This window comes from Pseudomonas sp. BN515 (genome assembly GCF_029873155.1).
GTDB lineage: Bacteria > Pseudomonadota > Gammaproteobacteria > Pseudomonadales > Pseudomonadaceae > Metapseudomonas.
Window position 1 is genome coordinate 1 of the sequence record NZ_SSOH01000016.1, and the last position, 55,826, is coordinate 55,826.

A 55,826-nucleotide genomic window follows, 5' to 3' on the forward strand; every position below is an offset into this window, starting at 1 on the left:
ACGCTTGAAGGTGTCGGCGCTTTCAACGGCGATGATCTCGGAGATCTGGTCGACGTCCAGCAGAGCGGCTACGCGCGGCAGGAAGTTCTTGCCGTTGGTGGTAGCGGGGGCCAGCACGTGGCTGTAGCCCTTGCCCAGCTCGGCGATCAGCGGAGCGACGTTTTCCGGCAGCTGGTGGGCGTAGGCAGCGTTGTCGGCTACCAGCACCTTGGACACGCCAGCGATCTTGGCAGCGGCTTCGGCGGCAGCGCCTGCACCCTGACCGGCAACCAGAACGTGGATGTCGCCACCGATCTTCTGAGCGGCGGTAACGGTGTTGAGGGTGGCGGCCGCCAGCGCGGCATTGGAGTGTTCAGCGATTACAAGGACGGCCATCTCAGATCACCTTCGCTTCGTTCTTCAGTTTCTCGACCAGCTCGGCCACGGACTTGACCTTGATACCGGCCTGACGGGCAGCCGGCGCTTCGACTTTCAGGGTCTTGACGGTGGAAGCGGTGGAAACACCCAGGGCGTCCGGCGTCACCACGTCCAGCGGCTTCTTCTTGGCCTTCATGATGTTCGGCAGCGACGCGTAGCGCGGCTCGTTCAGGCGCAGGTCGGTGGTGACGATCGCCGGCAGGTTCAGTGCAACGGTCTGCAGACCGCCGTCGATTTCGCGGGTGACGTTGACCTTGTCGCCAGCAACTTCAACCTTGGAGGCGAAGGTGCCCTGGGCATAGCCGGTCAGGGCGCCCAGCATCTGGCCGGTCTGGTTGTTGTCGCTATCGATGGCCTGTTTGCCGAGGATCACCAGTTGCGGCTGCTCCTTGTCGACCACGGCCTTCAGCGCCTTGGCAACGGCCAGGGAGTTCAGCTCGTCGGCGGACTCGACCAGGATGGCGCGGTCAGCGCCCAGGGCCAGGGCAGTACGCAGCTGCTCTTGAGCAGTGTTCGGGCCGATGGTGACGACGACGATTTCACTCGCTACGCCTTTTTCTTTCAGACGGACGGCTTCTTCCACGGCAATTTCGCAGAAGGGGTTCATCGACATCTTCACGTTGGCGAGGTCGACGCCGGAGTTGTCCGCCTTGACGCGGACTTTGACGTTGTAGTCGACCACTCGTTTGACAGCTACAAGAACCTTCATGGATTCCTCGTTACTCTCCGGTTAATAAGAATGTCGCCAAGACGAGCCTGGCCAGTGATGCAGGTCGGCCGGAACCGACGTCAGCCCAGACAGCGAGCGCAAAACCGCCCGTATCTTGACCGGATCGCCTATTCCGGTCAATACAGCAAAATGCCCCGCCATAAGCCGCAGAGCCTTATCCTATCAGGGCTTCACAAAATTCAAACAAACGTTTGTATTGGACCCGCCACAGGCTCTGGATATAATGCGCCAGCTCAGGTCAGGGATCGAGCCTAGCCCTCCAACACAAAATATCGAAGAGCCTTGAGGAGATTGACTGTGGAACGCGAATACATGGAATTCGACGTCGTCATCGTCGGCGCTGGCCCTGCTGGCCTGTCCGCCGCGTGCCGACTGAAGCAGAAGGCCGCGGAAGCTGGTCAAGAGATCAGCGTATGCGTGGTCGAGAAGGGTTCCGAAGTGGGCGCCCACATTCTCTCTGGCGCCGTATTCGAACCGCGAGCCCTTAACGAACTCTTCCCTGACTGGAAAGAACTGGGCGCCCCGCTGAACACCCCGGTAACCCGCGACGACATCTATATGCTCAAGGATGCCGACTCCGCAATCAAGGTTCCCGATCTGTTCGTGCCCAAGACCATGCACAACGAGGGCAACTATATCATCTCCCTGGGCAATCTCTGCCGCTGGCTGGCCCAGCAGGCCGAAGGCCTGGGCGTTGAGATCTACCCGGGCTTCGCCGCCCAGGAAGCGCTGATCGACGAGAATGGCGTGGTACGCGGCATCATCACCGGCGACCTCGGTGTGGACCGTGAAGGCCACCCGAAAGAGGGTTACTACACCCCCGGCATGGAACTGCGCGCCAAGTACACCCTGTTCGCCGAAGGCTGCCGTGGCCACATCGGCAAGCAGCTGATCAAAAAGTACAACCTGGACTCCGAAGCCGACGCCCAGCACTACGGCATCGGCATCAAGGAAATCTGGGACATCGACCCGGCCAAGCATCAGCCCGGCCTGGTAGTCCACACCGCCGGCTGGCCGATGGACATCGTGGGCACCGAGAACACCGGTGGCTCCTTCCTCTATCACCTGGAAAACAACCAGGTGGTCGTAGGCCTGATCATCGACCTGTCCTATGCCAACGCCTACCTGTCGCCCTTCGACGAATTCCAGCGCTACAAGCACCACCCGGTGATCAAGCAGTACCTGGAAGGCGGCAAGCGCGTCGCCTACGGCGCCCGCGCTATCTGCAAAGGCGGCCTGAACTCGCTGCCGAAAATGGTCTTCCCGGGCGGCGCGCTGATCGGCTGTGACCTGGGCACCCTGAACTTCGCCAAGATCAAGGGCAGCCACACTGCCATGAAGTCCGGCATGCTGGCCGCCGAATCCGTGGCCGCCGCCCTGGCCGCTGGCAAGGAAGGTGGTGACGAGCTGACCAACTATGTCGACGCCTTCAAGTCCAGCTGGCTGTACGACGAACTGTTCCGCAGCCGTAACTTCGGCGCGGCGATTCACAAGTACGGTGCACTGGTGGGTGGTGCTTTCAACTACGTCGACCAGAACTGGTTCGGCGGCAAGCTCCCGTTCACCCTGCACGACAACAAGCCGGACTATGCCTGCCTGAAGCCGGCAGCCCAGTCCCAGCGCATCGACTATCCGAAGCCGGACGGCAAGATCAGCTTCGACAAGCTGAGCTCGGTATTCCTCTCCAACACCAACCATGAAGAGGAACAACCCTGCCACCTGAAGCTGGCCGACGCGAGCATCCCGATCGCGAAAAACCTGCCGCTGTACGATGAACCTGCGCAACGCTACTGCCCGGCTGGCGTGTACGAAGTGGTGACTCAGGAAGATGGCGCCAAGCGCTTCCAGATCAACGCCCAGAACTGCGTCCACTGCAAAACCTGCGACATCAAGGACCCGGCCCAGAACATCACCTGGGTAGCCCCGGAAGGCACCGGCGGCCCGAACTACCCCAACATGTAATGCAGGCACGAAAAAGGCTCCCTCGGGAGCCTTTTTCATATCCGCCTTCCGGCTATTCCGGCAGCGGTCCGATAGGGAAGAACTCCCCACCGCTCCACACACCAAGCCACGTGATGCCATCGATCTCACGCGGCTCTGCCAACTCCACCAGTTGGTAGAAGACATTGCGATGGATCAGCGCCTCCAGGTTGGTACGCACCAGCACATAGGGTGAGGGCTCCTGGGTCTCCGGGTCCAGCTCGACCCGCAGCGGATGCACCGCACCCGCCACTACCTCATCCTCCACATTGGTAATGAAGCGCAGCTGCTGCTCCTCCCCTGCCCCCTCGACCTGCAGTTGAACGGCCACGAAGGGTGCATCTTCCACTTGGATACCCACCTTCTCGACGGGCGTGACCAGGAAATAGTCCGCGCCATCCTTGCGGATCACACTGGAAAACAGCTTGACCATGGGCTTGCGGCCGATCGGCGTGCCCAAATAGAACCAGGTGCCGTCCCGGGCGATGCGCATATCGATGTCGCCGCAGAACGGCGGGTTCCACAGATGAACGGGCGCACCGCCGGGCTTGTCGCCCTTGGGTATCTGCGCCAGCAGGTCGCCGGCCTTGCCGGGATCGCTCATTTCAATCTCCTCAACGACTCAATCCGATCAGGCTGCGAGCATACTCTTCCAGCGGCGGCCCGATCAGGTCTTCAGGTTTGGAGTCGTAGAACGTCAGAAAACCGCCACGATTACGGATTCGCGCGGAGTCCACCAGGTAACGGGTATTGGTTTCGATCAGCATCAGCTGGATCACGCCACGGTCGCGGCCAAGGCGGTCCAGCGCCTCCTGGTCTTCCCATTCCTCGACCGTGCCGATGCGGTCGTCAGCGCTGGCGAAACGCGCATACAGCAGGTAGTGCGCACCAACCGCACGAGCCTGGCCCATGGCCTCCTCCAGGCCGGCCGGCCCCGTTGCGCGGCGCACCATGGGGAAGTACTCGACGAAGCCGTTGAACGCCTCCTCGGCCACCACATTGGGCCGCGGGTAGGCGGAACCCGGCGGTACGAAGTAGCCCTGGGCGATGAAGATGAAGGAGTCAGGTTGCAGGCGCCACGGACTGGCGCGGCGGGTCTCACTGTGGTCCAGGAATCCAGCATCGCTCAGCTGCTCGCGAGTGCCCTCGGCCATGTCGCTGACCTTCATGCAGCCGGCCAGGCCGAGAAGCGCCAACAACAGAATCAAACTACGCATCGTGTGTCCTCCAGGCGCCGGCGACGAAAAACCGGCGGATAGAGAACCAATGCAGCTTCCGCGCCATCAACCGCCGATGATCTTCATCACGGTGACGCCGCCTGAAAACGCGATGTCCTGCTTGTCCGCCAGAGCCTTTACCAGCAGTCGCTGCAACGCCGGTAGTGCCTCGTGCCGGGGCTTCTCCAGCAGGTCGCCGACGTAATGGCGATTGCTCGAAGAAAGGCAGCCATGCAGCCACCCAGTGGAAGACAGGCGAAGGCGCGAACAGGTCCGACAGAACGGCACGCTTTCGTTGGCGATCACCCCGAAGCAACCCTCGCCCGGAACGCGATAACGAATGGCCGTGGCGTCCAGCGGCGCATCGGCCTGGACGAACTCATGGCTGGCGCGGATCAGCGCCAGCAATTCTTCCAGCCCCACGAACTGCTGGTGGAACGTGTTGGGATCGCGAGCTAGATGCCCCATGCGCATCAGCTCGATGAAGCGCAGCTCGAAGCCACGCTCCAGGCAGTAGTCCAGCAACGGCAGCACCTGGTCGAGGTTCTTGCCGCGCAGCGGGACCATGTTGATCTTGATCTTGAGGCCGGCAGCCCTTGCCTCGTCGAGCCCCTTGAGCACCGTGGCGAGGTCACCGCCTCGGGCGATGCTGCGGAACTCGTCGGCGTTCAGGGTATCGAGGGAAATATTCAGGCGGCGGATGCCGCAGTCCAACAGCAGCGGCAATTTGCGGGACAGCAGCTGACCGTTGCTGGTGATGCTGATGTCATCGAGGCCCAGCTTGCTGACTTCGCGGAGAAAAGGATCGAGTTTGGGACTCACCAGCGGTTCGCCGCCGGTGATCCGCAGGCGTTCTATGCCAGCGGCTTCGATGAGGTAGGCCACGCCACGAACCATGGCCTCGGCGGAGAGTTCATCCTGTGCCGCCACCAGTCGTTTGCCGTCTGGCACGCAGTAAGTACAGGCGTAGTTGCAGGCGGCAGTCAGACTGATTCGCAGGTTGCGGAAGCGCCTGCCTTGGCGGTCGACGATCATGGGACGCTCCGGCATGTGGTACACCGGAGTATATCCCCGCGGCCTCTACAGCACATATCCGAGACCGCGTTATAGGCGCACTGAATACGTCAGCCGGCGGGCGACTCGGCCTCGCGCTTGCGCTTGTTGCCCATGCGCACGCCGATGTCCATGAGGAACTGGAAGAAGCCTTCCTGATCCTCCAGCACGTTGCTCCAGAACGGCGAGTGGTAGAGCGCGACAGCACCATGCACCAGGGCCCAGGCAGCGCAGTAATGGAAGTAAGGCGGCACGTCTTCCAGCTTGCCTTCAGCGATACGGCCCTTGATCAGCTGGGTGAGTCGCTCGAAGTTGGACGCGCGGATCTTGTGCAGCTGCTCGACCATCTCCGGAACCTGGCTGTTCTTCACCACCTTCTCTTCCAGGCGGTCGAACAGGCGATAGCGCTGCGGGTCACGCATGCGGAACTCGAAGTAGGCGCGCGATAGCGCCTCCTTGTCACGGTCCACATCAGCGGAATGGAACAGCGCGTTCAGGTCACGCTCGTAGTCGAGCATCAGGCGCAGATAGATCTCCGCCTTGGACTTGAAATGCTTGTAGATGGTGCCTTTGCCGATACCCACTGCGTCGGCGATCATCTCGACGGTAACGCTGTCTTCGCCCTCTTCGAGGAAGAGCTTCAGGGCGGTGTCGAGAATTTCCTGCTCGCGGCGGCGGAACTCACGGACTTTACGGGGTTCTTTCTGCATAAAGGGACTGTGGGGTCAAAAATCAAGCCGCGTATTATGCCTATCTGGCGTAAAAATGCACGGATCATCCGACTATGAGCTTATTGCAAGATGAGTTTGCTCACGCCGATGGGCTCCGCTATCTCAACCATGCTGCCGTCGCGCCGTGGCCAAAACGCGCGACCCGCGCGGTCCAGAGCTTCGCCGAAGAGAACTGTAGCCTTGGCGCAAGGGACTATCCAGACTGGTTGATAGTAGAGCGTCGTCTGCGCGAACGCCTAGCCAGGCTGCTGAACACTCCGACCACGGCTGATCTTGCACTGGTCAAGAATACATCGGAAGCCCTGTCTTTCGTTGCCTTTGGTCTGGATTGGAGTGCAGGCGATCAGGTCGTCATCAGCGACCAGGAGTTCCCGTCCAACCGAGTCGTCTGGGAAGCACTGAAACGCTTCGGCGTGGATACCCTCCAGGTGCCGCTGAATGGCCCCGATCCGGAAGGTGCCCTGATCGCCGCCATTGGCCCCCGCACCCGCCTGATGTCCATCAGCGCTGTGCAATATGCCAGCGGCCTGCGCCTGGATCTGCACCGCCTCGGCCAGGAGTGCCGCAAGCGTGGAGTGCTCTTCTGCGTCGACGCCATCCAGCAACTGGGCGCCCTGCCCTTTGACGTCCAGGCCATCGATTGCGACTTCGCCATGGCCGATGGGCACAAGTGGATGCTGGGTCCGGAAGGCCTCGGGGTCTTCTATTGCCGCGCCGACTTGCGCCACCAACTGAAGCTCCACGAGTACGGCTGGCACATGCTGGAACACCCCGGTGACTACGAACGCTCCGACTGGGAGCCCTCACGCACCGCACGCCGTTTCGAATGCGGCAGCCCAAACATGCTGGGCGCCATGGCGCTGGAGGCGAGCCTGTCCCTGCTGGAGGAGGTCGGCATGGAACAAGTGGCGAAAGGCTTGGCCGAGCGCGTGCAATGGCTGCAGGACGGTCTCGTCCGGATTCCTGGCGTGCAATTGCTGAGCCCGCTGAATCCGCTGCGTCGTGCCGGCATTCTCAGCTTCCGCCTGGACGGATGGGACAACCAGGCGCTGTTCGAACGCCTGCGCGCCGAGCAGGTGGTCTGCGCCCAGCGCGGTGGCGGAATCCGCTTTTCGCCGCATTTCTACACCGAATTCCGCGTGCTGGACGAGACGCTTGGGCTGGTACGCCAGATGGCAGACACATGAGGACTCAGCCGAGGCCGCTGTATTCCAAATAGGTTTAAGAAACGCCACTGGGCTATCTGGACGCGTGGGGATAATGGCCAATACTTCTTCTTACTGGCGCGCGGCATCTCCCCCCAAGTGCCCAGCCAGTCGAGGAACCGTGGATCGCGTTCCTTTGTTTTACTCCTAATGGTCTTGACCCGGATTCATCCCCCAGAACCCGGGTTTTTTTTGTGCGCGGCTTTTGTCGGCGGCCGAGGGAGACCGCTTCAGCCGCGTCGGGCGAGGGGGAACAGGCGCAGATAGTTCTCGCCGGTCTGCTCGGCGAATGCTTCGTACGACACGCCTCGCAAATCGGCAAGGAACTCTGCCACCTCACGCACGTACTGCGGCAGGTTGGGCTTCCCGCGGTAAGGCACCGGGGCGAGATAAGGCGAATCGGTTTCCACCAGCAGGCGGTCGGCCGGTACCTGGCGGGCCACTTCTCGCAGGGCATCGGCATTGCGGAAGGTGACGATGCCGGAGAGCGAAATATAGAAACCGAGGTCGAGCGCGGCGCGGGCCATCTCCCAATCCTCGGTGAAGCAATGCAGCACACCGGCCTGGGGCAGCGCCGCATCGCGCAGCTGGGCAAGGGTGTCGGCACGGGCTTCACGGGTATGCACGATGACCGGCTTGCCAGTCACCTTCGCAGCCTCCAGGTGCAGACGGAATGCCTGCTGCTGGAGTTCGGCGGCTTCAGGCTCGTAGTAATAGTCCAGGCCCGTCTCACCGATCGCTACTACACGCGGGTGTTCCAGCTCCCCAAGCAACCAGTCCAGCGCGAGGGATTCGCCCGGCTGCAGGTCCAGTGGGTGAACGCCGACGGAGCAATGCACGTCGTCGTAACGCTCGGCGAGGGACTTCACCGCCGCCGCGTTGTCGGCGCTCACGCCAATGCAGAGGAACTGGCTAACACCGCGAGCACGGGCGGCGTCGAGGGCGGCATCGAGGGAGCCATCATGGGCGGCCAGGTCGAGGCGGTCCAGGTGGCAATGGGAGTCGATCAACATGCTTCAAGGCTCCAGGCGCAGGCGCCAAGCTTCAAGCCTGCCGCTTGCAGCCGGAGCCCGACGGCCGGTTACATCGTATGGGTGGGACGGTCGGACTTGAGGGCGCCGGCGAGGTAAGTCTCGATCTTGTTGCGTGCGCCGCTGTCGCCATCGTTGAACTGGACGCCGATGCCCGCTGCGCGGTTGCCCTGGGCGCCCTTGGGGGTGATCCAGACCACCTTGCCGGCGACCGGGATTTTCTCCTGCTCATCCATCAGGTTGAGCAGCATGAATACTTCGTCGCCCAGCTTGTAGGTCTTGTTGGTCGGAATGAACAGGCCACCGTTCTTGATGAACGGCATGTAGGCGGCATACAGCACGGACTTGTCCTTGATGGTCAAGGACAGGATCCCGTTACGCGGGCCCAGATTCGGCGGCAGGCTCATGCGGTTTTCCTGGAAAGCTGGTTCAGCCAACGATTCTAGCCCGGCCCGGGCAGGCTTGCCCACTGCACCAGTAGCGCTTCGAGAAGCAACACACGATTGAGATTGGCCTTGTTCAGGACTTTCTGCCGCTGCTGCAGCAACCAGTCCTGCATGGCCAGGACCTTGTGCTGCGGGGCCTTCTCCGCGAGGTACTGCACCACCTTGCGCATATCGTTCAACCCCAGCCCCGCCTCATCACGGGTGAGCTGGAAGCGCAACATCAGTTGCGCCCAGTCGCAGAACCAGTCGAACAGCAGGGGCAGAGGCACGGCATTCCAACCCTCGGCCAACTGGCTGGCGCCTACTTGCTGTTTGAGCAGCTTCTTCACGCCCTCTACCACTTCGCCGCGTTGGGCACGCACCCCCTGCCCTTCGAGGCGCAGAGCCGACAACGGCGAGCCGCCTGCCAGCACCAGCAATTCACGCAGATCGTCGGGGGATGCGTCCGGCAACGCGCTTCCCAGCCAGGCCAGGCTCTGGGCGGCGCTGGGCAATGGGCAAGCCTGCTGCACGCAACGGCTCTTGATGGTCGGAAGGAGGCGGCTGGGCTGGTGGCTGATCAGCAGCAGCACGGTATCGCCCGAGGGCTCTTCCAGACTCTTGAGCAGGGCATTGGAAGCGTTGATGTTCATCGCCTCGGCCGGTTCCAGCAGCACCACCTTGCGCCCACCGAGCTGCGCGGTCTGGACCACGAACCCAACCAGTTCGCGCACCTGGTCGACTCGAATGGCCTTGTCGACCTCCTCCGGCTCCAGCACGAAGGCATCCGGATGGGTACTGGCCGCCAGTAGCAGACACGCCTTGCAATGGCCGCAGGCATCAAGCCCAGCCGGGTTCTGGCAGAGCAGGCGCGCCATCAGGCGATCGGCCAGAGCGCGCTTGCCAATGCCGGAAGGACCGTGCAGCAGATAGGCATGGGCGTGCCGCGGACGGCCCGCCAGCTGCTGCCAAAGTGCGTCCTGCCAGGGATAGGCCTCAGCCATCGCAACGCTCCAGCAACTCAGGCAGCAATGTGTCGAGATTGGCCTGCACCTCGGCCAGCGGCAGCGAAGCGTCGATCACCTTGTAGCGGTCGGCGGCGGCCTGTGCACGCTGCAAGTAGGTCTGGCGCACGGCCTCGAAGAAGCTGCGTTTCTCCTGCTCAAAGCGATCGAGGCGGCCACGAGCAGCCGCGCGGGTCAGGCCGATCTCCACGGGCAGATCGAACACCAGGGTCAGATCGGGACGAAGGTCACCCTGGACGAAATTTTCCAGCAGTGCGATGCGCTCCTTGGGCAAGCCACGACCACCACCCTGATAGGCGTAGGTGGCATCGGTGAAACGATCACAGAGCACCACAGCACCACGGGCCAGCGCAGGTTTGATCACACCTTCCAGGTGCTGGGCGCGAGCGGCGAATACCAGCAGCAATTCAGTATCGACACCCATGGTTTCGTCGCTGGGGGTCAGCAGCAGTTCGCGGATACGCTCGGCCAGCGGCGTACCGCCCGGCTCGCGGGTCAGCACGACCTCGATGCCGTGACTGCGCAGACGCTCGGCGAGGTATTCGCGATTGGTGCTTTTACCGGCACCTTCCGGGCCTTCCAATGTGATGAACAGACCGCTCACTGGGTGTCCTTTTTCATTGCGGAGTTGGGCTGGAGCGGTAGCCGTTGCGGCGCTTCAACTGGAAGTCACGCACGGCCTGGTTGTGCTCGCCCAGGGTCTCGGAGAATACATGGCTGCCGTCGCCGCGGGCGACGAAATAGAGGCTCTTGCCCGCAGCCGGATGCAATGCGGCGTGGATGGCCTCGCGGCCGGCAAGGGCAATCGGAGTCGGCGGCAGGCCACTGATGACGTAGGTGTTGTAAGGCGTCGGCTCGCGCAGATGGTCGCGAGTCAGGTTGCCGTTGTAGCGCTCACCCAGACCATAGATCACAGTCGGGTCAGTCTGCAGCAGCATCCCGGTATTGAGGCGGCGCACGAAAACGCCAGCGATCTGTCCGCGCTCGGCCGGCACGCCGGTTTCCTTCTCCACCAGGGAAGCCATGATCAACGCCTGGTAGGAATCGTTATAGGGCAGCCGATCCGCGCGCTTGCCCCACTCCTCGGCGAGGACCTGGTCGAGGCGATCACGCGCCTGCTTCAGCAGGTCGATATCGCGCATGCCACGCACAAAGCGATAGGTATCGGGGAAGAAGCGGCCTTCCGGGTACTCGCCCGGGCGGCCGAGACGGGCCATCAGCTCGGCGTCGCTGACATTGGCCAGGGTCTGCTCCAGCTTGGCCTGCTTGGCCAAGGCCGCACGCACCTGACGGAAGTTCCAGCCTTCAACCAGGGTAAGGCTGTACTGCACCACGTCACCGCGCTGCCAGAGCCCCAGCAAGTCGCCGGCGCTCATTCCCGGAGTCAGACGGTATTCACCGCTGTGCAAGGACTCGTTGGCCAGGTTGAAGCGCCAGTATTGGCGGAGCCAGAAGGCATTGTTCAGCACCCCCTCCTCTTCCAGGCGGTTGAGCAGGCCGCCTGGCGTGGCGCCGGCCGGCACGTCCAGCATCCTTTCGGCGGAGATGTTCAGGGGTTGCTCAAGGGTGACGCTCTGCTGCCAGCCGGCAAAGGCGACGAGCAAGCCAGCCAGAAGCAGGCCTGCCTCCAGCATCAGCAGGAATTTGCGTATCACGAATCAGATGTCCAGTAGATCGCGGGCGATGGCCTGAAGTTTACGGGTCAGCGGGCCGACCGGCCAGTGATGGCCTGTTACAGAACGCACCGGCCAAATGCCGAAGAGGCTGTTGCAGAGGAACACCTCGTCAGCCTGGAGGAAGTCCTCGAACGGGATATCACGCACTTCGACCTTCAGGCCTTCCGCCCTGGCGCTGTCGAGCAAGGCTGCTCGCATCACGCCAGCCACACCACAGCGCGAAAGGTCCGCAGTGACCAGCACGCCATCGCGCACGATGAACAGGTTGCTGAAAACACCTTCGATTACGCGACCGGCCTGGTCACGCATCAGCCCCTCGGCAAACTCGCTGCCCTGCCACTCGTTCCGGGCCAACACCTGCTCCAGTCGATTCAAGTGCTTGAGACCGGCAAGCAGGGGCTGCTCGGCAAGACGCGTCGTGCAGGGAAAGAGCTGGACGCCCTCTTCCCCATTACCATCTGGATAAGCCGGGAACGGACTGCTCTGCAGGATGCGTCGAGGTAACGCCACAGGGGGTGGCGCATAGCCGCGCAAGCCTTCGCCGCGGGTGATCATCAACTTGGCGACGCCTTCACCCAGCCCGGCTGAAAAGGCCAGCAGCTCGGTGCGCATCAGTTGGAGATCCAGTGGAATACCGAGGCGCCGGCAACCTTCGGCCAGACGCGCCATGTGGTATTCGAGAAGGGGGGGCCGTCCGGCACGCACGGCGATGGTCTCGAAAAGCCCATCGCCGTAAGCCAGGCCGCGATCCTTGATGGAAAGCGACTCGGCCGGGTGACCGTCGACCCAGCTCGGCATCAGCCGACGAACCGACGGAATACCAGGGAGCCGTTGGTGCCGCCGAAGCCGAAGGAGTTGGACAGCACGATATCCATAGGCATGGAACGCGCTTCGTGGGGTACGAAGTCGAGATCGCAGCCTTCGTCCGGCTCCTCCAGATTGATAGTGGGCGGCGCCACCTGGTCGCGCAGGGCCAACACGCTGAAGATCGCCTCCACCGCGCCCGCCGCACCCAGCAGGTGGCCGGTCATGGACTTGGTGGAGCTGACCGCGAGCTTGTAGGCGTGATCGCCGAACACCGACTTGAGCGCCATGGCTTCAGCCACGTCGCCGGCCGGAGTGGAGGTTCCGTGGGCGTTGACGTATTGCACCTGGTCGGCATTCAGGCCGGCATCGCGCAGGGCATTGCTCATGCAACGGGCGGCACCGGCGCCATCTTCCGGCGGAGAAGTCATGTGGTAGGCGTCGCCACTCATGCCGAAACCAATGAGCTCGGCATAGATGGTCGCGCCACGTGCCTTGGCGTGCTCCAGTTCTTCGAGGACCAGCGCGCCGGCACCGTCGGACAGCACGAATCCGTCGCGACCCTTGTCCCACGGACGGCTGGCGCGGGTCGGATCGTCATTGCGGGTCGACAGCGCACGGGCTGCGCCGAAGCCACCAAGGCCGAGGCCGCAGGCGGCCATCTCGGAACCACCGGCGACCATGACGTCCGCCTCGCCATAGGCGATGTTGCGAGCGGCCATACCGATGCAGTGGGTGCCTGTGGTGCACGCGGTGGCAATGGCGTAGTTCGGTCCCTGGATGCCCAGGTGGATCGACAGGAAGCCAGACACCATGTTGATGATCGAGCCCGGAACGAAGAACGGGGAGATCCGGCGCGGCCCCTGCTCGTGCAGGGATTTGCAGTTGTTCTCGATGTTGGTCAGGCCGCCGATGCCGGAGCCCATGGCGACACCGATGCGCTCGCGATTGGCGTCGGTGACTTCGAGACCGGAATCACGAACAGCCTGGAAGCTCGCTGCGAGGCCGTACTGGATGAACAGGTCGAGCTTGCGCGCTTCCTTGGCCGACAGATACTCCTCGACATTGAACCCCTTCACCGAACCACCGAAACGGGTGGAATAGGCAGACAGGTCCATATGCTCGATCAGGCCAATGCCACTACGGCCAGCCAGAATTCCCTGCCAGCTGCTCGATACATCGGTACCCAGCGGCGACAGCATGCCAAGGCCAGTGACCACGACGCGTCTACGCGACACAGCGATCTCCTTCTTCAATCTCTACACGGCGGTTGATTCGGATTAACAGACTGTTGAAAAGCCCGGCGGGTAACGCGCGATCCGTGGTTTTTCAACAATCGGCTAAAGAAAAGCCGCACGCCCAATCGGGTCGTGCGGCTTTTCCGCGTCGGGTAACCGACGACTACATTACTGCGCGTGGGCGTTGATGTAGTCGATGGCTTCCTGAACGGTGGTGATCTTCTCGGCTTGCTCGTCCGGGATTTCGGTCTCGAATTCCTCTTCCAGAGCCATCACCAGCTCAACGGTGTCAAGGGAGTCGGCGCCCAGGTCTTCAACGAAGGAAGCGCTGTTGGTGACTTCGTCTTCTTTGACGCCCAGTTGCTCGGCGACGATTTTCTTGACGCGTTCTTCGATGGTGCTCATACCTTGTTTTCACTCCTATGGAAAAATCCGTGCAGCTGGGGCTGCAGTGTATAGAAAGGGTTTTCCGCATTTCAAGCTGAACGCCTGAACCCTTTCAGGATCGCCGCAACGAAATGTCTATAACCCGACTGCACTCTTATAGCGAATTCTAGACAGGGCATATGACAGCTTCCTGAAGGGATTCGTCACATTCAGCTCATGTACATGCCGCCGTTCACCGGAATGGTAGCGCCGGTGACATAGGCAGCGCCGTCGGAAGCGAGGAACCCCACTACCTTGGCGATCTCTTCGGCCTGGCCCAGACGACCCAGCGGAATCTGGGTGAGCAGCGCATCGCGCTGGGCTTCCGGCAGCTCACGGGTCATGTCGGTGTCGATGAAGCCCGGAGCCACCGAGTTGACGGTGATGGCGCGGGAGCCAACTTCGCGCGCCAGAGCGCGGCTGAAACCTTCCAGGCCGGCCTTGGCTGCGGCGTAGTTGGTCTGGCCGGCGTTACCCATGGCACCCACCACCGAACCGATATTGATGATGCGTCCCCAACGAGCCTTGGTCATGCCACGCAGGACGGCCTTGGACAAGCGGTACAGGCTGTTGAGGTTGGTGTTGATGACATCGAACCATTCGTCGTCTTTCATGCGCAGCATCAGGTTGTCGCGGGTGATGCCGGCGTTGTTCACCACGATCAGCGGCTGACCGAGGTGCTGCTGAATGTGTTCCAGAGTGCTGGCGACCGATTCGTCACTGCTGACGTCGAGTACCAGACCGGCACCTTCGATGCCGTTTTCCTTGAGGAACTCGGCGATGCGCTCAGCGCCGGAAGCGGAGGTCGCAGTGCCGATTACCACGGCGCCCTGACGGCCCAGTTCGAGGGCGATAGCCTGGCCAATGCCACGGCTCGCACCGGTGACCAATGCCACCTTACCTTGCAGACTCATAGGTCTTCTCCTTGTTCAGGCCAGCGCAGCACGGGCGGCTGCGAAAGCATCAGGGGTATCCAGGTTGTGGGTGTTGACACCCTTCACGCAGCGCTTGTTCAGGCCGGACAGCACCTTGCCCGGGCCGCACTCGACAAGGTCGGTAACGCCACGCTCGGACAGGCTCACCATCGACTCGACCCAGCGAACCGGGCTGTACAGCTGGGCCAGCAGGTCACGCTTGAGCTCGGAAAGATCGGCCACTACTGCCGCGCTGACGTTCTGCACCAGCGGAATCTGCGGAGATTGCCAGGCCAGGGCTTCGACCGATTCAGCGAAGCGTTCGGCAGCAGGCTTCATCAGCGCGCAATGGGACGGAACACTCACCGGCAGCGGCATGGCGCGTTTGGCGCCACGAGCCTTGCAAGCCTCGATGGCACGCTCGACCGCGGCAGCGGAACCAGCGATCACCACCTGGCCAGGCGCGTTGAAGTTCACGGCGCTGACCACTTCGCCCTGGGCAGCTTCGGCGCAGGCAGCCAGTACGTCGGCATCTTCCAGGCCGAGAATGGCAGCCATGCCGCCCTGCCCTGCCGGTACGGCCTGCTGCATCAACTGACCACGGCGCTCGACCAGCTTCACCGCATCGGCGAAGCCCAGGCTGCCGGCGGCTACCAGGGCGGAGTACTCACCCAGGCTATGGCCAGCGACGTAGGCCGGACGCGCACCGCCTTCAGCCAGCCACAGACGCCACAGGGCGATGGAGGCGGTGAGGATGGCGGGCTGGGTCTTGTCGGTTTGATTGAGCTGTTCTTCCGGACCTTGCTGGGTCAGCGCCCAGAGGTCATAGCCGAGTGCCTCGGAGGCTTCGGCGAAGGTATCCAGGACCAGCTTCTGCTGGCCCCCCTGCTCGGCCAGCATGCCCAGAGACTGGGAGCCCTGACCGGGAAAAACGAAAGCGAGGGATGCGGACATTGAGTGAGGTCCCTTATCTGTCGGTATAGGGAGATTGACGCCCGGCATAGCCAAGCGCAGGAAACTGACAGTTGGATGACAAGCTGCCGATAGTGGTCACATCCTACAGCAACAGATGCTCCAGACGGCCGTGAAGACGCTGCGGCAGATTCTCCCGAACCTCGATCAGCGCGCGACGAATGGCACTCTGGAAACCATCCGAACCCGCCGAGCCGTGGCTCTTGATGACGATGCCCTGCAATCCGAGGAAGCTGGCTCCATTGTGGCGCGCAGGCGTCAGATCGGTACGCAGGCGACGCAAGAGCGGCAGCGCCAACGCACCCACCATCCGGGAGCCGAGGCTCTCGTTGAACAGGGCCTCCATGCGCGAGGAAATCATCGAAGCCAACCCCTCGCTGGACTTCAGCAGGATGTTGCCGACGAAACCGTCACACACCACCACGTCTGCATCACCACGGTACAGGCCGTCGCCCTCGATGTAGCCGATGTAGTTGAGACCCTCGGCCCGCTGCAACAGGCTCGCTGCCAACTTGACCTGCTGGTTACCCTTGATGTCTTCGGTGCCGACGTTCAGCAGCGCAACCCGCGGACGAGCCGTGCCCAAAGCCTCGGCAGCGACCGCCCCCATCACCGCAAACTGATAGAGATGTTCAGCACTGCAATCGACGTTGGCCCCCAGATCCAGCAGGTGGCAGTGGCCACGAGCCGTGGGAATGGCGCTGACCATGGCCGGACGATCGATGCCGGGCAAGGTTTTCAGGACATAGCGGGAAAGCGCCATCAAGGCGCCGGTGTTGCCGGCACTGACGCAGGCCTGGGCACGACCGTTTCGCACCAGATCGAGCGCGACGCGCATCGAGGCATCTGGCTTGCCACGCAAGGCTTGCGCCGGGCGCTCATCCATGGCGATCACTTCGCTGGCATGCTCGATTTGCAAGCGCTGGCGATCAACCGCTGGAATGCGGGCGACTAGTTCTTCAAGAAGGGGAGCTTGGCCGACGAGGACCAGGTGAAGCGAGGGGAATTCAGCCAGACAGGCGATACTGGCTGGAACAATGCAGCGGGGACCGAAGTCCCCGCCCATTGCATCAATCGCGACGATCGAGGCAGCCAAGGATTACTCGGCAGCGCCCTTGTCGACCACTTTGCGACCGCGGTAGAAACCGTCCGGAGAAACGTGGTGGCGCAGGTGAACTTCACCGGTGCTCTTCTCTACGGACAGTGCGTTGGCTTCGAGGGCATCGTGGGAACGACGCATATCGCGTGCCGAGCGGGATTTTTTGTTCTGCTGAACAGCCATAATCAATTAACTCCTAAACGTTTGGGTCACGCTTTAACTGCGCCAGTACGCTGAACGGGTTGGACCGCGAAACCTCGTTCTCGCTCGGCTCGGGCTCATCGAGACCCGCCGGCTGCTGGCAATCTTCAGGGTCATGGGCCGGAACTATGGGGAGGGCGAGCAATAGCTCATCCTCGACCAGAGTCATCAGATCCAGCGGATCTTCTCCCACTTCCAGCACGTCATAGCCCTTCGGCAGCGACTGACTGTCAGCCCCTTCCCTCACCACGGCGTAATCACATTCGCTGTGGATGTTCAGGGCGACCAGCTCTAGACAACGCTGGCAAACCATCTTGACCTCAACGTCGATCCGACTGTGGATGACCACAGCGCGACGCTCATCACGGCCAAACGCCAAGCGTGCATGAATGCTGCCCGCATTGTCCGCAAGGGGGTCGCAGAGTCGCTCCAGGCTGGCGAGCGCGATCTCACCCTCTAGAGTGACTTCGCGGTCCGCCAACTTGCGCGGATCTACATGAGGTGGAATCGGCCCGTTCAACATAGGCGCAGCATTCTAGGGATGACCCCCTCCCCTGTCAAAGGAATTTCCGCATTGTCCGCAGCCGGAGCGCGTCTATAGAATCGCCCCCCCACAAGCCCGGAGATCGCCAATGCTGCCCCTGGTGCTCGCATCCAGCTCCCCCTATCGCCGCGAACTGCTCGAACGCCTGCGCCTCCCCTTTACCTGGAGCGCTCCAGCTATCGACGAAAGCCGCCAACCTGAGGAATCCGCCGAACAACTGGTGCGCCGCCTCGCCCTGGAGAAGGCCCGAGCCCTCGCCAGCCAACGCCCGAATCACCTGATCATCGGCTCCGACCAGGTCGCCGTGCTGGGCGAACAGATCCTCGGCAAGCCTCACGACTTCAAACGCGCCCGCGACCAATTGCTGGCCGCGAGCGGCACCAGCGTCAGCTTCCTGACCGGCCTCGCACTGCTGAACAGCGAAACCGGACAGCACCAAGTCGATTGCGTGCCATTCACCGTGCACTTCCGCAATCTGGACGAAGCGCGCATCTGCCGCTACCTGGAAGCGGAACAACCCTACGACTGCGCCGGCAGCTTCAAGGCAGAAGGCCTTGGCGTGAGCCTGTTCCGCGCCACCGAAGGCACGGACGCCACCAGCCTGGTCGGCCTCCCCCTGATTCGACTGGTGGATATGCTGCTCGCCGAAGGCGTGCAGATTCCCTGACCCCTATATAAAGGAAAGCCCGGCACTGGCCGGGCTTTCTTCAAAAGGACAACTACCAGCGTCAACGCAGACTCGGCCCCTGGAACCCCATCCAAAGCGCGAGACGCTCAGCCACGCTGGCACCGAACTTCTTCGAGAAGCGATCGAAGGGCGACTCCTGGACGGTGTAGTCGACGATCTCCTTCGCACCAATGACTTCGCGAGCAACAAAGCTGGTATTGCCGAGCTTATCCACCAACCCCAGCTCCAGCGCCTGCTCACCGGACCAGACCAGACCACTGAACAATTCGGGATGGCCATCGACCTTGAGCCGATCACCACGCCCCTTCTTCACGCTTTCGATGAACTGCTGGTGAGTGGTGTCCAGGACGTTTTGCCAGAACTCGGTTTCTTCCTGCTTCTGCGGCTGGAAAGGATCCAGGAACGCCTTGTGCTCGCCCGAGGTATAGACACGGCGCTCGACACCCAGCTTGCCCATCGCATCGACAAATCCAAAGCTGGCCGCGGTGACTCCAATGGACCCGACAAGACTGGCCTTGTCGGCATAGATCTCATCCGCAGCACTGGCGATGTAGTAGGCACCAGATGCCCCCAGATCAGCGATCACGGCGTAAACCTTGATGTCCTTGTGCGCCTCGCGCAGCCGGCGAATCTCGTCGTAGACATAGCCGGACTGCACCGGACTGCCGCCCGGACTATTGATGCGCAGCACCACACCCTTGGTCTTCGGGTCTTCGAAGGCCGCGCGCAGACTGGTCACGATGTTGTCGGCACTGGCCGCCTCTTCATCGGCGATCATGCCGCGAACCTCCACCAGGGCGGTGTGCTCCTGGCCGCGCGCCGCGCTTTTTTGCAGATCGAAGGCCGGCGACAGCATCACCAGGGCGACAAACAGGTAAATGAAGGTCAAAAGCTTGAAGAAAATACCCCAGCGCCGGGCACGACGCTGCTCCTGAACACCGGCCAGAACCGCCTTTTCCAGCAGCTTCCAGCTCTTCTCTTCAGTCTTGTCGGCAGCCGGTTCTTTCCATTCGTCAGACATAGGTCTCCACCTCTCGGGATTGCCGGCTCAGATCACCACTCAGCCAGTGTCGCAGTTCCTCGAAACGCTCGATCGCCAACTTCGGCGACTCCTTGAGCAACTCTGCAAGCGGCTGGGCACCATAGCCCACTGCCACGGAATCCATCCCAGCCCGATGCGCCATGCGCAGATCGAAGGGCGAATCCCCCACCATCACAGCCCGCTCTGCCACCACCCCGCAATGCGCAAGGATTTCCTGCAACATGCGCGGATCAGGCTTGCTCGCGGTTTCATCAGCGCAGCGAGTAACGTCGAAATATTCCAGCCATCCGCGCCCCGCCAACACCTGATCAAGGCCGCGACGACTCTTGCCGGTGGCCACCGCCAGACGATAGCCCTCCTCACGAAACGCCTCCAACGCCTCCGCCACCCCTTCGAACAGGGGCGAAGGCTGGCGCTCCAAGGCACCGTAGTGCTCACCGTAACGCTGGCGGAACGCATCTATGCAGCGCGAATCCTCGAGCTCCGGATAGAGAGTGGCGATGGCTTCCGGCAAACCAAGACCAATGATGCCCTTGATTGCGACATCATCACGCCAGGGCAGTCCGGACACATCAGCCGCCACACGCATGGACTCGACAATACGGGCAATGGAGTCAACCAGCGTGCCGTCCCAGTCAAAGATAAGCAGTTGGTAATCAGGCACCGAGACGCTCCAGGGTTTTCTCCCACATCTCGTCTACCGGAGCCTCCAGCTTCAGTTCGCCGCCATCGGGAAGGCTGATCGCCAGGGAATGTGCGTGCAGGAACAGGCGCTTGCCGCCCAGCTCGCGAATCTCGCGAGTGAAATCCTCATCACCGTACTTGGGGTCACCAGCGATGGAATGGCCAGCATGCTTGGCATGCACACGAATCTGGTGGGTACGCCCGGTGATCGGACTGGCTTCCACCAGCGTGGCGAACTCGCCGAAACGACGCACGACGCGAAACTCGGTCAGCGCTTCCTTGCCCTCGGGATTCACCTCGACCATCCGCTCGCCGGAGCGCAGGTTGTTCTTCAACAACGGCGCACTGACTTTCTTCTTCGAGGTCGGCCAACTGCCGCGCACCAGCGCGAGGTAACGCTTGTCGACACCATCGCCACGCAGCGCCTCGTGAAGGTGACGCAGCATGCTGCGCTTCTTGGCGATCATCAGCAGGCCAGAGGTGTCGCGATCCAGGCGGTGCACCAGCTCCAGATCCTTGGCTTCGGGACGCAACTGACGAAAGGCCTCGATCACGCCGAAACTGAGACCGCTGCCACCGTGGACTGCGATGCCAGCCGGCTTGTTCAGCACGATCAGCGCCTTGTCCTCGTAGACGACGGCGGCCTCCAGCCGTTCCAGCATCCCCTGGGCAACCGGAGCCGGCTCGTCCGGCTCGGACAGGCGCAGCGGAGGAACCCGCACGATGTCGCCCGCTTGAAGCTTGTACTCAGGCTTGATGCGCCCCTTGTTCACGCGAACTTCGCCTTTGCGAAGGATGCGATAAATCAATGTCTTGGGCGCACCTTTCAGCTGGGTGCGTAGGAAATTGTCGATTCGTTGGCCGGCATATTCCGGCGCAACCTCAAGCAGCTGGACGCCGGAGGTTGGAGAGGCGGGAGTATTCATCTGAGCATCATAACAATTTTTTATGGATTTGAAGCACTTAATGATTACTGCTATAGTCGCGAACGCCGCCAAAAGCGGCCTGGTTTCGGGGTGTTCGCCATATCCGCCACCCCAACCGCTGCAACCCTTTCAGGACGTAAGGCCGTCCGACAGAAAATTCGCCGCAATGGCCGCGAATTTTCCGAAATCAAAGCCTTGAGCCATGATGCGTGATCGCCCCTTTCAATGGGAGATTGCGGTAAATGCAACCCGCTACGGATTCAGCGAGCGGCACCCGATTTTCAAGGGATAAGTGTAGGGTGGAGATGCATAACCGTCGGACTGCGTAGTTTCAAGACGCTTCATTTCGTCCGCTACCGACCGTTGATTCCTCCTCCTGAACAAGTGCTTCTGTCACGACACAGCAAGCAGGAGACGTAGTCGCGATTCCGGCCCCTTTGGCTGGAATCGCTGGACACTGGGGTGGCCCTCCACCCCTGACACGCACCTGACACCGACCGCGAGAGTCGTGTGCGCCAATCGCCGTTTCCGGCAGCCCGGAAACCTATTGGTACCACATGAAAAGAATGCTGATTAACGCGACTCAACCCGAAGAGTTGCGTGTTGCTCTGGTCGACGGCCAACGCCTGTATGACCTGGACATCGAATCGGGTGCCCGCGAGCAGAAGAAAGCCAACATCTACAAAGGCCGAATCACTCGCATCGAGCCCAGCCTCGAGGCAGCCTTCGTCGACTTCGGCGCTGAGCGTCACGGCTTCCTGCCCCTGAAAGAAATCTCCCGCGAATACTTCAAGAAATCCCCTGAAGGCCGCATCAACATCAAAGAAGTGCTCAGCGAAGGCCAGGAAGTCATTGTCCAGGTCGAGAAAGAAGAGCGCGGCAACAAGGGCGCAGCCCTGACCACCTTCATCAGCCTCGCCGGTCGTTACCTGGTGCTGATGCCGAACAACCCCCGCGCTGGCGGCATCTCCCGTCGCATCGAAGGCGAAGAGCGCAACGAACTGCGCGAAGCGCTGAACGGTCTCAACGCTCCGGCCGACATGGGCCTGATCGTCCGCACCGCCGGTCTCGGCCGCTCCAGCGAAGAGCTGCAGTGGGACCTGGACTACCTGCTGCAACTCTGGAGCGCCATCAAGGAAGCCTCCGGTGAGCGTGGCGCCCCCTTCCTGATCTACCAGGAAAGCAACGTCATCATCCGCGCAATCCGCGACTACCTGCGCCAGGACATTGGCGAAGTGCTGGTCGACAGCGTCGAAGCCCACGAGGAAGCCCTGAGCTTCATTCGCCAGGTGATGCCGCAGTACCAGAGCAAGATCAAGCTCTACCAGGACAGCGTTCCGCTGTTCAATCGCTTCCAGATCGAAAGCCAGATCGAAACCGCCTTCCAGCGCGAAGTGAAGCTGCCGTCCGGCGGCTCCATCGTCATCGACCCGACCGAAGCCCTGGTGTCCATCGACATCAACTCGGCGCGTGCGACCAAGGGTGGCGACATCGAAGAAACCGCCCTGCAGACCAACCTGGAAGCGGCCGAGGAAATCGCTCGCCAGCTGCGCCTGCGTGACATCGGCGGCCTGATCGTCATCGACTTCATCGACATGACCCCGGCCAAGAACCAGCGCGCCGTGGAAGAGAAAGTCCGCGAAGCCCTGGAAGCCGACCGCGCCCGCGTGCAGATCGGCCGAATCTCCCGCTTCGGCCTGCTGGAAATGTCCCGTCAGCGCCTGCGTCCGTCCCTGGGCGAGACCAGCGGCATCGTCTGCCCCCGTTGCGACGGCCAGGGCATCATCCGTGACGTCGAATCCCTGTCGCTGGCCATCCTGCGCCTGATCGAGGAAGAAGCCCTCAAGGACCGCACCGCCGAAGTACGCGCCCAGGTGCCGATCCCGGTTGCCGCCTTCCTGCTCAACGAGAAGCGCAACAGCATCACCAAGATCGAGCTGCGTAGCCGTTCGCGCATCGTCATCCTGCCGAACGACCACCTGGAAACCCCGCACTTCGAAGTCCAGCGCCTGCGCGACGACAGCCCGGAAGTACAGAGCAACCAGTCCAGCTACGAAATGACCCCGGCCGAGGCTGAAGAAGTCCAGCAGGTCAGCTCCACCCGCACCCTGGTCCGCCAGGAAGCCGCGGTGAAGACCGTATCCCCCGAGCGCCCTGCCCCGGCACCGACCCCGGCCGCCCCCCTGGCACCGCCGGCACCGACTCCGGAGCCGAGCCTGTTCAAAGGCCTGGTGAAATCCCTGGTGGGTCTGTTCGCCGGCAAGGAAGAGCCCAAGGTCGAAGCCGAGAAGCCTGCCGCCGAGCGCCAGCCGCGCGGTGACGAGCGTCGCAACGGCCGCCAGCAGAACCGTCGTCGTGATGGACGCGAAGGTCGTGAAGGCCGCCGCGAGGAAGATCGCAAGCCGCGTGAAGAGCGCCAGCCGCGCGAAGCCCGTGAAGGCCAGGAAGCTCGTCGCGAACGTGGCGAACGCGCTGAGCGTCCGGCCCGCGAAGAGCGCCAGCCGCGTGAAGAGCGTCAACCACGCGAGGAACGCCAGGCCCGCGAGCCGCGCGAAGAGCGTCAACCGCGTGAAGAGCGCCAGCCCCGTGAGGAGCGTCAACCCCGCGAAGAGCGTCAGCCGCGTGAAGAACGTCAGCCGCGTGAAGCCCGCGAAGGCCAGGAAGGTCGTCGCGAGCGTGGCGAGCGCGCTGAGCGTCCGGCCCGCGAAGAACGTCAGCCGCGTGAAGAGCGCCAGCCCCGCGAGGAGCGCCAGCCGCGCGCCGAAGTGGCCCAGGCTGAAGTGGTCGACGAAGAACTGCTGAACAACGAAGAACTGCTGCAGGACGACGATCAGGAAGGCGCCGATGGTGAGCGTCCCCGTCGCCGCTCCCGTGGCCAGCGTCGTCGCAGCAACCGCCGCGAGCGTCAGCGCGAAGCCAATGGCGAAGAGCTGGGCGCGGATGAGGAAGGTGCCGAACAGGCCGCTCCTGCCGACGCAGTTCAGGCCGCTTCCGTAGCCGCCACCGCTGTTGTTGCCGCTGAAGTGGTTGCAGAAGCCACCGTTGAAGCTCCGGCCCAGGTGGAAACCCCGGCTGCCGAAGCCGTCGTTGAAGTACCGGCCGCAGAAGCAGTGGTTGCCGAGGCCGTTGTTGAAGCCGCCCCGGTTGCCGAACAGGCCCCAGTGGTAGAGCAAGCCCCGGCAGTGGTGGAAGCTCCGGTCGTTGAAGCAGCACCTGCCGAAGTCGTGGTAGAGGCCCCTGCCGCAGCTCCTGCTGAGGAAGCTCCGGTTGCCGTACCTGAGGCTCAGGAAGCTGCTCAAGCGCCGTCCAGCGCTGGCCGCGCCGCCAACGACCCGCGTGAAGTGCGTCGTCGTCAGCGCGAAGCCGAGCGCCTGGCCAAGGAAGCCGAAGCAAGCGCCGCCCAGGCTGTTGAAGCCGTAGCCGCCGCCGAGCCGGTATCCGCTGCCGCCCACGCCATTGCTGGTGTGGAAGAGGAAGTAGTCGCTGCCGAGCAGAAGGTCGAGGAAGCCGTTGAACAAGCTGTGGAAGCTCCGGCTGAACAGCCTGAGCAAGTAGCAGCCGAAGCGACCGAAGCCCAAGCGCCGGCCGAAGCCGAAACCAAGGCTGAGGAAGAAGAGAAGGACGAAGCCAAGGACGAGACCAAACCGGTCGTCTGAAGCCAGTCCTGAATGAAAAAGGGGATGCCATTGGCATCCCCTTTTTTCTTGCCCGCAATATCGAACCCCGCTACTCCACTTCGTCTCCCACCTGTGTCGCGAACTGCAGTTCCGCCAGCCGCGCATAGAGCGGACTGCTGGCCACCAGCTGCGCGTGACGACCGATTGCCACCACCCTGCCCCGCTCCATCACCGCAATGCGGTCAGCGTTCTGCACTGTGGCCAGGCGGTGGGCGATCACCAGCGTTGTGCGCCCACTCATCAATGCCGGCAGAGCCTGTTGGATCAGGTGCTCGCTTTCCGCATCCAGGGCGCTGGTCGCTTCGTCCAGCAGCAGGATGGGCGCGTCCACCAGCAATGCACGTGCGATGGCCAGGCGCTGTCGCTGGCCGCCAGAGAGTCCGATGCCACCCTCTCCCAGATGGGTCTGGTAACCCTTCGGCAGGCGAGTGATGAACTCGTGGGCATGGGCGGCGCGGGCGGCCGCTTCGACGTCGGCGTCAGAGGCCTCGGGACGCCCGTAGCGGATGTTGTCCTCGACGCTGCCGTAGAACAGCGCAGGATTCTGCGAAACCAGCGCAAAGCAGCGGCGCAGGTCGGCCGGTTCCAACTGTTTCAGCTCCACGCCCTCCACCTGGATGCTTCCTCCCTGAGGATCGAAGAAGCGCAACAGCAGCTCGAAGACCGTCGACTTGCCCGCCCCGGAAGGACCAACCAGCGCTAGCGTCTCACCAGGGCGAACGTCCAGGCTGACGCCGTCCAGCGCGTTCACTTCCGGCCGTCCGGGATAGGCGAAGCGCACTGCGTCCAGCTCGATGCGACCGCTGACCCGCTCCGGTAGCGACACCTGCCCTTGCGCGGGCGCATGGATGTCGTTTCGTGCCTGCAGCAGCTCGGCGATTCGCTCCGCGGCACCGGCGGCGCTCTGCAACTCGCCAATCACCTCGCTGATGGCGCCGAAGGCCGCCCCCACGATCAGGCTGTAGAAAACGAAGGCTGCCAGGTCGCCGGGCGATATGCGCCCGGCGATCACATCCGTCCCACCGACCCAGAGCATCACACCCACCGCCCCCAGCACCAGCAGGATGACCAGGGTGATCAGCCAGGCACGCTGGGTGATACGCCGGCGCGCGGTGTCGAAGGCCCCCTCCACCGTACGGGCGAACCGCTGGCGATCCTGCGCCTGATGGTTGTAGGCCTGCACCGTCTTGATCTGCCCCAGGGTTTCCCCGACGTAGCTGCCGACGTCGGCGATACGGTCCTGGCTTTGCCGCGAGAGACGCCGTACCCGCCGGCCGAAGAGGAGGATGGGCGCCAGCACCAGCGGCAGCGCCAGCAGGACGATGCCGGTCAGTTTCGGGTTGGTGACGAACAGCAGGCCGATACCGCCCACCAGCATGATGCCGTTGCGCAGTGCCATGGACAGCGATGAGCCGATCACCGACTGCAGCAAGGTGGTGTCGGCAGTGAGCCTGGACTGGATTTCCGATGCGCGATTGCTTTCGTAGAAGCCCGGATGCAGCTGGATCAGATGGTCGAACACGCGCTTGCGGATATCCGCCACGAAGCGCTCGCCAATCCACGAGACCAGGTAGAAGCGCGTGAAGGTGCCCAGCGCCAGGGCCAGCACCAGGCCGAAGAACAGCATGATCGAATGCCGCAGCGACGCCTCGGACTGGGTAGCCAGCCCCTGGTCCACCAGCAGGCGGATGCCCTGCCCCATCGACAGGGTAATGGCGGCGGTGAACAGCAGCGCCAACAGGGCACCCATCACCCGCCAGCGGTAAGGCGCGACAAAGCGCGCAGCCATGCGCAGCGCATTACGCTGCCTTGAGGAAAGGAGAGATGCCATCGAAGGTCTCAGTCAGCTAGGCCAGGGGATTGTCCACCTCGCGCCGGAGCTTCCGCCCACCACCCCATCAGGCAGAGGCACAGCGCCACCAGATTGGTGGACAGGGGATTGAAGGCCTGGATCAGCAGGCCCGGCGTGAACAGCGCCACGTCCAGCAGCAGCCCCGCCAGCAGCAGCGCCGATACGATGAGCGGCCAGCGCGACTGGCGAACCACGAGCAGGATCAGCGCCATGACGATCTCGGCCAGCCCGGCGAGGGTCGCCACCAGCTCGACGTGGGCCAGCCCGTGGGCCGCGATCATCAGTTTCTCGTCGGCACTCAGCCAGAGCAGCTTGGGCACGAGGCCGTGGTAGAGGAACAGCAGCGCCAGCCCCCAGCGGGCCAGCAAGGCAAATCGACGCAACTCAGCGATCGGCATTCAGGAAGCGCCCCTCATGGTCGGGGGACGGCATCAGACAGACGTCATATCGGCCGAAGAGACGGTAGCGATTCAGCGCGACTCGGTCATAGCACCAGTCGCGAAACCCCAGCGGCAGGAAACGGAAGATCGCCAGCAGCGGCCAGGGCGCCGGCAACTGGCGCAGGATTCGCGCAATGGCCTCGGAGCGGACGAACAGCTCGGCCCCCTCGACATAGAGCAAGGTCGCGAAGCTGTCGGTGGGCAAGCCGAACCAGTGCAGGATCGCCTGCCCTTCCGCCGATTGCACCGAGGCGAGCTTGATGGTTCGCGCCCGGTCATGGCGGATCAGGAACTTCGCCCAGCCATTGCAGAGCTTGCACACCCCGTCGAAGAGCACGACGCGCTCTCCGGGGCCGACATGGGGAGGGTATTGCTCAGCATCCATCGCGATGCTCCTGCAACCTCGGGAAATTGTCGTCGATGGTAGCCGATCTCCCCGCAAGCGGGTGAATGGCCTCAGCCCAGGTCGCCCCAGCCCAGGGGATAGAGCAGCTCTTCCTTGTAGCCGGCCCAGACCCGTACTGCGTCGGGGAAGGCTTCATCCAGGACCGGGTCGCCACTGTCCACCAGCAGCGGCCGGCCTTCCAAAGTGCCCAGCTTGCGTTTGGTGGCCACTACCCGGATGTGATCCAGGCCTATGGCGCGCAACACGCGCGGGCTGATCTGCTGGTTGCCGCGACCGATGATGTGGCCCTGTCCACCGATGGCGGTGACCAGCAGCCGCGCCGGGTGGCCGTCCACCAGCTCGAAAAGTTGGGACTCGGTCACGTCACGGGCGATCACCGCGCCGTTCTCGATCACGTCGACCCCCAGCAGCGTGGTTTCCAACCCCAGGTTGGCCGCCAGCCCGTGGAGGGTGGAACCGGGGCCGAACACGTAACGCACGCCCTCTTCCCAGCTATCGTTCAGCCAGTCGGCCAGATCCACCAGCACCAGCTCTTCCGACTCCATGCCGCCCTGTTTGACGTGCTGCATGAAATGGCCTTCCACGGGGACCGTCAGTTCGCCATACCAGCGCGCTGCCACCTTGCCATCGCGCAGGGCGGCCTCGTCCAGGTCGCGAACCTCGCCGCTGGCCAGACGCACCAACCCACCCTCCACCAGACGTAGCGCCAGTTCTCCGGCCGCGCGCGGACTGATGGCGTAAACCCCGGAGTGGATCTTCACCCCGGCGGGAATTCCCAGCACCGGCTGCCCCTCACGCACGGCGGAACTGACATCCCGCGCCGTGCCATCACCACCGGCGAAAAGAATCAGCGCAACACCGGCGTCCTGCAGGGCCTCGACGGCGTGACGGGTGTCATCGGCGCACGTCAGCGGGCCGTCGAGGTGCCCCAGCACACGGTGAGAAAAGCCCATCTCCGTGAGCAGGTCGGCGCCCATGGGACCGGGGAAGGTCAGGAACTGGATACGCCCGACAAGCGGCAACAGGCATTCCAGCGCCAGTCGGGTGCGGGCGGCCGCCCGAGGCTCAGCGCCTCTGGCAAGGGCTTCTGCGGCAACACCGTCACTGCCCTTCAGCGCAGCTGGGCCACCCAGGCCGGCCAAGGGATTGATGATCAGACCCATATGGAACAAGGACATGCTTACCTCGAACTGAACTCTCGCCCCGCACAGGGGGTCCACCCATCAGGACCAGGACGCTAGCGGTTGGCACATTCACTGCTAGTGTTTCCTGGTCTTTCGTTTTTCCGGCGTAATGCTGACGCCGGCTGTCACCGCGTATTCATCTACCCTCCCTAGACTGCGCGCACCACCTGAAGAGGAGACAGGCCATGAGCTTGCACGACAGCACTTCCGATCGCCGCGTAATCCCGCTGCAGCAACGCCGCCCGGTTGGCGGCGCGATCATCGATGCCCAGGGCCGTGAGATTCCGATTACCGAAACCATGATCCAGCGCGCCTGCCAGGAGCTGCACAAGCAACTGGAATCCGAGCTGAAACAGGCCTGATACGCCAGCGCCCGGGGCAATCCCGGGCCGCTTCCTACACCAGTTCGGCCCCCAGCGCCCGGACGATTCCCGCCAAGCGCGGCGCATCCCCCTTCAAACGTACCCGCAGACCGTCGATTTCCCGCCGCACCGGATAGTGCTTGCGCAGAGCATCGAAGGCAGCGCGACGCTGTCCTTCATTCCCCACCAGGCTACGACGGAAATCCGCATCGTCGCGGCGCGGGTCATACACCGCGCGGCACAGGGTCGCCAGGGCCCAGTTCGGGTCAGTGCCGGCCTCCAGGGTCAGTTCATCCAGCCAAGGCGCGGGCAGCAACTCGTCCAGCTGCACGCTTTCCGCCTGCCCGCTGAAACGGCACCAGGCCTGATAGACCTGCGCGGTACCACGCAGCTTGCCGTCCAGGCTATAGCCGGCAATGTGCGGCGTGGCGATGCGGCTCAGGTGCGCCAGCGCCACGTCCGCCTGGGGTTCGCCCTCCCACACATCAAGCACCGCACGGAGGTCAGTACGACGTTCCAGAATCGCGCGCAGGGCCTGGTTGTCGACCACCGCGCCACGGCTGGCATTGACCAGCCACGCGCCGGGTCGCAGGCGCTCGAGGCGACTGGCATCCAGCAGGTGGTGGGTCGGATGCTCACCACCGGCGTCCAGCGGCGTGTGCAGGCTGATGGCGTCGCACTCGCGGAGAATGGTTTCCAGGTCGACGAAATCGCCGCCTTCGACCGCCTGGCGCGGCGGGTCGCAGACCAGCACCCGCCAGCCGAGGCCACGCAGCACATCCACCAGGCGCCCGCCCACCTGACCGGCCCCCACGACACCGAAGGTGCGCGAGGCAAGGTCCACACCCTCGTCCTCGGCCAGCACCAGCAGGCTCCCCAGCACGTAATCCACCACGCCGCGTGCATTGCAGCCAGGCGCACTGGACCAGCCGATGCCGGCCTGTGCGAAGTATTCGAGATCGAGGTGGTCTGTACCGATGGTGCAGGTGCCGACGAAGCGCACCGGCGTACCCGCCAGGAGAGTGCTATCGACACGGGTCACCGAGCGCACCAGCAGCAGGTCGGCGTCGGCCACGGAGGCAGCGTCGATGGCGCGTCCCGGCAGGCGGCGGATGTCGCCCAGGCCGCCAAAAAAGGCATCGACCAGGGGAATGTTTTCGTCGGCAACTATTCGCATGGCAGGCTCCAGCAGAGAGACCGCCATTCTACGCAATCCCCCCGTCGGGCGCCCGCATCACGGGGCCGTCGCCCTCTTTTCTGACCGTTACGTCAGGGCGTAGACTAGCCATCCCTCAGCCTCCACGTCCCGTTCCGCCGGCAGCCTCTTCTGCAAAGGCGGGGACAGTGCACCGTCGCGAGCCCGTCGCGACCAGGCAATGCCCCAAATTCCTTTCTGCCACCTCTTGCATGGACACCACCGGTACGCCCGGAGGATGACTTATCGATATGGAACTTTCAGTGTCCCACGCTCAATCCCGTTTCAGCCGAGCCAGCGCGGAACTGCGCGCACTGCTCAAGCTGGCGATGCCCATCATGGTCGCCCAGCTCTCCAACACCGCCATGGGATTCGTCGACGCCGTGATGGCCGGCCGCGTGAGCCCGCGCGACCTGGCTGCCGTAGCGCTCGGCAACTCCATCTGGATTCCGGTATTCCTGCTGATGACCGGCACCCTGCTGGCCACCACCGCCAAGGTGGCCGAGCGCTTCGGCGGCAACCGTCAGGAAGAGATCGGCCCGCTGGTTCGCCAGGCCCTGTGGCTCGCCCTGGTCGTGGGCCTGGCCGGCGCGCTGGTACTGCTCAATGCACGACCGGTTTTGCAGCTGATGGGCGTCGACCCGGAACTCATCGATCCGGCCATGGGCTACCTGCAGGGCATCGCCTTCGGCTTCCCCGCCGTGGCGCTCTACTACGTGCTGCGCTGCTTCAGCGATGGCCTGGGCCGCACCCGGCCGAGCATGGTGCTGGGCATCTGCGGCCTGCTGCTGAACATTCCGCTGAACTACATCCTGATCTACGGCCACCTGGGCATGCCCGCCATGGGTGGCGTGGGCTGCGGCTGGGCCAGTGGCACAGTGATGTGGTTCATGCTGCTGGGCATGCTGAGTTGGGTGTCCCGTGCTCCGGCCTACAAGGCGAGCAAGCTGTTCGAGCGCTTCGACAAGCCCCAACTACCGATGATCAAGCGTTTGCTCTCGGTGGGCGGCCCCATTGGCATCGCGGTGTTTGCCGAGTCGAGCATCTTCGCCGTGATCGCCCTGCTGATCGGCGGCCTCGGTGCCACCGTGGTCGCCGGCCACCAGATCGCCCTGAACTTCAGCGCGCTGGTGTTCATGATCCCCTACGCCCTGGCGATGGCCGTCACCGTGCGCGTTGGTCAGGCCCTCGGACGTAGCGAGCCCCGCGCGGCACGCTTCGCGGCCGGTGTCGGTATCGGCGTGGCACTGGCCTATGCCTGCCTGTCCGCCAGCCTGATGCTGCTGTGCCGTGAGCTGATCGCGAAGATGTATTCGCCAGATCCTGCGGTGATTGCCGTGGCTGCCATGCTGATCGTCTATTCGGCGCTGTTCCAGTTCTCCGACGCCATCCAGGTCGCCGCCGCCGGCGCCCTGCGTGGCTACCAGGACACCCGCGCGACCATGATCATCACGCTCTTCGCCTACTGGGGCATCGGTCTGCCAGTGGGCTACGCCCTGGGCCTCTCCAACTGGCTGGGCGAACCGAGCGGCCCCAAGGGGCTCTGGCAGGGCCTGGTGGTGGGTCTGACCTGCGCCGCGGTGCTGCTCAGCGTGCGCCTGACGCGCAGTGCACGGGCGAGAATCAGGATGTAACGGAAAAGGGCCGCTGGATGCGGCCCTTTTCATTGGCGAGGTCTGCGCTTCATTCGTCTGCGTGGGCGGGCACTGCCGCCAGGGATTCCCAATAGGCAGAAGAAAGGAACTCACGGCCGGCCAACAGGTGCTCCAGGTAACCACGGGTGGGCCACAGGCCCTCCTCGCGCATAGCCGGATTGGCGACATAGACCCAGGCCGGCTGCACGCCCTGCGCGGTCAACACTGGCATGCGCTCCCGGCTATAGAAGATGGGCGTGCCCTCGAAGGGGTCCATCTTCCAGATCTCGTCTTCATGGGCCAGGCGATAGAGCACGCCTTCCACCACACCGTCCCGCTGGTAGCGGATGTTGGCGTATGAGCGGCCGGGACGGTCGTGGGCGCGCTTGTTGAAGCACAGGGCGTAACCCTCCAGCCGCCCCGCCATCGCTTCGCTGAACACCAGACCACGACTGCGCATGCGCGCCGGGTTCATGTTCGACCCATAAGCAAAGTAGAAGGACATCAGTCGGCCTTCTTGCGAATCCAGTAGAAGTAGGTACCCGCCTCTTCCGACTGGTCCAGCAGTTCATGACCGAGGAAGACGCAGAACTTGGGGATGTCGCGGCGCGTGGAGGGGTCGGTGGCGATCACCTTGAGCAGGCCGCCGGCCGGCAGGTCGCGCACCTTGTTGTGGAGCATCATCACCGGTTCGGGGCAATTCAGGCCGGTGGCGTCGAGGATGGCATCAGGCTGTTGGGACATGGGGCACTCCGAAAACTGCCGGCTATTGTGGCGCAAAGCCGGGTAGACGCCCAGCCTTGTCGCCCTCGCTGCGACGTCCGGCCACAGCGGCGCACAACCTTGGATGGGCACGATCGGCCGCCGCACTCGGGCATGCTGCACGGATCATCCCCGTCAGCGGAACCCCGATGCGCCTCGCCAACCTGGTCCTCGCCCTCCTCCTGCTCGGTGGCTGCGCCGCCCGCGAACAGTTGCCCGACTACAGCACCCTCGCTGGCCACGAGCTACCCGCCACTCACTTCGAAACAGTGATCACCGCGCGCGACGGCACGCGGCTTTCCGCCACCGTCTTCCAGCCGGCGCTCAAGCCCGGCGAACAGGCACCACTGGTGGTCCACACCCACGGCTGGGGCGGTTGGCGGGTGACCGGCCCGAACGGCTTCTACGGCCAGCAGATGATGTCAGGACGAGCCGCGCTCAAGGCCTGGCGTGCCGGCTTCTGGGTAATCAGCTACGACCAGCGCGGTTGGGGCGGCAGCGACGGCGATATCGAAATGATGGACCCGCGCTACGAAGTGCAGGACGCCTTGGCGGTGATCGATTGGGCCGGCGAACACCTGCCTCGCCTGACCATGGACGGCCCTGGCGATCCGCGCGTCGGCATGCTCGGCGAGAGCTACGGCGGCGCCGTGCAGTTGATGGCCTCGGCCGAAGACCCGCGCATCGATGCCATCGTGCCCATTGCCACCTGGTACGACCTGTCCGAAGCCCTGGCACCGGGCGGACGCATGAAAGTGGGCTGGACCGGCGTGTTGCTGGGCCTGGGGCTCGCCACCGGCTATGACCTGGGCAAGTTCACCCAGGCGCCCTACCTGAAGAGCGCGGGCGGCGAGATGACGCCGGAAGTACAGGCCGAACTCAAGGCCCACAGCCTCGCCAGCTACTGCCAGCGCGGACAGCGGCCCCATGCCGACGCCCTGCTGATCCAGGGCCTGCGCGACACCCTGTTCCCCCTCGACCAGGGCCTGGCCATCCGCGATTGCCTCGATCAGGGCGATGCCGACGTCCGCCTGCTGGGCATGCAGGGCGGGCACATCCTGCCGCCGCCGCTGCAGCGTTGGAGCGGCCTGCCGCCGTTCAACAACGAGCCGGTGCTGCATTGCGGCGACCGTGCCATCAACCTCTACCAGGCGGTGGTCGCCTGGTATGAAGATAAGCTTCGCGGCCGACCCGGTGCCGCCGACAGCGTGCCTGACCTCTGCCTCAGCCTCGATCTGGACCACGGTTTGGCACTGCAGCAGCCGCCACAGGACGATGCACCCCAGCCCCTGCCGGAAACCCGCGTCCGCCCGCTCACCAGCGGCTGGCTCAGCCCGTCCAGCTTCATCCCCCTGCGCAAAGTCGAAGCGGCCAGCGGCCTGGTCGGCAGCACGCGCCTTGAGTTGGACCGTGATCAGGATGCGCCACTGCTGTTCGCCTCGCTGGCGGTACGCCGCGCCAATGGTGGCATCGAGGTGCTCAGCGAGCAGAGCACGCCGCTGAACACTCGCCAGGTGGACCTGGCCACCGCCAGCGCCCTGCTCCAGCCCGGCGATGAACTGGGCCTGCAGGTCAGCGGATTCAGTGGCCAGTACCTGTTCAACAGCTCCTGGAGTCCGCGCTCGACGACACTCAAGGGCCAGGTCAGCCTGCCGTCGTTGCTGCCACTGGAGGCACCGCTCGCCAGCCAGTGAAATGCGGCGCAGCATGGGCTTTCCCGGAGGGCAAGGCATGCCGGATTCCCCTGTGCAGCACTGGTGCGTCAAGCGGCTGGATGACAACGGAAACGTATTCGTCCTGCGGGATCGGCTGACCCGCGATGAAGCCGAACGCCTGATGGCGGAGTATCAGGCACGGGGGCACAAGCAGAGCTATTGGGTGGAGAGGATGTCGCTGTAGGGGCGAATTCGTTCGCCAAGGGCAGCGCAGCTGCCCTATCAGGCCTTGAAGGGCAGACCTGCGGCCTGCTTGGCGAATGAATTCGCCCCTACAAGAAAACGATCCGCAGCTCCCGCGATTACAACCTGCGCAGGTGGCAGGTCACTTCCTCACGGTCGTGGTAGAGCTGCTTGCAGGCGATGGAGACCTTCAGTCCCCTGGCCTTCAACCCTGCATCGATACGCGCCAGCAGCTTCTGCACCTCGGCATGGCGCTGCTTCATCGGCAGCTTGAGGTTGACCACCGCTTCCTGACACCAGCCCTCGCCCAGCCAGGTTTCGATCATCGCGGCAGTACGCGCAGGCTTCTCGACGATGTCGCAGACCATCCAGTTCACCGGCCGGCGCGGTTTGAAGGTGAAGCCATCGGCGCGCTGGTGCTCGACGAAGCCGGAGTACATCAGGCTCTCGGCCATCGGGCCGTTGTCGACGGCGGTGACCTTGATCTCCCGCTGCACCAGCTGCCAGGTCCAGCCGCCCGGCGCGGCGCCCAGGTCCACGGCGGTCATACCCGGTGCCAGGCGCTTGTCCCAGTCGGCCCGCGGAATGAAGTGGTGCCAGGCCTCCTCCAGCTTGAGGGTGGAACGGCTTGGTGCTTCGCGGGGAAACTTCAGGCGCGGGATGCCCATGGGCCAGAGCGCCGAGTTGTTCGACTCGGCCAGGCCGACGAACGCCTCGCGGCCACTGCGGAAGGTCAGCAGCAAGCGCGGCAGCTTGGGGTCGTCCTTGAGCTTGCCGGCCTTGATCAGGGCAGCGCGCAGGGGCTTTTCGAACTTGCGGCAGAAGGTGGAGAGTTCCTTGCCTTCGTTGGTGTCCAGCACCTCCAGCCAGAGGCTGCCGCACACCGGATAGTCGGCCAGCGCCTCCAGCAGCACGCCAATGCGGTCGGTTTCCGGCAATTCCACGTACTCGCCACGAGCCCACTGGCGCGGGAAGATCAACTGGTTGAAACGCAGCTTGCGCATCATCCGCTCGGCGCCGCCGGGCTCGCTGCAAATGAACTCGGCACAGGCACTGTTCGGCCTGGCCTTGGCATAGCCGGCCACATCGAGGTGGGCAGCAAGGTCGGAAATCTCGGCACAGACCTCCCCCTCGAAACCGGGGCGGCAGTGCAACAGCATGGTGTTCATCGGATGGGCTCCTCCTGGGCGCGCACTATAGTTGCGCGACGCCCGTTTTCACACAGCTTGGAAGGGAATTTCCTACAGCCGGACACCATGAAAAGGGGAACCCGGCGCCACCCTGCCGGTCGGTTGAAATGGCGAGACCTTCCATCCAGAGCTAGCTTTTCAGTTTCCGTACGAGCAGCCGGCCCATGCCGTGTGGGCCTCAAGGAGAAATCCCGATGCCTTCCCTGGATAGCCTGAACTGCCGACGCAGCCTCGAAGTCGCCGGCAACACCTACCACTACTTCAGCCTGCCCGAAGCCGCCAAGCGGCTGGGCGAGATCGACAAACTGCCCATGTCGATGAAAGTGCTGCTGGAGAACCTGCTGCGCTGGGAGGACAACAAGACCGTCAGCGCCGCCGACCTCAAGGCCGTGGCTGACTGGCTCGGCCCACGCCGGTCGGATCGCGAAATCCAGTACCGGCCCGCCCGTGTGCTGATGCAGGACTTCACCGGTGTGCCGGCAGTGGTCGACCTGGCCGCCATGCGCGCGGCCGTCGCGGCAGCCGGCGGCGACCCGCAGCGGATCAACCCGCTGTCCCCGGTGGACCTGGTGATCGACCACTCGGTGATGGTGGATCGCTTCGCCTCCCAATCCGCCTTCGAACAGAACGTCGAAATCGAGATGCAGCGCAATGGCGAGCGCTACGCCTTCCTGCGCTGGGGCCAGCGGGCCTTCGACAACTTCAGCGTGGTGCCGCCGGGCACCGGAATCTGCCACCAGGTGAACCTGGAATACCTGGGCCGCACCGTCTGGACCCGCGAGGAAGACGGCCTGACCTATGCCTTCCCCGACACCCTGGTGGGTACCGACTCCCACACCACCATGATCAACGGCCTCGGCGTACTTGGCTGGGGCGTGGGCGGTATCGAAGCGGAGGCCGCCATGCTCGGCCAGCCGGTGTCGATGCTGATTCCCGAGGTCATCGGCTTCAAGCTCACCGGCAAGTTGCGCGAAGGCATTACCGCCACCGACCTGGTGCTGACCGTCACCCAGATGCTGCGCAAGAAAGGCGTGGTGGGGAAATTCGTCGAGTTCTACGGCGACGGCCTGGCCGACCTGCCGCTGGCCGACCGCGCCACCATTGCCAATATGGCCCCGGAATACGGTGCTACCTGCGGCTTCTTCCCGGTGGACGACATCACCCTGGGCTACCTGCGCCTTTCCGGCCGCCCGGACGAGACCGTGCAACTGGTGGAGGCCTACAGCAAGGTCCAGGGCCTGTGGCGCGAACCCGGCCATGAGCCGGTGTTCACCGACACCCTCTCCCTGGACCTCGGCAGCGTCGAAGCCAGCCTGGCCGGCCCTCGCCGCCCACAGGACCGCGTGCCACTGCCCCAGGTGCCCAAGGCCTTCGACGACCTGCTGGGCTTGCAGCTCAAATCTGCCGGCACGACGAACGCCACCAGTGCCGCTGTGAAGCTGGACGACGGCGCGAGCTTCGAGCTCGATGAAGGCGCCGTGGTCATCGCCGCCATCACCTCCTGCACCAACACTTCCAACCCCAGCGTGATGATGGCCGCCGGCCTGCTGGCGAAGAAAGCGGTGGAAAAGGGCCTGACCCGCAAGCCCTGGGTTAAATCCTCCCTCGCGCCCGGCTCCAAGGTGGTGACCGAGTACTTCCGTGCGGCGGGACTGACGCCCTATCTGGACCAGCTCGGCTTCAACCTCGTGGGCTACGGCTGCACCACCTGCATCGGCAATTCCGGCCCCCTGCTCGACCCCATCGAGAAAGCCATCCAGCAAGCGGACCTGACGGTGGCCTCGGTGCTCTCCGGCAACCGCAATTTCGAAGGCCGGGTGCATCCGCTGGTCAAGGCCAACTGGCTTGCATCCCCTCCCCTGGTAGTCGCCTACGCCCTGGCCGGCAGCGTGCGCCTGGACCTCGGCAGCCAGCCCCTGGGCCAGGGCAAGGATGGCCAGCCGGTCTATCTCAAGGACATCTGGCCGAGCCAGCAGGAAATCGCAGCGGCTATCCAGAAGGTGGACACCGCCATGTTCCGCAAGGAATACGCCGAAGTCTTCGCGGGCGACGAGAAATGGCGAGCGATCAAGGTGCCCGAATCGGACACCTATGAGTGGCAGGCGGACTCCACCTATATCCAGCATCCGCCCTTCTTCGCGAACATCACCGGCGCCCCACCCAAGGTCGAGGACGTGCGCCGGGCGCGCATCCTGGCCCTGCTGGGTGATTCGGTGACCACCGACCACATCTCCCCGGCCGGCAACATCAAGGCCGACAGCCCCGCCGGGCGCTACCTGCGCGAACATGGCGTGGCCCCGGCGGACTTCAACTCCTACGGCTCGCGGCGGGGCAACCATGAAGTGATGATGCGCGGCACCTTCGCCAACATCCGCATCCGCAACGAGATGCTCGGCGGCGAGGAAGGCGGCAATACGCTGCATGTGCCCAGCGGCGAGAAACTGGCCATCTACGACGCCGCCATGCGCTACCAGGCCGAGGGCACCCCGCTGGTGGTGATCGCCGGCAAGGAATACGGCACCGGCTCGTCCCGCGACTGGGCGGCCAAGGGCACCAACCTGCTGGGGGTCAAGGCGGTAATCGCCGAAAGTTTCGAGCGCATCCACCGTTCCAACCTGGTCGGCATGGGCGTGCTGCCGCTGCAGTTCAAGGACGGCGAAGACCGCAAGAGCCTCAACCTGACCGGCCGGGAAACCCTGGGCATCCTTGGCCTGGATGGCGCCAGCCTGCGTCCGCAGATGACCCTGCACCTGGAAATCACCCGCGAGGATGGCTCGAAGGACAAGGCCGAACTGCTGTGCCGCATCGACACCCTGAACGAGGTCGAGTACTTCAAGGCCGGCGGTATCCTCCACTACGTGCTGCGGCAGTTGCTGGCCGGCTAAAGCGCACCCGGCGCGCACCGTGCCTGCAATGTCCTGGAGAGTCTTGAAGCTCCGGGCGTTGCAGGCCGTCGCCCGCTCCCCTCGCCCACAGGGCCCGGGGCGGTAATCGAACCACTCCACTGCGGGCTATCGAACGGACAAGGCTGAAATCCGAGTACACTGGCGCCCCCAAAAAAAGGCTCAACCTTGGCGCCTGGATGCCGATAGATGCTGTAAGCCTTGCGGATGGATACCAATGAGAAACAACCAACCTGTCACCCAGCGGGAGCGTAGCTTCCCCGCCGAGCAACGCCTGATCTCCACCACGGACAGCAAAGGCGTCATCACCTACGCCAACGAAGCCTTCATCGACATCAGCGGCTACAGCCGCGACGAGCTGGTTCGTTCGCCCCACAATCTGGTCCGCCACCCTGACGTGCCGCCCGCGGTGTTCGCCCACATGTGGTCGACCCTGAAGAAGGGCCGCGCTTGGATGGGCGTGGTGAAGAACCGTTGCAAGAACGGCGACCATTACTGGGTGAATGCCTACGTCACGCCCATCTTCGAAGGCAGCCAGGTCACCGGCTACGAGTCGGTGCGGATCAAGCCGACCGCCGAGCAGATCCGCCGCGCCGAGGCCCTGTACCAGCGCATCAATGCCGGCAAGGCCGCCATCCCCAGCCGCGACAAGTGGCTGCCGGTACTGCAGGACTGGCTGCCGTTCATTCTCATCAGCCAGGTCGGTTTCCTCATTGGTGCCTGGCTGAACTCCCACTGGGGCTTCCTCCTTGCCGCCCTGCTTTCCGTGCCACTCGGACTGACCGGCCTGGCCTGGCAGAACCGTGGCATCAAACGCTTGCTGCGACTGGCCGAGCAGACCACCTCCGACCCGCTTATCGCGCAGATGTACACCGACAGCCGTGGTGTGCAGGCACGCCTGGAAATGGCCATGCTCAGCCAGGAAGCGCGGCTGAAGACCTGCCTGACCCGTCTGCAGGACACCGCTGAGCACCTTACCCAGCAGGCCCGTCAGGCCGATGTACTGGCCCATAACAGCTCCGACGGCCTGGAGCGCCAACGCGTGGAAACCGAACAGGTGGCTGCCGCGGTGAACCAGATGGCCGCCACGACCCAGGAAGTGGCCAACAACGTGCAGCGCACTGCCGATGCCACCCAGGAAGCCAACCGCCTGACTAGCCAGGGCCGCAACATCGCTGCCGAAACCCGCGAAGCCATCCAGCGCCTTTCCCAGTCCGTGGGTGAGACCGGCGAAACCGTCACGCGCCTGGCCCAGGACAGCAACGAGATCGGCGGCGTGGTGGATGTCATCAAAGGCATCGCCGACCAGACCAACCTGCTGGCACTCAACGCTGCGATCGAGGCCGCCCGCGCCGGTGAGATGGGCCGAGGCTTTGCCGTGGTCGCCGACGAAGTGCGCCAGCTCGCCCAGCGTACGGCCGAATCCACCGGGCAGATCCATCAGTTGATCGCCCAACTGCAGAAGACTGCAGAGGAAGCCGTGCACACCATGGAGCATGGTCGTCGCCAGGCGGATGAAGGCGTCGAGCGCGTTCTCCAAGCCGACCAGGCGCTGGTGGGCATCAGCGAAGCGGTGGCCAACATCGCCGACATGGCTGACCAGATCGCCGCCGCAACCGAAGAACAGAGCGCGGTGGCCGAGCAGATCAACCAGAGCATCAGCAGCATTGCCCACCTGGCTGACCAGACGTCTGGCGAAGCCCAGCGCACGGCACTGCTCAGCGAAGAACTGACCCACACCGCTCAGGGGCAATATTCCCTGGTGGACCGGTTCAACCGCTGACTCCACCCATGAAAAAGGGCGCCGAAAGGCGCCCTTTTTTCTTCTTGCGTGTAGATCACAACGACCTTTACGCCTCCTGCCCTTCCCGGACTACCTCCGAGCCCTGGCGAAAATACAGCTGGTAGGCCAGCGCCAGCAGTGCAAGGAAAGGCACGCCGAACACCAGGGTCATGCGGAAGGCCGGTACGAAGGCGGTGGTCACCAGAATCGCCAGCATCAACCCGAGGCCCAACAGGGTCGCCCAGGGGAAGCCCCACATGCGGAAGGACAGTCGCGCACTGCCGCGACGTTCGTGGTAGCGGCGGAAACGATAGTGGGTAAAGAAGATCATCATCCAGGCGAAGAGCGCACCGAAGATGGAAATGGCCATCATCAGCATGAAGGACTCTTCAGGGAACGCCAGGTTGACCAGGGTTGCCAGGGCGATGCCGGTGCAGGACATCGCCAGGGCGTTCAGCGGCACGCCAGCACTGCTCAGCCGGCCCATGGCCTTTGGCGCGTGCCCCGCACGGGAGAGGCTGAACATCATCCGCGTCGTGGTGTAGAGCTGGCTGTTCATCGCCGAGAGCGCCGCCACCAGGATCACGAAGTTGATCAGGCCCGTGGCGCCAGGGATGCCCACCTGCTCCATCACGATGACGAAGGGACTCTGGGCGCCCTTCCCCGACTGGTCCCAGGGCACCATGGCAAGGATCAGAGCCAGGGTGAAGATGTAGAACACCACCAGCCTCACCATGGTCACACGGAAGGCATTCTTCACCGCCACCTCCGGTTGCTCCGCCTCGCCGGCCGCCACCGCGATCATCTCGATGCTGAGGTAACTGAAGATGGCGATGATCACGGCAATCCAGACACCCGATAGGCCATGGGGCAGGAAGCCGCCATGTTCGACGTAATGGTGGAATCCGTATTCGGGGTGCTGGCCACCGAACACCAGCCAGGCGCCCAGCAGGATGAAGGCGAGGATGGCGCTGATCTTGATCGCCGAGAACCAGTACTCGAAATGGCCGAACGCCTTGACGCTGATGGCATTGGTCAGGATCAGCACCGAGGAGAACAGCAGGATCCACACCCAGCCCGCCACCTCGGGGAACCAGTACTTCATGTACAGGGCGATGGCGGTGACTTCGGTGCCTACCGCCAGGACGATGGCCGCCCAGTAGGCATAGCGCACCAGGAAGCCGGCCATCGGGCCGACGTAGTACTCGGCGTAGGCGCCGAATGAGCCGGAGGTGGGATGGGCCACGGTCATTTCCGCCAGGCAGCCCATCAGCAACAACGCGATAAGCGCACCGATGGAATAGCTGATGAGCACGCCCGGGCCGGCGAAGCCGATGGCGAAGCTGCTGCCCATGAAGAGCCCGGTGCCGATGGCGCCACCGATGGCGATCATGCTCATCTGCGCCGAAGTGAGCTGGCGCTTGAGCCCCTGCTCACGAGCCGCGATCGCGGCGAATCCAGTCTTGTTGGTCATGTGTGCCTCGTATGTCTTGTCGTTGTGGCAGGCGTCAGAGCAATTGCAGCGGGTACTCGACTATCACCCGCACTTCGTTGTTGTCCGCAGTATCGGCACGGGCCACCTCTTCGGTGGAACGGATGCTGGCCTGGCGCAGGCGGAGCGAGAGGTCTTTCGCCGGACCGGACTGCACCACATAGCGCATCTCGATATCGCGCTCCCAGCGCTTGCCATCGTCGCCATAGCGACCATAGGCGCCGTTCGGGCCGCCCCGGTAATGGCCGTCGTCAATGTGGTCGCCACTGATGTAACGGGTCATGAAGCTGAGGCCGGGCACGCCGAAGGCTGCCAGGTCCAGGTCATAGCGCAACTGCCAGGAGCGCTCGTTGGGAGCGTTGAAGTCCAGCACCTGCACCGAGTTGGCAAGGAAGATCGAGGTGCCCGGCTGGCGGTCGAAGCCCAGGTAGTCGAATGGCTCGTCGCCCTGCACCCGCTGGTAGGCCAGGGTCAATGCGTGGGGGCCGTGGCTGTAGCGTCCGGACAGGGACCAGGTGGTGTTGTCGATCTCACCCGCCCGCTGCTGTCCCTGGTCGAGGGTGCGGTAGAGATTCAGGTCGAACGTCAGAGCCCGGCCCTGGTCGAGGTCCAGGCGCTGACTGGCACTGGCGTAGTACTGCCGCCAGATGTCCTCGAAGCGCGAGGCATAGGCGGAGAAGCTGGTGCCATTGGAGGGCGTCCAGTTGAGCCCCGCGTAATCGACCCGACGCGTTTCCACCTGGGCATAGAGCGCCTTGAGCGCCCCATCGGAGTTGGTGGAATTGCCGTCATTGCCCGCGGTGAAGTGGCCGGCATCCACCAGCAGATCATCGACCTCCCGACTGTTGAGGGAGAAACCGATGGCCATGGGGGTGAACAAACGCGCGTTGCCCGTACCGAACACCGGGTTCATGGGGGCCTGGCTGCCGTACTTCAGTTCGCTGCGTGAGACGCGAACTTTCACCGCGGCGCCCACTTCCGAATACTCATCCTCGGGCCGCCCCTCCGAATCGACCGGGAGCAGATCGGTACCGGTGCGAGCGCGGCTGCTGTCGAGCTTCAAACCGAGGTTCGCGTAGGCATCGACGCCGAAACCGACGGTGCCCTGGGTAAAGCCGGAGCTGTAGTCCAGGATCATGCCGTGGGCCCACTCCTCACGGTAGTTCTGCCCACCCGGGTTATTCAGGATGTTGCGATGGAAGTAGAAGTTGCGCTGGGTAAGGACCAGGCGACTGTCGTCGAAAAAGCCACCTTCGGCCTCCCCGGCCATCAGGTGGGGGCTAAAGGCACCGAGCAACAGCAGGCACGCCGACGACGGATTCAGCTTCATGGATTCAACCTCTTTTTGTGTTTATGGGGTCGAGGCTGGGCGCCATCCCTGGGGATGGCGCCCGGGCAAGGGGCTTGTGGTTCTGGATCAGGTCACTTGTTTGCGGGTCATGAAGCGCTCTTCGCGCCAGACGCCACTGTCGAGTACTTCGCCGAGGACTTCAGCGGCATCCCAGACATCGACGAAGCGGGTGTAGAGCGGCGTGAAGCCGAAGCGCATGATTCGCGGCTCGCGGTAGTCACCGATGACGCCCCGGTCGATCAGCGCCTGGATGACCGCGTAGCCTTCGGGGTGCTCGAAGCTCACGTGGCTGCCGCGACGGGCATGCTCCAGCGGTGTCACCAGGGTCAGCGGATGCCCTGCACAGCGGGCCTGGACTCGCTCGATGAAGAGATCGGTCAGGGCCAGGGACTTCCGCCTCAGGGCAGCCATATCGGTCTTGGCGAAGCTATCCAGGCCGCACTCGACCAGGGCCAGGGACGTGACGGGCTGGGTCCCGCAAAGGTAGCGGCCGATACCGGGCGCCGGCTCGTAACGGGGCTCCATGCCGAACTGGCGGGCATGCCCCCACCAGCCGGAAAGCGGCTGCCAGACAAGCTCCCGCAGCGACGGGGAAACCCAGACGAATGCCGGTGATCCGGGACCGCCGTTCAGGTATTTGTAGGTACAGCCGATGGCGTAGTCGGCACCTGCGGCCTTGAGGTCCACCGGCACCGCGCCGGCAGAGTGGCAGAGGTCCCAGATGGTCAGCGCGCCGCACTCGTGGGCCAGTGCGGTGAGCGCGGCCATGTCGTGCAGGTAGCCGGTCTTGTAGTTCACCTGGGTGATCATCACCACGGCGGTGTCATTGCCGATGGCCGCCGGCAGGTCCTCCGGACGGTCCACCAGACGCAGGCTGTAACCCTGCTGCAGCATGTCGGCCAGGCCTTCGACCATGTAGATGTCGGTCGGGAAGTTGCTGGTCTCGGTGACGATCACCTTGCGCGACGGATCGCGTCCGGCCTGCACGCGCAGGGCGGCTACCAGCACCTTGAAGAGGTTGATGGACGTGGTATCGGTGATCACCACTTCGTCCTCGCCGGCGCCGATCAACGGAGCAAGCTTGTTGCCCAGGCGCTCTGGCAAGCCACGCCAGCCGGCGCTGTTCCAACTACCGATCAGGTCTTCACCCCACTCTTGCGCCAACACTTGCCGGGCGCGCTCCAGGGCCGCCACCGGCCGAGCGCCAAGGGAGTTGCCATCCAGGTAGATCACCTCCTCGGGCAGGGCGAAACCCTCGCGCAACGCGGCCAGCGGATCGCGGGCATCGAGGGCCAGGCAGTCTTCTCTTGTTGTCATGGTCATTTCCTAATTCGAGTGACGACGCAGCACGGCACGAACCGGGCTGGCATCGAGATGGGTGAACTTGAGAGGGAGGGCGATCAGTTCGTAGTCGCCGGGTGGCACCTCATCCAGCAACAGGCCTTCGAGGATGGCCATGCGCTGACGTGCCACCGCGCGGTGAGCGTCGAGGCTCTTGCTGTCCTGCGGGTCCAGGGAGGGCGTGTCAGTGCCCACCAGCATCACGCCGTGATGGGCCAGGAGCTCGATGCAGTCGGGGTGGATGGCGGCGAAGTGCTCAGGCCAGGCATCCAGGGGCGACTGGCGCCAGGTGCGGATCAATACTCGGGGCGGCACTCCGTCAAGGTGCACTGCCAGCTGTTCGGGCCGCACGTACGGCCCGGCATCCAGGCAATGGATGACCCGGCAGGGACCGAGGTAAACCTCGAGATCCACGGCTCCGATGGCCGCACCCGAAGCGTCGTAGTGCAGCGGCGCGTCGGCATGGGCGCCGGTGTGGGGCGACAAGGTGATACGCCCGACATTGACCGGGCAGTGTTCGTCGATCCGCCAGCAGCGCTCCTCCTGGAAAGGCGTGTCACCCGGCCAGGTCGGGGTATTGCTGTCCAGCGGCGGGCTGATGTCCCACAGGACCTTGCCATCGTGCATGTTCATCCTCCTCATCAAGCGAGAAAATCATGCTGCAAGGTCTATCGAATTTTCGTGCTATCTTTGCGCCACTCACACCATTTATTCGCAGATAATTCTGCAAAAACCATTAGCAATAGAAGATTCTTCAATTGAACCTGGACACCACCGACCTGCGCATTCTGCTCTGCCTGCAACAGAACGGGCGCATCAGCAATCAGGAGCTTGCAGAGAAGGTCGCGCTATCGCCTTCGGCCTGCCTGCGCCGGCTACGCAACCTGGAGGACGAAGGCATCATCCGCGGCTACCGCCCGGTACTGGATGCCGAGCGCCTGGGTGTCGAACTGGAAGCCCTGGTCCATGTTTCCATGCGTCAAGACGAGGAAGGCTGGCACGAGCGCTTCGTCCAGAAGGTACAGGGCTGGCCCGAAGTGATTGCCGCCTACATCGTCACCGGCCACAGCAACTACGTACTGCGCGTGCAGGTTCGCAACCTGAAGCAGTTCTCCGATTTCATCGTGAACCGGCTGAACCGCGCCAATGGCGTCACCGATATCCGCTCCGAGATCATCCTGCAGACCATCAAGGACGGCGGTGGGGTGCTGGACCTGCTCGTAGCCCGCAAGTAGGCATGAATCAGCCCGCCAGAAATACGGCCACGGCGTCCGCTGCGGCATCCAGGTGCTGTTCATGGCTGAAACCTGATGCCTTGAGCGGTTTCAGGTCGTGGTCCCCCGCCACCAGCCATTGCACGCGAATGGCATCCGACAGGCTGTAACCCGCCACCGTCAGGCGGTCCCCCATGGGATCGCGCTCGCCCTGGACGATCAGGGTCGGTGTCTTCAGGTCCGCCAGGTGAGCGACCCGAGGCTTGTCCGCCTTGCCCACGGCGTGGAAGGGATATCCCAGGCACACCAGCGCATCGGCACCCAGCTCATCGGCCAGCAGGCTGGCCATGCGCCCGCCCATGGACTTGCCACCGATGGCCAACGGCCCTGTGACCTGCTGTCGCACCAGGGCATGAATCTCCCGCCAGCAGCCCAGCAACTGGGCTTGGGGATTGGGTGGGCGGCGACGACCATCCTCCCGACGGGCAGCCATGTAAGGGAACTCGAAACGAGCCACGGCAATGCCACGAGCGGCGAGCCTTTGCGCGATGTCGTCCATGAAGGGGCTATCCATCGGCGCACCCGCACCATGGGCGAGGATGAGGGTGTACGAAACCGGGCCTACAGGCCTGCTCCACAGCAGCATTCAGACTTCTCCGTCGATAGGGGGCGATTGATCCAGATCAATAGCCGCCAAATGGGCTTTCACCATGCTTGCCGCGCTATCTAAAAACCGTGGACGGAAGCCCATAACATGAGCACAGCAAGCAGTACCGCCTATAACTACAAGGTGGTCCGCCAGTTCGCCATCATGACGGTGGTGTGGGGAATCGTCGGGATGGGGCTCGGCGTTCTCATTGCCGCACAACTGGCCTGGCCGGAACTCAACTTCAACCTTCCCTGGACGAGCTTCGGTCGACTACGCCCGCTGCACACCAACGCAGTGATCTTCGCCTTCGGCGGATGCGCGCTGTTCGCCACCAGCTACTACGCGGTGCAGCGCACCTGCCAGACCCGCCTGATCTCCGACAAGCTCGCAGCCTTCACCTTCTGGGGTTGGCAACTGGTCATCGTGCTGGCTGCGATCAGCCTGCCGATGGGCTGGACCAGTTCGAAAGAATACGCCGAGCTGGAATGGCCGATCGATATCCTGATCACCATTGTCTGGGTCAGCTACGCTGTTGTCTTCTTCGGGACAGTGGCCAAGCGCAAGACCAAGCACATCTATGTGGGCAACTGGTTCTTCGGTGGCTTCATCCTGACCGTGGCGATCCTCCACCTGGTGAACAACCTGGAAATCCCGGTCACCCTGACCAAGTCCTATTCCCTCTACTCCGGCGCCACCGACGCCATGATCCAATGGTGGTACGGCCACAACGCGGTCGGTTTCTTCCTCACCGCCGGCTTCCTGGGGATGATGTATTACTTCGTTCCGAAGCAGGCCGAGCGTCCGGTGTACTCGTATCGGCTGTCCATCGTGCACTTCTGGGCGCTGATCACCCTCTACATCTGGGCCGGTCCACACCACCTGCACTACACCGCCCTGCCCGACTGGGCCCAGTCCCTCGGCATGGTGATGTCTCTGGTACTGCTGGCTCCCAGCTGGGGCGGCATGATCAACGGCATGATGACCCTGTCCGGCGCCTGGCATAAGCTGCGCTCCGACCCCATCCTGCGCTTCCTGGTGGTGTCGCTCGCCTTCTACGGCATGTCCACCTTCGAAGGCCCGATGATGGCCATCAAGACCGTCAACGCCCTCTCCCACTACACCGACTGGACCATCGGCCACGTGCACGCCGGCGCCCTCGGCTGGGTTGCCATGGTGTCGATCGGCTCCCTGTACCACCTGATCCCTAAAGTGTTCGGCCGCGAGCAGATGCACAGCGTCGGCCTGATCAACACCCACTTCTGGCTGGCTACCATCGGTACCGTGCTCTACATCGCCTCCATGTGGGTCAACGGCATTACCCAGGGCCTGATGTGGCGCGCGGTGAACGAGGACGGCACCCTGACTTACTCCTTCGTCGAAGCGCTGGAAGCCAGCCACCCCGGCTTCGTAGTGCGCGTTATCGGCGGCGCGATCTTCTTCAGCGGCATGCTGCTGATGGCCTGGAACACCTGGCGCACCGCCAAGGCCTCCAAGCCCGCTGAATACGACGCCGCTGCGCAGATCCCGCAAGGAGCCCACTGATGAAACAGCACGAGAAACTCGAGAAGAACGTCGGCCTGCTGGCGCTGTTCATGGTGCTCGCCGTCAGCATCGGCGGCCTGGTGCAGATCGTGCCGCTGTTCTTCCAGGACGTGACTAACACCCCGGTCGACGGCATGAAGCCCTATACCGCCCTGCAACTGGAAGGCCGCGACATCTACATCCGAGAAGGCTGCGTAGGCTGCCACTCGCAGATGATCCGTCCGTTCCGTGCCGAAACCGAGCGTTACGGCCACTACTCTGTCGCCGGCGAAAGCGTCTGGGACCACCCCTTCCTGTGGGGCTCCAAGCGTACCGGCCCGGACTTGGCCCGCGTTGGCGGCCGCTACTCCGATGACTGGCACCGTGCGCACCTGTACAACCCGCGCAACGTAGTGCCGGAGTCGAAGATGCCCGCCTACCCCTGGCTGGTGGAGAACACCCTGGACGGCAAGGACACCGCCGCGAAGCTCCGCGCCATGCAGACCCTCGGCGTGCCCTACACCGACGAGGACGTCGCGGGCGCCCAGGCAGCGGTGAAAGGCAAGACCGAGATGGATGCCGTGGTCGCCTACCTGCAGGTGCTGGGCACCAGCCTGAAGAACAAGAGGTAGGGCCATGGACATCGGAACCCTGCGAGGCCTCGGCACCCTGCTGGTGCTGATCGCCACCCTCGGAGTGATCTGCTGGGCCTACAGCGGCAAGCGCAAGGCGAGCTTCGACGAAGCGGCGAATCTGCCCTTCGCCGATGACGACCGGAACGAATCTAGGAGCAACCGCGCATGACCACATTCTGGAGCTGGTACATCTCCCTGCTCACCATCTTCACCCTGCTGGCACTGACCTGGCTGATCTTCGCCACCCGCAGCGGCGAGTCGAAAGGCACTACCGACCAGACCATGGGCCACGCCTTCGACGGCATCGAGGAATATGACAACCCGCTGCCCAAATGGTGGTTCTGGCTGTTCATCGGCACCTTGATCTTCGCTGCAGGCTACCTGGTGCTCTATCCTGGCCTCGGCAACTGGAAAGGCCTCTTCCCCGGCTATGCCGACGGTTGGAACCAGGTATCCCAGTGGCAGCGCGAAGTCAGCAAGGCAGAGCAGCAGTACGGACCGATCTTCGCCCGCTACTCCGCCATGTCCATCGAAGAAGTGGCCAAGGACCCGCAGGCCATGAAAATGGGCGGCCGCCTGTTCGCCACCTATTGCTCCATCTGCCATGGCTCGGACGCCAAGGGCGCCCTGGGCTTCCCCAACCTCACCGACAGCAACTGGCGTTGGGGCGGAGAGCCGGAAACCATCAAGACCACCATCCTTCACGGCCGGATGGCCGCCATGCCGGCCTGGGGTGAAGTACTGGGTGACGCAGGCGTGAAAAACGTCGCCGCCTATGTGCGCCAGGATCTGGCCGGCCTGAAGCTGCCGGAAGACGCCAAGGCCGACGTGGAAGCCGGTAAGTCGCTATTCGCCACTACCTGCGTTGCCTGCCACGGTGCCGAAGGCAAGGGCACGGCCCTCATGGGCGCACCGGACCTGACCCATCCAGCCGGGTGGATCTACGGCTCCAGCCTTGCCCAGCTGCAACAGACCATCCGCCATGGCCGAAACGGCCAGATGCCAGCCCAGCAGGAATACCTGGGTCAGGACAAGGTCCATGTCCTGGCTGCGTACATCTACAACCTCTCCCGCAAGGATCAGGAGCTGGCCGTCAAATAACCACAAAGTCGGAGCGGCGCAGGGAAGCGCAGCTCCAACCTGGCAGCCAGGCTCTCGAGCCGAACTGCAAGCCGCGCAAAATGGCACCCTGAGCCGGGTGCCCAGGACACAGGGAAGTGTCCACCCCTCCTTTTATATAGTGCGACTCAGTGTCGCACCTCTCCGACCAGTTGCACCCTCCTCGCTTTGACATGGGCTAAGCTGCTTTCCAGTCGCCACTTGTCACAACTCCAAGGCGATCCTTCCAGTCACGCGACACATCAGGCTTCGACGGCGCACCGAAGAGAGCCGCCAGCACAGCCGCAAATCCTTGTCCAGTGGGCCTCCCAGCCTGGATTGTGTCGGCTTGTGTCGTTGCAATGGCTACCCTCTTTCTCCATACTTGCCGCCGATTTTTTGTCCCCAAAAAACTCCATTAACCGTGGAACCCCTAGCATGAGCACAGCAATCAGTCAGACTGCTTATAACTATAAGGTGGTCCGCCAGTTCGCCATTATGACGGTGATCTGGGGGGTCATAGGGATGGGTCTAGGCGTGTTCATCGCCGCACAACTCGTGTGGCCGGAACTCAACCTGAACCTGCCTTGGACCTCGTTCGGCCGCCTGCGTCCCCTGCATACCAACGCGGTGATCTTCGCCTTCGGCGGATGCGCACTGTTCGCCACTTCCTACTACGTGGTGCAGCGCACCTGCCAGGCTCGCCTGGTATCCGACAGTCTGGCCGCCTTCACCTTCTGGGGTTGGCAAGCCGTGATCGTGCTGGCAGTCATCACCCTGCCGCTGGGTTACACCTCCTCCAAGGAATACGCCGAGCTCGAGTGGCCGATCGATATCCTCCTGGGTATCGTCTGGATCACCTACGCCGTCGTCTTCTTCGGCACCATCATGAAGCGCAAGACCAAGCACATCTATGTGGGCAACTGGTTCTTCGGCGCCTTCATCCTGGTTACCGCCATGCTGCACATCGTCAACAGCATGGAAATGCCGGTTTACGCCTTCAAGTCGTACTCCATGTACGCCGGCGCTACCGACGCCATGATCCAGTGGTGGTACGGCCACAATGCCGTGGGCTTCTTCCTGACCACCGGCTTCCTGGGGATGATGTACTACTTCGTTCCGAAGCAGGCCGAGCGTCCGATCTACTCCTATCGCCTGTCCATCGTGCACTTCTGGGCGCTGATCACCCTGTACATCTGGGCCGGTCCGCACCACCTGCACTACACCGCCCTGCCGGATTGGGCCCAGTCCCTCGGCATGGCCATGTCCCTGATTCTGCTGGCTCCGAGCTGGGGTGGCATGATCAACGGCATGATGAGCCTGTCCGGCGCCTGGCATAAGCTGCGTTCCGACCCCATCCTGCGCTTCCTGGTGGTTTCCCTGGCCTTCTACGGCATGTCCACCTTCGAAGGCCCGATGATGGCCATCAAGACCGTCAACGCCCTCTCCCACTACACCGACTGGACCATCGGCCACGTACACGCCGGCGCTCTCGGCTGGGTAGCGATGATCTCCATCGGCTCCCTGTACCACCTGATTCCGAAGGTGTTCGCTCGTGAGCAGATGCACAGCGTCGGCCTGATCAACGCCCACTTCTGGCTGGCCACCATCGGTACCGTGCTGTACATCGCCTCCATGTGGGTGAACGGCATCACCCAGGGCCTGATGTGGCGCGCAGTCAACGAAGACGGCACCCTCACCTACTCCTTCGTGGAAGCCCTGGAAGCCAGCCACCCGGGTTACCTGGTGCGCATGATCGGCGGCGCCTTCTTCGTGACCGGCATGCTGCTGATGGCCTACAACACCTACCGCACCGTACGTGCTGCCAAGCCGGCTGAATACGACGCCGCTGCGCAGATCCCGCAAGGAGCTCACTAATGAAGCAACACGAATTAGTCGAGAAGAACATCGGCCTGCTGGCCCTGTTCATGGTGATCGCCGTGAGCATCGGTGGCCTGGTGCAGATCGTGCCGCTGTTCTTCCAGGACGTGACTAACACTCCGGTCGAAGGCATGAAGCCGCGTACCGCACTGGAACTCGAAGGCCGTGACATCTACATCCGCGAAGGCTGCGTAGGCTGCCACTCGCAGATGGTCCGTCCGTTCCGTGCCGAAACCGAACGTTACGGCCACTACTCCGTCGCCGGCGAAAGCGTCTGGGACCACCCCTTCCTGTGGGGCTCCAAGCGTACCGGTCCGGACCTGGCCCGCGTTGGCGGCCGCTACTCCGACGACTGGCACCGTGCGCACCTGTACAACCCGCGCAACGTAGTGCCGGAGTCGAAGATGCCGGCTTATCCGTGGCTGGTTGAGAACAAGCTCGACGGCAAGCACACCGGCGACAAGATGGAAGCTCTGCGCAAGCTGGGCGTGCCCTACACCGACGAAGACATCGCCGGCGCCAAGGCAGCAGTCAAAGGCAAGACCGAAATGGATGCCGTCGTGGCATACCTGCAAGGTCTGGGCACCGCTATCAAGAACAAACGGTAACGCAAGATGGACATCGGGACTCTCCGCGGCATAGGTACCTTCATCGTTTTCGTCGCCTTCATCGGCGTCGTGCTCTGGGCCTATAGCAGCAAGCGCAAAAGCAGCTTCGACGAAGCGGCCAATCTGCCCTTCGCGGATGAGCCGCCCAAATCCTCCGAGCGCGACGAGCAAGCTTCTAGGAGTAACAAAGAATGACTTCGTTCTGGAGTTGGTACGTAACCCTGCTCACCAGCGCTACGCTGGTGGCGCTGACCTGGCTGATCTTCGCCACCCGCAAGGGCCAGCGTCAGGAAAGCACCGAAGAAACTGTCGGCCATGCCTTCGACGGCATCGAGGAATATGACAACCCGCTGCCCAAGTGGTGGTTCATGCTGTTCGTCATCACCCTGATCTTCGCCGTCGGCTACCTGGTCATGTACCCGGGCATGGGCAACTGGAAGGGCATTTTCCCCGGCTACGGCGAAGTGACCGAAGGCAAGCCGTTCGCTAACGGCCAGAGCGGCTGGACCGGCGTGCACCAGTGGGAAAAGGAGATGGACAAGGCCGATAAGGAATACGGTCCGATCTTCGCCAAGTACGCTGCCATGCCGATCGAGGAAGTGGCCCAGGACCCGAAAGCCCTGAAAATGGGCGGCCGCATGTTCGCGTCCTACTGCTCCGTGTGCCACGGCTCCGACGCCAAGGGCGCCTACGGCTTCCCGAACCTGACCGACCACGACTGGCGCTGGGGTGGCGAAGCCGCCACCATCAAGACCACCATCCTGGGTGGCCGTCACGGCGTGATGCCGGCTTGGGGCGAAGTCATCGGCGACCAGGGCGTACGCGACGTTGCCGCCTTCCTGCGCGTGACCCTGCACGGTCGCGAGTTGCCGAAGGACGTGAAGGCTGATCCGGAAGCTGGCAAGGCCATCTTCGCTGCCAACTGCGTGGCTTGCCACGGTGCGGAAGCCAAGGGCACCCCGGCTATGGGTGCGCCGAACCTGACCCACCCGAACGCCTTCATCTACGGCAGCAGCTACGCTCAGCTGCAACAGACCATCCGCTACGGTCGCCAAGGCACCATGCCTGCCCAGGAGCAAGTCCTCGGCAACGACAAGGTGCACCTGCTGGCTGCCTACGTTTACAGCCTGTCGCAGAAACCTGCTGCAGAAGCTGAAGCCAAGTAATACCCTCGCCTGCCATGCGCGACGCACTGTCGCACATGGCAGGCCGCTATCAGGCGTACCATATATAGCGGACTAGAGAGACTCGGACCGGCAATGCACTGGTCAGAGCACCTGAAACCGCCGTGGTATGAGAACGATGAGCGAACAGATTCCCGTCAAGAACGTCACCCCTCCCCCTGCCAAGGGCGGTGAATCCACCGACCTCTACGCCAGCCGCGAAAAGATCTACACCCGAGCCTTCACTGGGCTGTTCCGCAACCTGCGGATGACCGGCGGCGCCTTTCTCTTCCTGCTCTATTTCGGCACCGTGTGGCTCAACTGGAACGATCGCCAGGCTGTCTGGTGGAACCTCCCCGAGCGCAAGTTCTACATCTTCGGCGCCACCTTCTGGCCCCAGGATTTCGTCCTACTCTCCTGGTTGCTGATCATCTGCGCCTTCGGCCTGTTCTTCATTACCGTATTCGCTGGACGTGTCTGGTGCGGCTACACCTGCCCGCAGAGCGTCTGGACCTGGATCTTCATGTGGTGCGAAAAGGTCACCGAGGGTGACCGCAACCAGCGCATGAAGCTCGACAAGGCCCCAATGAGCGGCCAGAAAATCCTGCGCAAGTCCGCCAAGCATGGCCTCTGGCTGTTGATCGGCTTCGCTACCGGCATGACCTTCGTCGGCTACTTCACCCCGGTCCGCGAACTGGTCATCGAATTCTTCACCGGCAACGCCAGTGGCTGGGCCTACTTCTGGGTCGGATTCTTCACCCTGGCGACCTACGGCAACGCCGGCTGGCTGCGCGAGCAGGTGTGCATCTACATGTGCCCCTACGCCCGCTTCCAGAGCGTGATGTTCGACAAGGACACCCTGATCGTCTCCTATGACCCGCGCCGCGGCGAGTCCCGTGGCCCGCGCAAGAAAGGCATCGACTACAAGGCCCAGGGCCTCGGTGACTGCATCGACTGCACCATGTGCGTCCAGGTCTGCCCCACCGGCATCGACATCCGTGACGGCCTGCAGATCGAATGCATCGGTTGCGCCGCCTGCATCGACGCCTGCGACAGCATCATGGAGAAGATGAACTACCCGAAAGGCCTGATCAGCTACACCACCGAGCACAACCTCAACGGTCAGACGACTCACCTGATGCGCCCGCGCCTGATCGGTTACGCTATCGCCCTCGTCGCCATGATCGGCCTCTTCGCTTATGCCGTGGCCATCCGTTCCCTGGTGGAGCTGGACGTGATCAAGGACCGCGTGCTGTTCCGTGAAAACGAACAGGGCCGGATCGAGAACGTCTACACCCTGAAAATCATGAACAAGTCCCAGGCGGACCAGACCTTCGTCATCGACGCTGAAGGCCTCGACGGCCTGGTCTACGAAGGCAAGCGCGAAGTGCGCGCCGACGCTGGCGAAGTGCTTTCGGTGCCGGTGGAACTGTCCATCGAGCCCGACCAGTTGCCGTCCAGCACCAACAAGATCCTCTTCCGCGTCCACAGTGCGGATGACCCGAGTATCAAGACCGACGCTGACAGCCGCTTCATCGGCCCCAGCGTCCGCTAGCAAACGGAAGACCCATGCAGTCCGAAACTCCCAGCCCCTGGTACAAGCAACCCTGGCCCTGGTTCATCCTCGGCATCCTCGGCACCTCCGTGGTGCTGGGCACCACCATGCTGGTGATTGCCACCAAGAACCCGCCAAGCCTGGTCTCCGACAACTATTACGAAGTCGGCAAAGGCATCAACACCTCGCTGGAACGCGAGAACCTCGCCAAACAACTCGGCATGCAGGCCAGCCTGCAAGTGAATGAAGCCAATGGCGAAGTCGACCTGGATCTGGTGGGTGAAAGCCGCCCGCAGCAACTGGTGCTGAGCCTGCTCTCCCCTACCCAGCCGGAAAAGGACCGTCGCGTCGTCCTCCAGCCCCAGGCCGACGGTCGTTACCGTGGTCATCTGCAGGACCCCGTCAGCGGCCGCCGTTTCGTCGAACTGATCGGCCAGGAGCACGGGCAGGATTGGCGTCTGTTCGAGGAAGAAACCCTCGACAAGGGCAGCGTTATCCGCCTCGGCGAATAAGCGCATGAGTGCACCGCTTCCCTGCTACCACTGTGGTTTGCCGGTTCCGGCCGGCAGCCGTTTCGAGGCCCGCGTGCTGGGAGAGACGCGGGCCATGTGCTGTCCGGGATGCCAGGCCGTGGCCGAAGCCATCGTCGACGGCGGCCTGGAGAACTACTACCGCCACCGCAGCGACACCGCCCCCAACCCCGACGCCCTGCCCCGCGAACTGCCCGACGAGCTGGCGCTTTACGACCGCGCCGAAGTCCAGCAGCCCTTCGTCCAGCATCAGGGCGAGCTGAGCGAAACCTGCCTGCTGATCGAAGGCATCAACTGCGCCGCCTGCGGCTGGCTGATCGAGAAACACCTGAAGACCCTGCCGGGTATTGCCGACGCCAGCCTCAACCTGTCCAACCATCGCCTGCAAGTGCGCTGGTCCGACAGCCAGATTCCGTTGAGCCAGTTGCTCAAGGAGCTGCGCAAGATCGGTTACGCCGGCCACCCCTACAAGGC

General features: G+C 63.3%; 57 protein-coding genes and 1 pseudogene (1 of these 58 running past the window's edge). 23 read left to right on the forward strand and 35 right to left on the reverse strand.

What is annotated here, in order from left to right; translation table 11 throughout:
• Both E8E91_RS03715 and E8E91_RS03720 read right to left on the reverse strand, forming a co-directional pair.
• Positions 1-375 (reverse strand): annotated as a pseudogene (locus E8E91_RS03715) (electron transfer flavoprotein subunit alpha/FixB family protein); the annotation flags it as partial.
• Position 376: 1 nt separating this feature from the next.
• A complete protein-coding gene (locus tag E8E91_RS03720) occupies positions 377-1,126 on the reverse strand; it encodes an electron transfer flavoprotein subunit beta/FixA family protein (protein WP_280363850.1) in 750 nt (249 codons plus the stop codon).
• Between the two features lie 318 nt (positions 1,127-1,444).
• Between E8E91_RS03720 and E8E91_RS03725 the strand changes: the two genes are divergently transcribed.
• Entirely contained in the window at positions 1,445-3,109 is a 1,665-nt protein-coding gene (locus tag E8E91_RS03725; protein WP_280374662.1) for an electron transfer flavoprotein-ubiquinone oxidoreductase, read from the forward strand.
• 52 nt (positions 3,110-3,161) lie between these two features.
• Here E8E91_RS03725 and E8E91_RS03730 read toward each other — a convergent pair whose 3' ends face one another.
• The 4 genes from E8E91_RS03730 to E8E91_RS03745 all read right to left on the reverse strand — a co-directional run bounded on the left by E8E91_RS03730 (position 3,162) and on the right by E8E91_RS03745 (position 6,107).
• Positions 3,162-3,731 carry a DUF1285 domain-containing protein gene (locus tag E8E91_RS03730; protein ID WP_280363856.1) on the reverse strand — a complete coding sequence of 190 codons (570 nt, stop codon included), beginning with the start codon at positions 3,729-3,731 and terminating at the stop codon, positions 3,162-3,164.
• A gap of 10 nt (positions 3,732-3,741) precedes the next feature.
• Positions 3,742-4,344 carry a DUF4823 domain-containing protein gene (locus tag E8E91_RS03735; RefSeq protein WP_280363859.1) on the reverse strand — a complete coding sequence of 201 codons (603 nt, stop codon included), beginning with the start codon at positions 4,342-4,344 and terminating at the stop codon, positions 3,742-3,744.
• A 66-nt stretch (positions 4,345-4,410) separates the two neighbouring features.
• Positions 4,411-5,379, reverse strand: coding sequence for a radical SAM protein (locus tag E8E91_RS03740; protein ID WP_280374663.1), 969 nt, complete (start codon positions 5,377-5,379; stop codon positions 4,411-4,413).
• A gap of 89 nt (positions 5,380-5,468) precedes the next feature.
• Positions 5,469-6,107: a TetR/AcrR family transcriptional regulator gene (locus tag E8E91_RS03745; protein WP_151135132.1), complete on the reverse strand. Its 639-nt coding sequence runs from the start codon at positions 6,105-6,107 to the stop codon at positions 5,469-5,471.
• A 74-nt stretch (positions 6,108-6,181) separates the two neighbouring features.
• On the opposite strand from E8E91_RS03745, the gene E8E91_RS03750 reads away from it, so the two are divergent.
• Positions 6,182-7,315: an aminotransferase class V-fold PLP-dependent enzyme gene (locus tag E8E91_RS03750; RefSeq protein WP_280374664.1), complete on the forward strand. Its 1,134-nt coding sequence runs from the start codon at positions 6,182-6,184 to the stop codon at positions 7,313-7,315.
• A 248-nt stretch (positions 7,316-7,563) separates the two neighbouring features.
• On the opposite strand, the gene E8E91_RS03755 is transcribed toward E8E91_RS03750, so the two are convergent.
• The 13 genes from E8E91_RS03755 to E8E91_RS03815 all read right to left on the reverse strand — a co-directional run bounded on the left by E8E91_RS03755 (position 7,564) and on the right by E8E91_RS03815 (position 17,667).
• Complete coding sequence (locus tag E8E91_RS03755) at positions 7,564-8,346, reverse strand: TatD family hydrolase (RefSeq protein WP_280363867.1); 783 nt, start codon at positions 8,344-8,346, stop codon at positions 7,564-7,566.
• Positions 8,347-8,414: 68 nt separating this feature from the next.
• Positions 8,415-8,771 (reverse strand): PilZ domain-containing protein, encoded by a 357-nt coding sequence (locus tag E8E91_RS03760; RefSeq protein WP_028627861.1) that lies wholly within the window; start codon positions 8,769-8,771, stop codon positions 8,415-8,417.
• 35 nt (positions 8,772-8,806) lie between these two features.
• On the reverse strand, positions 8,807-9,793 hold the full coding sequence (locus E8E91_RS03765; RefSeq protein ID WP_280374665.1) for a DNA polymerase III subunit delta': 987 nt from the start codon (positions 9,791-9,793) through the stop codon (positions 8,807-8,809).
• Positions 9,786-10,418: a dTMP kinase gene (gene tmk / locus E8E91_RS03770; RefSeq protein ID WP_280374666.1), complete on the reverse strand. Its 633-nt coding sequence runs from the start codon at positions 10,416-10,418 to the stop codon at positions 9,786-9,788. The genes E8E91_RS03765 and tmk overlap by 8 nt, the downstream gene beginning before the upstream one ends.
• 13 nt (positions 10,419-10,431) lie before the next feature.
• On the reverse strand, positions 10,432-11,469 hold the full coding sequence (gene mltG, locus E8E91_RS03775) for an endolytic transglycosylase MltG (RefSeq protein ID WP_280374667.1): 1,038 nt from the start codon (positions 11,467-11,469) through the stop codon (positions 10,432-10,434).
• Between the two features lie 3 nt (positions 11,470-11,472).
• Positions 11,473-12,288, reverse strand: a complete 816-nt coding sequence (gene pabC, locus E8E91_RS03780; RefSeq protein WP_280374668.1) for an aminodeoxychorismate lyase — start codon at positions 12,286-12,288, stop codon at positions 11,473-11,475.
• Complete coding sequence (gene fabF, locus E8E91_RS03785) at positions 12,288-13,532, reverse strand: beta-ketoacyl-ACP synthase II (RefSeq protein WP_151135145.1); 1,245 nt, start codon at positions 13,530-13,532, stop codon at positions 12,288-12,290. The genes pabC and fabF overlap by 1 nt, the downstream gene beginning before the upstream one ends.
• 168 nt (positions 13,533-13,700) lie before the next feature.
• Positions 13,701-13,937, reverse strand: coding sequence for an acyl carrier protein (acpP, locus tag E8E91_RS03790; protein ID WP_016493661.1), 237 nt, complete (start codon positions 13,935-13,937; stop codon positions 13,701-13,703).
• Positions 13,938-14,128: 191 nt separating this feature from the next.
• Positions 14,129-14,872, reverse strand: coding sequence for a 3-oxoacyl-ACP reductase FabG (gene fabG, locus E8E91_RS03795; protein WP_077522399.1), 744 nt, complete (start codon positions 14,870-14,872; stop codon positions 14,129-14,131).
• A 15-nt stretch (positions 14,873-14,887) separates the two neighbouring features.
• Positions 14,888-15,826 carry an ACP S-malonyltransferase gene (gene fabD, locus E8E91_RS03800; RefSeq protein WP_280374669.1) on the reverse strand — a complete coding sequence of 313 codons (939 nt, stop codon included), beginning with the start codon at positions 15,824-15,826 and terminating at the stop codon, positions 14,888-14,890.
• A gap of 103 nt (positions 15,827-15,929) precedes the next feature.
• Positions 15,930-16,940 carry a phosphate acyltransferase PlsX gene (gene plsX, locus E8E91_RS03805; RefSeq protein ID WP_280374670.1) on the reverse strand — a complete coding sequence of 337 codons (1,011 nt, stop codon included), beginning with the start codon at positions 16,938-16,940 and terminating at the stop codon, positions 15,930-15,932.
• A 3-nt stretch (positions 16,941-16,943) separates the two neighbouring features.
• A complete protein-coding gene (gene rpmF, locus E8E91_RS03810) occupies positions 16,944-17,126 on the reverse strand; it encodes a 50S ribosomal protein L32 (RefSeq protein ID WP_069084611.1) in 183 nt (60 codons plus the stop codon).
• A 13-nt stretch (positions 17,127-17,139) separates the two neighbouring features.
• Positions 17,140-17,667 (reverse strand): YceD family protein, encoded by a 528-nt coding sequence (locus tag E8E91_RS03815; RefSeq protein WP_190829848.1) that lies wholly within the window; start codon positions 17,665-17,667, stop codon positions 17,140-17,142.
• A gap of 109 nt (positions 17,668-17,776) precedes the next feature.
• Here E8E91_RS03815 and E8E91_RS03820 point away from each other — a divergent pair, with 109 nt between their 5' ends.
• A complete protein-coding gene (locus E8E91_RS03820) occupies positions 17,777-18,355 on the forward strand; it encodes a nucleoside triphosphate pyrophosphatase (RefSeq protein ID WP_280374671.1) in 579 nt (192 codons plus the stop codon).
• A gap of 61 nt (positions 18,356-18,416) precedes the next feature.
• Here the strand turns inward: E8E91_RS03820 and sppA are convergent, their stop codons facing one another.
• The 3 genes from sppA to rluC are packed head-to-tail and all read right to left on the reverse strand — an operon-like array spanning position 18,417 to position 21,028.
• Positions 18,417-19,397, reverse strand: a complete 981-nt coding sequence (sppA, locus tag E8E91_RS03825) for a signal peptide peptidase SppA (RefSeq protein ID WP_280374672.1) — start codon at positions 19,395-19,397, stop codon at positions 18,417-18,419.
• Positions 19,390-20,082, reverse strand: a complete 693-nt coding sequence (locus E8E91_RS03830) for an HAD-IA family hydrolase (RefSeq protein ID WP_280374673.1) — start codon at positions 20,080-20,082, stop codon at positions 19,390-19,392. The genes sppA and E8E91_RS03830 overlap by 8 nt, the downstream gene beginning before the upstream one ends.
• Complete coding sequence (gene rluC, locus E8E91_RS03835) at positions 20,075-21,028, reverse strand: 23S rRNA pseudouridine(955/2504/2580) synthase RluC (protein WP_280374674.1); 954 nt, start codon at positions 21,026-21,028, stop codon at positions 20,075-20,077. The genes E8E91_RS03830 and rluC overlap by 8 nt, the downstream gene beginning before the upstream one ends.
• Between rluC and E8E91_RS03840 the strand changes: the two genes are divergently transcribed.
• Entirely contained in the window at positions 20,960-21,241 is a 282-nt protein-coding gene (locus E8E91_RS03840) for a hypothetical protein (RefSeq protein WP_280374724.1), read from the forward strand. The genes rluC and E8E91_RS03840 overlap by 69 nt on opposite strands.
• Positions 21,242-21,585: 344 nt before the next feature.
• Positions 21,586-24,684, forward strand: coding sequence for a ribonuclease E (gene rne / locus E8E91_RS03845; RefSeq protein ID WP_280374675.1), 3,099 nt, complete (start codon positions 21,586-21,588; stop codon positions 24,682-24,684).
• A gap of 70 nt (positions 24,685-24,754) precedes the next feature.
• On the opposite strand, the gene E8E91_RS03850 is transcribed toward rne, so the two are convergent.
• The 4 genes from E8E91_RS03850 to E8E91_RS03865 all read right to left on the reverse strand — a co-directional run bounded on the left by E8E91_RS03850 (position 24,755) and on the right by E8E91_RS03865 (position 28,581).
• Complete coding sequence (locus E8E91_RS03850) at positions 24,755-26,536, reverse strand: ABC transporter transmembrane domain-containing protein (protein WP_280374676.1); 1,782 nt, start codon at positions 26,534-26,536, stop codon at positions 24,755-24,757.
• An 8-nt stretch (positions 26,537-26,544) separates the two neighbouring features.
• On the reverse strand, positions 26,545-26,955 hold the full coding sequence (locus E8E91_RS03855) for a DoxX-like family protein (RefSeq protein ID WP_280374677.1): 411 nt from the start codon (positions 26,953-26,955) through the stop codon (positions 26,545-26,547).
• Complete coding sequence (locus tag E8E91_RS03860; protein WP_271471385.1) at positions 26,942-27,382, reverse strand: thiol-disulfide oxidoreductase DCC family protein; 441 nt, start codon at positions 27,380-27,382, stop codon at positions 26,942-26,944. Before E8E91_RS03860 ends, E8E91_RS03855 begins: the two co-directional genes overlap by 14 nt.
• Before the next feature lie 71 nt (positions 27,383-27,453).
• Positions 27,454-28,581 (reverse strand): ATP-NAD kinase family protein, encoded by a 1,128-nt coding sequence (locus tag E8E91_RS03865; RefSeq protein WP_280374678.1) that lies wholly within the window; start codon positions 28,579-28,581, stop codon positions 27,454-27,456.
• A gap of 191 nt (positions 28,582-28,772) precedes the next feature.
• Between E8E91_RS03865 and E8E91_RS03870 the strand changes: the two genes are divergently transcribed.
• Positions 28,773-28,949: a PA1571 family protein gene (locus E8E91_RS03870; RefSeq protein ID WP_280363908.1), complete on the forward strand. Its 177-nt coding sequence runs from the start codon at positions 28,773-28,775 to the stop codon at positions 28,947-28,949.
• Between the two features lie 34 nt (positions 28,950-28,983).
• Here the strand turns inward: E8E91_RS03870 and pdxB are convergent, their stop codons facing one another.
• Entirely contained in the window at positions 28,984-30,126 is a 1,143-nt protein-coding gene (gene pdxB, locus E8E91_RS03875) for a 4-phosphoerythronate dehydrogenase PdxB (RefSeq protein WP_280374679.1), read from the reverse strand.
• A 269-nt stretch (positions 30,127-30,395) separates the two neighbouring features.
• Here pdxB and E8E91_RS03880 point away from each other — a divergent pair, with 269 nt between their 5' ends.
• A complete protein-coding gene (locus tag E8E91_RS03880; RefSeq protein ID WP_280374680.1) occupies positions 30,396-31,778 on the forward strand; it encodes an MATE family efflux transporter in 1,383 nt (460 codons plus the stop codon).
• 49 nt (positions 31,779-31,827) lie between these two features.
• Here the strand turns inward: E8E91_RS03880 and E8E91_RS03885 are convergent, their stop codons facing one another.
• The gene (locus tag E8E91_RS03885) at positions 31,828-32,283 is read right to left on the reverse strand and encodes a gamma-glutamylcyclotransferase (RefSeq protein WP_280374681.1); all 456 of its coding nucleotides are present in this window, start codon (positions 32,281-32,283) and stop codon (positions 31,828-31,830) included.
• Positions 32,283-32,522, reverse strand: a complete 240-nt coding sequence (tusA, locus tag E8E91_RS03890) for a sulfurtransferase TusA (protein ID WP_028630883.1) — start codon at positions 32,520-32,522, stop codon at positions 32,283-32,285. The genes E8E91_RS03885 and tusA overlap by 1 nt, the downstream gene beginning before the upstream one ends.
• A gap of 167 nt (positions 32,523-32,689) precedes the next feature.
• Between tusA and E8E91_RS03895 the strand changes: the two genes are divergently transcribed.
• Entirely contained in the window at positions 32,690-34,234 is a 1,545-nt protein-coding gene (locus E8E91_RS03895; protein ID WP_280374682.1) for an alpha/beta fold hydrolase, read from the forward strand.
• 37 nt (positions 34,235-34,271) lie between these two features.
• Positions 34,272-34,439 carry a hypothetical protein gene (locus tag E8E91_RS03900; protein ID WP_190829874.1) on the forward strand — a complete coding sequence of 56 codons (168 nt, stop codon included), beginning with the start codon at positions 34,272-34,274 and terminating at the stop codon, positions 34,437-34,439.
• Positions 34,440-34,557: 118 nt separating this feature from the next.
• Here the strand turns inward: E8E91_RS03900 and rlmM are convergent, their stop codons facing one another.
• Positions 34,558-35,607 carry a 23S rRNA (cytidine(2498)-2'-O)-methyltransferase RlmM gene (gene rlmM / locus E8E91_RS03905; protein ID WP_280374683.1) on the reverse strand — a complete coding sequence of 350 codons (1,050 nt, stop codon included), beginning with the start codon at positions 35,605-35,607 and terminating at the stop codon, positions 34,558-34,560.
• Positions 35,608-35,822: 215 nt separating this feature from the next.
• Here rlmM and acnA point away from each other — a divergent pair, with 215 nt between their 5' ends.
• A complete protein-coding gene (gene acnA, locus E8E91_RS03910) occupies positions 35,823-38,513 on the forward strand; it encodes an aconitate hydratase AcnA (RefSeq protein ID WP_280374684.1) in 2,691 nt (896 codons plus the stop codon).
• A gap of 235 nt (positions 38,514-38,748) precedes the next feature.
• On the forward strand, positions 38,749-40,314 hold the full coding sequence (locus tag E8E91_RS03915; protein ID WP_280374685.1) for a PAS domain-containing methyl-accepting chemotaxis protein: 1,566 nt from the start codon (positions 38,749-38,751) through the stop codon (positions 40,312-40,314).
• A 67-nt stretch (positions 40,315-40,381) separates the two neighbouring features.
• On the opposite strand, the gene E8E91_RS03920 is transcribed toward E8E91_RS03915, so the two are convergent.
• From E8E91_RS03920 to kynB, 4 genes are all read right to left on the reverse strand, one after another.
• A complete protein-coding gene (locus E8E91_RS03920) occupies positions 40,382-41,788 on the reverse strand; it encodes an amino acid permease (RefSeq protein WP_280374686.1) in 1,407 nt (468 codons plus the stop codon).
• A 34-nt stretch (positions 41,789-41,822) separates the two neighbouring features.
• Positions 41,823-43,136, reverse strand: coding sequence for an OprD family porin (locus E8E91_RS03925; RefSeq protein WP_280374687.1), 1,314 nt, complete (start codon positions 43,134-43,136; stop codon positions 41,823-41,825).
• An 87-nt stretch (positions 43,137-43,223) separates the two neighbouring features.
• On the reverse strand, positions 43,224-44,474 hold the full coding sequence (kynU, locus tag E8E91_RS03930) for a kynureninase (RefSeq protein ID WP_280374688.1): 1,251 nt from the start codon (positions 44,472-44,474) through the stop codon (positions 43,224-43,226).
• 9 nt (positions 44,475-44,483) lie between these two features.
• Positions 44,484-45,125 carry an arylformamidase gene (kynB, locus tag E8E91_RS03935; RefSeq protein ID WP_280374689.1) on the reverse strand — a complete coding sequence of 214 codons (642 nt, stop codon included), beginning with the start codon at positions 45,123-45,125 and terminating at the stop codon, positions 44,484-44,486.
• Positions 45,126-45,256: 131 nt separating this feature from the next.
• Between kynB and E8E91_RS03940 the strand changes: the two genes are divergently transcribed.
• Complete coding sequence (locus E8E91_RS03940) at positions 45,257-45,733, forward strand: Lrp/AsnC family transcriptional regulator (protein ID WP_190829889.1); 477 nt, start codon at positions 45,257-45,259, stop codon at positions 45,731-45,733.
• 7 nt (positions 45,734-45,740) lie between these two features.
• Here E8E91_RS03940 and E8E91_RS03945 read toward each other — a convergent pair whose 3' ends face one another.
• The gene (locus tag E8E91_RS03945; protein ID WP_280374690.1) at positions 45,741-46,358 is read right to left on the reverse strand and encodes an alpha/beta family hydrolase; all 618 of its coding nucleotides are present in this window, start codon (positions 46,356-46,358) and stop codon (positions 45,741-45,743) included.
• Between the two features lie 108 nt (positions 46,359-46,466).
• Between E8E91_RS03945 and ccoN (E8E91_RS03950) the strand changes: the two genes are divergently transcribed.
• From ccoN (E8E91_RS03950) to E8E91_RS04000, 11 genes are all read left to right on the forward strand, one after another.
• Positions 46,467-47,903, forward strand: a complete 1,437-nt coding sequence (gene ccoN, locus E8E91_RS03950; RefSeq protein ID WP_280374691.1) for a cytochrome-c oxidase, cbb3-type subunit I — start codon at positions 46,467-46,469, stop codon at positions 47,901-47,903.
• Positions 47,903-48,514 (forward strand): cytochrome-c oxidase, cbb3-type subunit II, encoded by a 612-nt coding sequence (gene ccoO / locus E8E91_RS03955; protein ID WP_280364862.1) that lies wholly within the window; start codon positions 47,903-47,905, stop codon positions 48,512-48,514. Before ccoN (E8E91_RS03950) ends, ccoO (E8E91_RS03955) begins: the two co-directional genes overlap by 1 nt.
• Positions 48,515-48,518: 4 nt before the next feature.
• The gene (locus E8E91_RS03960) at positions 48,519-48,686 is read left to right on the forward strand and encodes a cbb3-type cytochrome c oxidase subunit 3 (RefSeq protein WP_190829895.1); all 168 of its coding nucleotides are present in this window, start codon (positions 48,519-48,521) and stop codon (positions 48,684-48,686) included.
• Positions 48,683-49,618, forward strand: a complete 936-nt coding sequence (gene ccoP, locus E8E91_RS03965) for a cytochrome-c oxidase, cbb3-type subunit III (protein ID WP_280374692.1) — start codon at positions 48,683-48,685, stop codon at positions 49,616-49,618. The genes E8E91_RS03960 and ccoP (E8E91_RS03965) overlap by 4 nt, the downstream gene beginning before the upstream one ends.
• A gap of 435 nt (positions 49,619-50,053) precedes the next feature.
• Positions 50,054-51,493 carry a cytochrome-c oxidase, cbb3-type subunit I gene (gene ccoN, locus E8E91_RS03970; RefSeq protein ID WP_151135193.1) on the forward strand — a complete coding sequence of 480 codons (1,440 nt, stop codon included), beginning with the start codon at positions 50,054-50,056 and terminating at the stop codon, positions 51,491-51,493.
• Positions 51,493-52,104, forward strand: coding sequence for a cytochrome-c oxidase, cbb3-type subunit II (gene ccoO / locus E8E91_RS03975; RefSeq protein WP_151135195.1), 612 nt, complete (start codon positions 51,493-51,495; stop codon positions 52,102-52,104). The genes ccoN (E8E91_RS03970) and ccoO (E8E91_RS03975) overlap by 1 nt, the downstream gene beginning before the upstream one ends.
• Positions 52,105-52,110: 6 nt before the next feature.
• Entirely contained in the window at positions 52,111-52,299 is a 189-nt protein-coding gene (locus E8E91_RS03980) for a cbb3-type cytochrome c oxidase subunit 3 (protein ID WP_151135197.1), read from the forward strand.
• On the forward strand, positions 52,296-53,270 hold the full coding sequence (gene ccoP / locus E8E91_RS03985) for a cytochrome-c oxidase, cbb3-type subunit III (RefSeq protein ID WP_280374693.1): 975 nt from the start codon (positions 52,296-52,298) through the stop codon (positions 53,268-53,270). The genes E8E91_RS03980 and ccoP (E8E91_RS03985) overlap by 4 nt, the downstream gene beginning before the upstream one ends.
• Before the next feature lie 136 nt (positions 53,271-53,406).
• Positions 53,407-54,822 (forward strand): cytochrome c oxidase accessory protein CcoG, encoded by a 1,416-nt coding sequence (gene ccoG, locus E8E91_RS03990; protein WP_280374694.1) that lies wholly within the window; start codon positions 53,407-53,409, stop codon positions 54,820-54,822.
• Between the two features lie 14 nt (positions 54,823-54,836).
• Entirely contained in the window at positions 54,837-55,334 is a 498-nt protein-coding gene (locus E8E91_RS03995; RefSeq protein ID WP_280374695.1) for a FixH family protein, read from the forward strand.
• 4 nt (positions 55,335-55,338) lie between these two features.
• Positions 55,339-55,826 carry the 5' end (the start) of a heavy metal translocating P-type ATPase gene (locus E8E91_RS04000; protein ID WP_280374696.1) on the forward strand. It continues 1,912 nt past the right edge of the window, so only the first 488 of its 2,400 coding nucleotides appear in the window; it begins with the start codon at positions 55,339-55,341; the stop codon falls past the right edge of the window.

Coding starts and splice junctions, on each gene's coding strand:
- ccoP (WP_280374693.1), top strand. CDS start 52,296: ATGACTTCGTTCTGGAGTTGGTACGTAACCCTGCTCACCAGCGCTACG.
- E8E91_RS03870 (WP_280363908.1), top strand. CDS start 28,773: ATGAGCTTGCACGACAGCACTTCCGATCGCCGCGTAATCCCGCTGCAG.
- E8E91_RS03735 (WP_280363859.1), bottom strand. CDS start 4,344: ATGCGTAGTTTGATTCTGTTGTTGGCGCTTCTCGGCCTGGCCGGCTGC.
- E8E91_RS03860 (WP_271471385.1), bottom strand. CDS start 27,382: ATGGATGCTGAGCAATACCCTCCCCATGTCGGCCCCGGAGAGCGCGTC.
- E8E91_RS03855 (WP_280374677.1), bottom strand. CDS start 26,955: ATGCCGATCGCTGAGTTGCGTCGATTTGCCTTGCTGGCCCGCTGGGGG.
- E8E91_RS03945 (WP_280374690.1), bottom strand. CDS start 46,358: ATGCTGCTGTGGAGCAGGCCTGTAGGCCCGGTTTCGTACACCCTCATC.
- tusA (WP_028630883.1), bottom strand. CDS start 32,522: ATGTCCCAACAGCCTGATGCCATCCTCGACGCCACCGGCCTGAATTGC.
- rluC (WP_280374674.1), bottom strand. CDS start 21,028: ATGAATACTCCCGCCTCTCCAACCTCCGGCGTCCAGCTGCTTGAGGTT.
- E8E91_RS03820 (WP_280374671.1), top strand. CDS start 17,777: ATGCTGCCCCTGGTGCTCGCATCCAGCTCCCCCTATCGCCGCGAACTG.
- E8E91_RS03925 (WP_280374687.1), bottom strand. CDS start 43,136: ATGAAGCTGAATCCGTCGTCGGCGTGCCTGCTGTTGCTCGGTGCCTTT.
- E8E91_RS03960 (WP_190829895.1), top strand. CDS start 48,519: ATGGACATCGGAACCCTGCGAGGCCTCGGCACCCTGCTGGTGCTGATC.
- E8E91_RS03900 (WP_190829874.1), top strand. CDS start 34,272: ATGCCGGATTCCCCTGTGCAGCACTGGTGCGTCAAGCGGCTGGATGAC.
- E8E91_RS03885 (WP_280374681.1), bottom strand. CDS start 32,283: ATGTCCTTCTACTTTGCTTATGGGTCGAACATGAACCCGGCGCGCATG.
- E8E91_RS03895 (WP_280374682.1), top strand. CDS start 32,690: ATGCGCCTCGCCAACCTGGTCCTCGCCCTCCTCCTGCTCGGTGGCTGC.
- E8E91_RS03755 (WP_280363867.1), bottom strand. CDS start 8,346: ATGTTGATCGACTCCCATTGCCACCTGGACCGCCTCGACCTGGCCGCC.
- rpmF (WP_069084611.1), bottom strand. CDS start 17,126: ATGGCTGTTCAGCAGAACAAAAAATCCCGCTCGGCACGCGATATGCGT.
- ccoN (WP_151135193.1), top strand. CDS start 50,054: ATGAGCACAGCAATCAGTCAGACTGCTTATAACTATAAGGTGGTCCGC.
- E8E91_RS03760 (WP_028627861.1), bottom strand. CDS start 8,771: ATGAGCCTGCCGCCGAATCTGGGCCCGCGTAACGGGATCCTGTCCTTG.
- E8E91_RS03745 (WP_151135132.1), bottom strand. CDS start 6,107: ATGCAGAAAGAACCCCGTAAAGTCCGTGAGTTCCGCCGCCGCGAGCAG.
- E8E91_RS03850 (WP_280374676.1), bottom strand. CDS start 26,536: ATGGCATCTCTCCTTTCCTCAAGGCAGCGTAATGCGCTGCGCATGGCT.
- acpP (WP_016493661.1), bottom strand. CDS start 13,937: ATGAGCACCATCGAAGAACGCGTCAAGAAAATCGTCGCCGAGCAACTG.
- ccoO (WP_151135195.1), top strand. CDS start 51,493: ATGAAGCAACACGAATTAGTCGAGAAGAACATCGGCCTGCTGGCCCTG.
- E8E91_RS03815 (WP_190829848.1), bottom strand. CDS start 17,667: ATGTTGAACGGGCCGATTCCACCTCATGTAGATCCGCGCAAGTTGGCG.
- E8E91_RS03740 (WP_280374663.1), bottom strand. CDS start 5,379: ATGATCGTCGACCGCCAAGGCAGGCGCTTCCGCAACCTGCGAATCAGT.
- acnA (WP_280374684.1), top strand. CDS start 35,823: ATGCCTTCCCTGGATAGCCTGAACTGCCGACGCAGCCTCGAAGTCGCC.
- E8E91_RS03880 (WP_280374680.1), top strand. CDS start 30,396: ATGGAACTTTCAGTGTCCCACGCTCAATCCCGTTTCAGCCGAGCCAGC.
- E8E91_RS03720 (WP_280363850.1), bottom strand. CDS start 1,126: ATGAAGGTTCTTGTAGCTGTCAAACGAGTGGTCGACTACAACGTCAAA.
- ccoN (WP_280374691.1), top strand. CDS start 46,467: ATGAGCACAGCAAGCAGTACCGCCTATAACTACAAGGTGGTCCGCCAG.
- ccoP (WP_280374692.1), top strand. CDS start 48,683: ATGACCACATTCTGGAGCTGGTACATCTCCCTGCTCACCATCTTCACC.
- fabG (WP_077522399.1), bottom strand. CDS start 14,872: ATGAGTCTGCAAGGTAAGGTGGCATTGGTCACCGGTGCGAGCCGTGGC.
- kynB (WP_280374689.1), bottom strand. CDS start 45,125: ATGCACGATGGCAAGGTCCTGTGGGACATCAGCCCGCCGCTGGACAGC.
- E8E91_RS03920 (WP_280374686.1), bottom strand. CDS start 41,788: ATGACCAACAAGACTGGATTCGCCGCGATCGCGGCTCGTGAGCAGGGG.
- kynU (WP_280374688.1), bottom strand. CDS start 44,474: ATGACAACAAGAGAAGACTGCCTGGCCCTCGATGCCCGCGATCCGCTG.
- pdxB (WP_280374679.1), bottom strand. CDS start 30,126: ATGCGAATAGTTGCCGACGAAAACATTCCCCTGGTCGATGCCTTTTTT.
- E8E91_RS03915 (WP_280374685.1), top strand. CDS start 38,749: ATGAGAAACAACCAACCTGTCACCCAGCGGGAGCGTAGCTTCCCCGCC.
- E8E91_RS03980 (WP_151135197.1), top strand. CDS start 52,111: ATGGACATCGGGACTCTCCGCGGCATAGGTACCTTCATCGTTTTCGTC.
- rne (WP_280374675.1), top strand. CDS start 21,586: ATGAAAAGAATGCTGATTAACGCGACTCAACCCGAAGAGTTGCGTGTT.
- E8E91_RS03765 (WP_280374665.1), bottom strand. CDS start 9,793: ATGGCTGAGGCCTATCCCTGGCAGGACGCACTTTGGCAGCAGCTGGCG.
- pabC (WP_280374668.1), bottom strand. CDS start 12,288: ATGCCGAGCTGGGTCGACGGTCACCCGGCCGAGTCGCTTTCCATCAAG.
- E8E91_RS03995 (WP_280374695.1), top strand. CDS start 54,837: ATGCAGTCCGAAACTCCCAGCCCCTGGTACAAGCAACCCTGGCCCTGG.
- E8E91_RS03865 (WP_280374678.1), bottom strand. CDS start 28,581: ATGTCCTTGTTCCATATGGGTCTGATCATCAATCCCTTGGCCGGCCTG.
- sppA (WP_280374672.1), bottom strand. CDS start 19,397: ATGTCTGACGAATGGAAAGAACCGGCTGCCGACAAGACTGAAGAGAAG.
- E8E91_RS03750 (WP_280374664.1), top strand. CDS start 6,182: ATGAGCTTATTGCAAGATGAGTTTGCTCACGCCGATGGGCTCCGCTAT.
- ccoG (WP_280374694.1), top strand. CDS start 53,407: ATGAGCGAACAGATTCCCGTCAAGAACGTCACCCCTCCCCCTGCCAAG.
- ccoO (WP_280364862.1), top strand. CDS start 47,903: ATGAAACAGCACGAGAAACTCGAGAAGAACGTCGGCCTGCTGGCGCTG.
- rlmM (WP_280374683.1), bottom strand. CDS start 35,607: ATGAACACCATGCTGTTGCACTGCCGCCCCGGTTTCGAGGGGGAGGTC.
- fabD (WP_280374669.1), bottom strand. CDS start 15,826: ATGTCCGCATCCCTCGCTTTCGTTTTTCCCGGTCAGGGCTCCCAGTCT.
- E8E91_RS03730 (WP_280363856.1), bottom strand. CDS start 3,731: ATGAGCGATCCCGGCAAGGCCGGCGACCTGCTGGCGCAGATACCCAAG.